40 protein-coding genes, 4 pseudogenes and 5 CRISPR repeat arrays (2 of these 49 only partly in view) are annotated in these 57,671 nt (G+C 67.4%); of the genes and pseudogenes, 18 read left to right on the forward strand and 26 right to left on the reverse strand.

The genetic code is table 11. The annotated features are described in order from the left end of the window. From SALPAC4_RS0119600 to SALPAC4_RS0119640, 9 genes and pseudogenes are all read right to left on the reverse strand, one after another. A protein-coding gene (locus SALPAC4_RS0119600) for an ATP-binding protein (protein WP_018826008.1) crosses the window boundary here: on the reverse strand, positions 1–696 show its 5' portion. 1,443 nt of this gene lie to the left of the window's left edge; 696 of the gene's 2,139 nt are visible here — the first part of the coding sequence; the start codon lies at positions 694–696; its stop codon lies off the left edge, out of view. A gap of 28 nt (positions 697–724) precedes the next feature. Next, entirely contained in the window at positions 725–1,282 is a 558-nt protein-coding gene (locus tag SALPAC4_RS0119605) for a DUF6879 family protein (protein WP_019871772.1), read from the reverse strand. A 6-nt stretch (positions 1,283–1,288) separates the two neighbouring features. Further along, on the reverse strand, positions 1,289–1,510 hold the full coding sequence (locus SALPAC4_RS0119610; protein ID WP_018788547.1) for a hypothetical protein: 222 nt from the start codon (positions 1,508–1,510) through the stop codon (positions 1,289–1,291). A gap of 735 nt (positions 1,511–2,245) precedes the next feature. After that, positions 2,246–3,715, reverse strand: coding sequence for a hypothetical protein (locus tag SALPAC4_RS0119615; protein WP_223874796.1), 1,470 nt, complete (start codon positions 3,713–3,715; stop codon positions 2,246–2,248). 188 nt (positions 3,716–3,903) lie between these two features. Next, entirely contained in the window at positions 3,904–6,702 is a 2,799-nt protein-coding gene (locus tag SALPAC4_RS0119620) for an RNaseH domain-containing protein (RefSeq protein ID WP_019871775.1), read from the reverse strand. Further along, positions 6,703–10,053: an ATP-dependent DNA helicase gene (locus SALPAC4_RS0119625; RefSeq protein ID WP_223874797.1), complete on the reverse strand. Its 3,351-nt coding sequence runs from the start codon at positions 10,051–10,053 to the stop codon at positions 6,703–6,705. Next, a complete protein-coding gene (locus SALPAC4_RS0119630) occupies positions 10,050–11,192 on the reverse strand; it encodes a restriction endonuclease-related protein (RefSeq protein ID WP_223874798.1) in 1,143 nt (380 codons plus the stop codon). Before SALPAC4_RS0119630 ends, SALPAC4_RS0119625 begins: the two co-directional genes overlap by 4 nt. A gap of 611 nt (positions 11,193–11,803) precedes the next feature. Further along, positions 11,804–12,133 (reverse strand): annotated as a pseudogene (locus tag SALPAC4_RS0119635) (tyrosine-type recombinase/integrase); the annotation flags it as partial. Positions 12,134–12,621: 488 nt separating this feature from the next. Then, on the reverse strand, positions 12,622–12,801 hold the full coding sequence (locus SALPAC4_RS0119640; RefSeq protein ID WP_019871780.1) for a hypothetical protein: 180 nt from the start codon (positions 12,799–12,801) through the stop codon (positions 12,622–12,624). Positions 12,802–13,430: 629 nt separating this feature from the next. Between SALPAC4_RS0119640 and SALPAC4_RS0119650 the strand changes: the two genes are divergently transcribed. After that, positions 13,431–13,775, forward strand: a complete 345-nt coding sequence (locus SALPAC4_RS0119650) for a hypothetical protein (protein ID WP_019871781.1) — start codon at positions 13,431–13,433, stop codon at positions 13,773–13,775. A gap of 347 nt (positions 13,776–14,122) precedes the next feature. On the opposite strand, the gene SALPAC4_RS0119655 is transcribed toward SALPAC4_RS0119650, so the two are convergent. Then, on the reverse strand, positions 14,123–14,620 hold the full coding sequence (locus tag SALPAC4_RS0119655) for a hypothetical protein (protein ID WP_019871782.1): 498 nt from the start codon (positions 14,618–14,620) through the stop codon (positions 14,123–14,125). A gap of 521 nt (positions 14,621–15,141) precedes the next feature. Here SALPAC4_RS0119655 and SALPAC4_RS0119660 point away from each other — a divergent pair. Then, complete coding sequence (locus SALPAC4_RS0119660; protein WP_019871783.1) at positions 15,142–15,624, forward strand: YxiG-like protein; 483 nt, start codon at positions 15,142–15,144, stop codon at positions 15,622–15,624. 256 nt (positions 15,625–15,880) lie between these two features. Here the strand turns inward: SALPAC4_RS0119660 and SALPAC4_RS25495 are convergent. Next, positions 15,881–16,537: pseudogene (locus SALPAC4_RS25495) on the reverse strand (tyrosine-type recombinase/integrase); the annotation flags it as partial. Here SALPAC4_RS25495 and SALPAC4_RS29225 point away from each other — a divergent pair. Both SALPAC4_RS29225 and SALPAC4_RS0119680 read left to right on the forward strand, forming a co-directional pair. Further along, a pseudogene (locus SALPAC4_RS29225) lies at positions 16,537–17,003 on the forward strand (IS701 family transposase); the annotation flags it as partial. The pseudogenes SALPAC4_RS25495 and SALPAC4_RS29225 sit on opposite strands and share 1 nt — an antisense overlap. Positions 17,004–17,087: 84 nt before the next feature. Then, on the forward strand, positions 17,088–17,594 hold the full coding sequence (locus SALPAC4_RS0119680; protein WP_027644889.1) for an STM3941 family protein: 507 nt from the start codon (positions 17,088–17,090) through the stop codon (positions 17,592–17,594). A gap of 748 nt (positions 17,595–18,342) precedes the next feature. Here the strand turns inward: SALPAC4_RS0119680 and SALPAC4_RS0119685 are convergent. The 3 genes and pseudogenes from SALPAC4_RS0119685 to SALPAC4_RS0119695 all read right to left on the reverse strand — a co-directional run bounded on the left by SALPAC4_RS0119685 (position 18,343) and on the right by SALPAC4_RS0119695 (position 21,516). Next, positions 18,343–19,635: an MFS transporter gene (locus tag SALPAC4_RS0119685; RefSeq protein ID WP_019871788.1), complete on the reverse strand. Its 1,293-nt coding sequence runs from the start codon at positions 19,633–19,635 to the stop codon at positions 18,343–18,345. A 441-nt stretch (positions 19,636–20,076) separates the two neighbouring features. Then, positions 20,077–20,885, reverse strand: a pseudogene (locus tag SALPAC4_RS26890) (site-specific integrase); the annotation flags it as partial. Next, the gene (locus tag SALPAC4_RS0119695) at positions 20,869–21,516 is read right to left on the reverse strand and encodes a flavin reductase family protein (RefSeq protein ID WP_019871790.1); all 648 of its coding nucleotides are present in this window, start codon (positions 21,514–21,516) and stop codon (positions 20,869–20,871) included. The pseudogene SALPAC4_RS26890 and the gene SALPAC4_RS0119695, both read right to left, overlap by 17 nt. 66 nt (positions 21,517–21,582) lie before the next feature. On the opposite strand from SALPAC4_RS0119695, the gene SALPAC4_RS0119700 reads away from it, so the two are divergent. The 5 genes from SALPAC4_RS0119700 (at position 21,583) to SALPAC4_RS0119725 (ending at position 25,756) form a co-directional block, all read left to right on the forward strand. Continuing rightward, entirely contained in the window at positions 21,583–22,305 is a 723-nt protein-coding gene (locus SALPAC4_RS0119700; RefSeq protein WP_019871791.1) for an ArsR/SmtB family transcription factor, read from the forward strand. A 449-nt stretch (positions 22,306–22,754) separates the two neighbouring features. Beyond that, a complete protein-coding gene (locus tag SALPAC4_RS0119705) occupies positions 22,755–23,342 on the forward strand; it encodes a hypothetical protein (protein ID WP_019871792.1) in 588 nt (195 codons plus the stop codon). A 244-nt stretch (positions 23,343–23,586) separates the two neighbouring features. Continuing rightward, positions 23,587–23,859 (forward strand): hypothetical protein, encoded by a 273-nt coding sequence (locus tag SALPAC4_RS0119710; protein WP_018741373.1) that lies wholly within the window; start codon positions 23,587–23,589, stop codon positions 23,857–23,859. Next, a complete protein-coding gene (locus SALPAC4_RS0119715) occupies positions 23,856–24,164 on the forward strand; it encodes a hypothetical protein (protein WP_018735004.1) in 309 nt (102 codons plus the stop codon). Before SALPAC4_RS0119710 ends, SALPAC4_RS0119715 begins: the two co-directional genes overlap by 4 nt. 770 nt (positions 24,165–24,934) lie before the next feature. Continuing rightward, complete coding sequence (locus SALPAC4_RS0119725) at positions 24,935–25,756, forward strand: S1 family peptidase (protein ID WP_027644891.1); 822 nt, start codon at positions 24,935–24,937, stop codon at positions 25,754–25,756. A gap of 21 nt (positions 25,757–25,777) precedes the next feature. Here SALPAC4_RS0119725 and SALPAC4_RS0119730 read toward each other — a convergent pair whose 3' ends face one another. From SALPAC4_RS0119730 to SALPAC4_RS0119770, 9 genes are read right to left on the reverse strand one after another with little or no spacing between them, the layout of a single operon-like run. Then, the gene (locus SALPAC4_RS0119730; RefSeq protein WP_019871795.1) at positions 25,778–26,746 is read right to left on the reverse strand and encodes an AfsA-related hotdog domain-containing protein; all 969 of its coding nucleotides are present in this window, start codon (positions 26,744–26,746) and stop codon (positions 25,778–25,780) included. Continuing rightward, positions 26,746–27,630 carry an LLM class F420-dependent oxidoreductase gene (locus tag SALPAC4_RS0119735; protein WP_019871796.1) on the reverse strand — a complete coding sequence of 295 codons (885 nt, stop codon included), beginning with the start codon at positions 27,628–27,630 and terminating at the stop codon, positions 26,746–26,748. Before SALPAC4_RS0119735 ends, SALPAC4_RS0119730 begins: the two co-directional genes overlap by 1 nt. Further along, entirely contained in the window at positions 27,630–28,568 is a 939-nt protein-coding gene (locus SALPAC4_RS0119740; RefSeq protein ID WP_027644892.1) for a UbiA prenyltransferase family protein, read from the reverse strand. The genes SALPAC4_RS0119735 and SALPAC4_RS0119740 overlap by 1 nt, the downstream gene beginning before the upstream one ends. Further along, positions 28,535–29,515: a nucleoside-diphosphate kinase gene (locus tag SALPAC4_RS0119745; protein WP_019871798.1), complete on the reverse strand. Its 981-nt coding sequence runs from the start codon at positions 29,513–29,515 to the stop codon at positions 28,535–28,537. Before SALPAC4_RS0119745 ends, SALPAC4_RS0119740 begins: the two co-directional genes overlap by 34 nt. Next, on the reverse strand, positions 29,512–30,612 hold the full coding sequence (locus tag SALPAC4_RS0119750) for an SDR family oxidoreductase (RefSeq protein ID WP_019871799.1): 1,101 nt from the start codon (positions 30,610–30,612) through the stop codon (positions 29,512–29,514). The genes SALPAC4_RS0119745 and SALPAC4_RS0119750 overlap by 4 nt, the downstream gene beginning before the upstream one ends. Further along, positions 30,609–30,869 carry an acyl carrier protein gene (locus tag SALPAC4_RS0119755; RefSeq protein ID WP_019871800.1) on the reverse strand — a complete coding sequence of 87 codons (261 nt, stop codon included), beginning with the start codon at positions 30,867–30,869 and terminating at the stop codon, positions 30,609–30,611. The genes SALPAC4_RS0119750 and SALPAC4_RS0119755 overlap by 4 nt, the downstream gene beginning before the upstream one ends. Continuing rightward, positions 30,869–32,542 carry a hypothetical protein gene (locus SALPAC4_RS0119760; protein WP_019871801.1) on the reverse strand — a complete coding sequence of 558 codons (1,674 nt, stop codon included), beginning with the start codon at positions 32,540–32,542 and terminating at the stop codon, positions 30,869–30,871. The genes SALPAC4_RS0119755 and SALPAC4_RS0119760 overlap by 1 nt, the downstream gene beginning before the upstream one ends. After that, complete coding sequence (locus tag SALPAC4_RS0119765; protein WP_019871802.1) at positions 32,539–34,224, reverse strand: AMP-binding protein; 1,686 nt, start codon at positions 34,222–34,224, stop codon at positions 32,539–32,541. The genes SALPAC4_RS0119760 and SALPAC4_RS0119765 overlap by 4 nt, the downstream gene beginning before the upstream one ends. Then, on the reverse strand, positions 34,221–36,878 hold the full coding sequence (locus tag SALPAC4_RS0119770; protein ID WP_027644893.1) for a phosphoenolpyruvate synthase: 2,658 nt from the start codon (positions 36,876–36,878) through the stop codon (positions 34,221–34,223). The genes SALPAC4_RS0119765 and SALPAC4_RS0119770 overlap by 4 nt, the downstream gene beginning before the upstream one ends. 1,504 nt (positions 36,879–38,382) lie before the next feature. On the opposite strand from SALPAC4_RS0119770, the gene SALPAC4_RS0119775 reads away from it, so the two are divergent. After that, on the forward strand, positions 38,383–41,913 hold the full coding sequence (locus tag SALPAC4_RS0119775; protein ID WP_027644894.1) for an nSTAND1 domain-containing NTPase: 3,531 nt from the start codon (positions 38,383–38,385) through the stop codon (positions 41,911–41,913). On the opposite strand, the gene SALPAC4_RS0119780 is transcribed toward SALPAC4_RS0119775, so the two are convergent. Next, positions 41,914–42,180: a hypothetical protein gene (locus tag SALPAC4_RS0119780; protein ID WP_018732471.1), complete on the reverse strand. Its 267-nt coding sequence runs from the start codon at positions 42,178–42,180 to the stop codon at positions 41,914–41,916. A 273-nt stretch (positions 42,181–42,453) separates the two neighbouring features. Further along, positions 42,454–43,337: a CRISPR direct-repeat array (repeat unit 29 nt; unit sequence CGGAGCACCCCCACGTGCGTGGGGAGGAC). Positions 43,338–43,428: 91 nt separating this feature from the next. Then, a CRISPR array of direct repeats spans positions 43,429–43,763; the repeat unit is 29 nt; unit sequence CGGAGCACCCCCACGTGCGTGGGGAGGAC. 91 nt (positions 43,764–43,854) lie between these two features. Then, positions 43,855–44,311: a CRISPR direct-repeat array (repeat unit 29 nt; unit sequence CGGAGCACCCCCACGTGCGTGGGGAGGAC). Positions 44,312–44,401: 90 nt separating this feature from the next. Next, a CRISPR array of direct repeats spans positions 44,402–45,102; the repeat unit is 29 nt; unit sequence CGGAGCACCCCCACGTGCGTGGGGAGGAC. A gap of 108 nt (positions 45,103–45,210) precedes the next feature. On the opposite strand from SALPAC4_RS0119780, the gene SALPAC4_RS0119785 reads away from it, so the two are divergent. The 8 genes from SALPAC4_RS0119785 to cas2e all read left to right on the forward strand — a co-directional run bounded on the left by SALPAC4_RS0119785 (position 45,211) and on the right by cas2e (position 54,063). After that, complete coding sequence (locus SALPAC4_RS0119785) at positions 45,211–47,991, forward strand: CRISPR-associated helicase/endonuclease Cas3 (protein WP_033665015.1); 2,781 nt, start codon at positions 45,211–45,213, stop codon at positions 47,989–47,991. 91 nt (positions 47,992–48,082) lie between these two features. Beyond that, positions 48,083–49,570 carry a type I-E CRISPR-associated protein Cse1/CasA gene (casA, locus tag SALPAC4_RS0119790; protein WP_019871807.1) on the forward strand — a complete coding sequence of 496 codons (1,488 nt, stop codon included), beginning with the start codon at positions 48,083–48,085 and terminating at the stop codon, positions 49,568–49,570. Next, complete coding sequence (casB, locus tag SALPAC4_RS0119795; RefSeq protein ID WP_080640933.1) at positions 49,570–50,235, forward strand: type I-E CRISPR-associated protein Cse2/CasB; 666 nt, start codon at positions 49,570–49,572, stop codon at positions 50,233–50,235. Before casA ends, casB begins: the two co-directional genes overlap by 1 nt. Further along, positions 50,232–51,374, forward strand: coding sequence for a type I-E CRISPR-associated protein Cas7/Cse4/CasC (gene cas7e, locus SALPAC4_RS0119800; protein ID WP_019871809.1), 1,143 nt, complete (start codon positions 50,232–50,234; stop codon positions 51,372–51,374). The genes casB and cas7e overlap by 4 nt, the downstream gene beginning before the upstream one ends. Next, positions 51,371–52,144 (forward strand): type I-E CRISPR-associated protein Cas5/CasD, encoded by a 774-nt coding sequence (cas5e, locus tag SALPAC4_RS0119805; protein WP_019871810.1) that lies wholly within the window; start codon positions 51,371–51,373, stop codon positions 52,142–52,144. Before cas7e ends, cas5e begins: the two co-directional genes overlap by 4 nt. Further along, positions 52,141–52,761: a type I-E CRISPR-associated protein Cas6/Cse3/CasE gene (gene cas6e, locus SALPAC4_RS0119810; RefSeq protein WP_019871811.1), complete on the forward strand. Its 621-nt coding sequence runs from the start codon at positions 52,141–52,143 to the stop codon at positions 52,759–52,761. The genes cas5e and cas6e overlap by 4 nt, the downstream gene beginning before the upstream one ends. Further along, positions 52,758–53,720 carry a type I-E CRISPR-associated endonuclease Cas1e gene (gene cas1e, locus SALPAC4_RS0119815; protein WP_019871812.1) on the forward strand — a complete coding sequence of 321 codons (963 nt, stop codon included), beginning with the start codon at positions 52,758–52,760 and terminating at the stop codon, positions 53,718–53,720. The genes cas6e and cas1e overlap by 4 nt, the downstream gene beginning before the upstream one ends. Before the next feature lies 1 nt (position 53,721). Continuing rightward, positions 53,722–54,063, forward strand: a complete 342-nt coding sequence (gene cas2e, locus SALPAC4_RS0119820) for a type I-E CRISPR-associated endoribonuclease Cas2e (protein WP_027644896.1) — start codon at positions 53,722–53,724, stop codon at positions 54,061–54,063. 18 nt (positions 54,064–54,081) lie between these two features. After that, a CRISPR array of direct repeats spans positions 54,082–55,698; the repeat unit is 29 nt; unit sequence GTCCTCCCCACGCACGTGGGGGTGCTCCG. Positions 55,699–56,263: 565 nt separating this feature from the next. Here the strand turns inward: cas2e and SALPAC4_RS0119825 are convergent. Then, positions 56,264–57,538, reverse strand: a complete 1,275-nt coding sequence (locus SALPAC4_RS0119825; protein WP_019871814.1) for a hypothetical protein — start codon at positions 57,536–57,538, stop codon at positions 56,264–56,266. Next, positions 57,535–57,671 carry the 3' portion of a cobalamin B12-binding domain-containing protein gene (locus SALPAC4_RS0119830; RefSeq protein ID WP_019871815.1) on the reverse strand. Its footprint extends 379 nt past the window's final position, so the window shows 137 of its 516 coding nt (coding positions 380–516); its start codon lies off the right edge, out of view — the gene reads right to left on this strand; it ends in the stop codon at positions 57,535–57,537. Before SALPAC4_RS0119830 ends, SALPAC4_RS0119825 begins: the two co-directional genes overlap by 4 nt.

Consider the following 57,671-nt stretch of genomic DNA (forward strand, 5'->3'; position numbering starts at 1 on the left):
GGCGTTGACGCGGTCGCCGCCGATGCTGCCGCGCAGCAGCGTGATCGCTTCGTCGGGGGACAGTACGTCCAGGGTCATGCGTGACGCTCCTTCCCGCGCGACGAGGCCGGAGAGCCGGCTGCGGCTAGTGATAATCGCCATGCACGTCGGCGTGGCGGGCAGCAGCGGCCGGACCTGGCTGACCGTGGACACATTGTCCACCACAACCAGGACACGCTTGCCGGTCAGGACGGACCGGTAGAGGGCGGCGCGTCCCTCGGTGTCGGTCGGAATCTGCTCGGCCGGCACGTGCAGGGCGCGTAGGAAAGTGTCCAGTGCCTGTCCGACGTCCAAGGCCGGTCCCGGCCCGTAGCCGCGCATGTCGACGTAGAGATCGCCGTCGGCGAACCACCGCCGAACCCGGTGGGCCCAGTGCACGGCCAACGCTGTCTTGCCCACGCCGGGAGCACCCGCGATGGCTGCGACGGCCGTTGGCGGGCCGCCCGCAGCCGTCGTGGCATCGTCGGCGGGCAGCGCCGCGTCCAGTCGGGTGAGGGTCTGCTCACGGTTGACGAAGCGGGTCGCGTCGAGGGGCAGTTGGCGAGGCGGAGGGGAAGGCGGTGCCGCGCGCCCGAACAGGTTGATGCCACCGTGCACCGTTCCGGCTTGAACGACAGCTTCGGCATCGCCGGACGACTCGTTGTGCGCGGTGGGCACGCTGCCTCCTCCCCGACGAGCGGCGGATCTATGGAGAGCTGAGTTGGAGCTGGGCTGCGTAAGTCCGGTAGGGGGTCGACGCCGAGACTGCGGCGTCACGCCAGAGATTGGCCTGCACGATCTTTTCCGGCTCACTGATCAACTCGCCGGAGACGAAGCGTCCCTCCTCGTCGTAGTACATCGCCACGAGCTGCGAGGAGTCGAACAGCCAGTAGTCGTAGTGCGGCAACATAGCCGGCCAATCATCACCGGAGACCACGATGAGGCGAACGTCCTCACCCGCCTCGACCGTGTGCTCGTAGGCCCAGCCGCATTCGAACCGGACGTAGTCCGACAGCGGTTCGGCGACGACGTGGACCCGGTGCATGCGTTTACCAGCCGACACCGCTGCCCGCACGGTGTCACACCAGGCCGCGATCCCAGGAAACTCCCCACGAGACTCGCCTGCCAGGAAGCGGGAGAACTCGTCTTGCTCGTACAACACGTCATACCGCTGAAGCGTCTCCAACCGGTAGGCCGTGTACCGGAAGTCGCGGAACAGCTGGTTGAACTCGGCGTCATCCAGCGACGTGAACGATCGGGTCAACCTCGATCACCGTTGCCCGGACTCGCGGTAGCGCTCGATCGCCCCGAGCACCACCTCGGCAGAGATCCGAACCGCGCCCTCCCCAGGAAGCACGTTCTCCAACTCGCCGAAGGTGTCACCATCGACCAGATGCCCCTGGACGACCAGCTCTCCACTGTCGGCGAGGTAGACCGTTGGACAGCCGTTGCCCCCCGACACGACGTCCTTGTAGAGCTTGGTCAACTTCACTGCGACCTCCTTCAAATCAGATGGCCAGCAAGTGCCATCGGTGAGGACCGTAGTGCGTAGCGTAGCGGCAAAACAAGTCAGTATCGTCTAGTCGATCTTGGTGTGTTCACGCGTATCGCCGTTCACGACCTCCGTCTGAAGGTCGGCCGAGTGCGGCCGTAGCGGCTGGCTGGGGGCAGGCCTCGACGCATCGGGTGGAATCCGGACAAGAACTCGCTCCGCTTTGCGACCTTTAGCGGCGCCTTGGCGGCCCGGCAGTAGCATCGAAAGAACTGGATGGTCTTGCCATCTCTGGTTGGTTTTCGTGCCGGCTGGAGCCGGATGCTTGGAGGACTGACGGTGGACCCACTCATGGTTACCGCAGCGACAACACTCGTCGCCTGGACGACCACCGAGCTCGCCCAAGGCGGCAGGCAGGCGGTGTCTGCGCTGGTTCATTTCCTGCGAGACCGATTTCGACGCGAGCCCGAGGCGCGCGAGGCCATCGAGGTCCTGCTCCACCAGCCATCACAGGACGCCGCTCATCCCCTGGCGGTATTACTGGACCGCGAGGCACGACGTGACCCTGCGTTCGGCGCAGAGTTCCAAGCCCGATGGGAGCGGACCAATGCAGCCGTCGCAGCCGGCCAAGACGGCGTAGCAAACTCCATCTCGGGCGACGTCAGGGGACCAGTAGTGCAAGCCCGCGACATCCACGGAGGTGTCTCATTCGGCGGCGACAGCGTACGCGGCTGACTACGGTTTTGGGGGTCGAGGTCGACGGCTCCTGGCTATTCGTGGTGTGCGGTCGATTCCCGCAACCACCGCGCGTCCGGCTTCGAGACTCGCGGCAATCTGTCGCCCGACGAAGTCGCTGCCCCGCCCCCGACTGCCGATCCAGCCAGCGCCGAGAAGTTCGGCGAACGTGGTGTTGTTCAGGTAGCGGGGCACGTTTCCGAAGGTCATGCCCACTCCGCCGCGCGGCCCCTGGCAAAGTGGTGAGGATAGCAGTGTCTCGAAGTGCTCCCGGCCGAGGTACATGCCAGTGATCAGTTCGATCGAGTCTTGAACCACGGCTTGGGGCGCGCAAAGCTTAACCATGCATGGCGTGGGCAGTAGCCGCACGTCGTCGCTGGGATCAGTGTCGTGCTCACGGCATTCCTCATCGACCTGCGCCATGCGCTTGAGCTCGCCGGACAGGTTGCGGTCTGGTCGGTACACCAGGTTGGTCTCTGGCCGCATTCGCTTGTATTGAATCATGACAAAGCTGTCGTGGGCGACGTTGTGATAGATGAGGTCAACGCCCATTTCGTGTTCGGCGTCGGTGCGGTTGGCGTTAAAGATCTCCATCCGCTTAAAGCCGTCGGTGAAAGTGCGCCATCCAACTCGCTGGTCATGAAGCCCGAACCAGTCCTGAAACGGCACGCGGTCAGCGTCGTGGTTGATCAGCTGGTCCTCGGTGACCTTTCCGAGCTGGAGCGGGGATTCTTCCCTAGGATCTTCCGGTTCCGGCTCCGGATCAGTTCGGAGCTTCTGATATCTCGACGTCTCGATCGCCGGAAGCACCGCTTCATGAAGCGGTGCTTCATGAAACACCAGTTCATCGGGACCTGGTTCGATCACCGAAGCACCAGAGACACCTGCGATGAACGGGTTGCCGGCCGGCTGAGGTACGTACTGGCGCAACTCGCTGCGGTCCATACCACGCGCCATAAGCAATACGCCGGTGCCGTCCTTCTGGAGACCCTGCAGCTCCCCGGCCGTGCCTGCGGTGACACTGTCAGAAATGCGACGTACGAGCCGAGCGATGACCGGCTCCAAGTCCGGTGACTCAGCGACAAGCGCGTCAAGCAGCCGCCGTCCCCGGGCTTCCGTGATCGGGCCGTCTCGCGAGACCGCATCGGCGAACCCGCCGAGCCTGTCTTTGATTCGGGCTACGTGGATCTGTGCGCTGGTCGCGGTGACGTCCTCGACATCGACATTCCGTTCGTAGGTCGCGGTCTGACGACCCCGATGCACCAAGCCGATGCCTACCACGGTCAGCTCATTCCCGCTCTCGGCCAAGAAAACGCCGACGTGCCAGCGATTCGACTCCCAGGGAACGATCCTGTACGCGAACGAGCGCATCGCCGCGCCAGGCGAAGAGCGTTCCCGGAACAGGCGGTCGTACATCATCTGGCTACAGCGAAGCACCGCAACTCTCAGCACTCCGGCAATCTGCCACATCGCTGCGACTCTCCGCAGCCCCGGGGGAACGGCCCCCGTCTACCCCCCCCCCCCCGAGAACCACGGCCAGACGACGACGAACAGTGACAAGCAGCGACCATCGTCTGGCCGTGTCTGAGCAGCTCAGCGCCCATTTTCGACAACTAGCGACAAGGCCGAGGCGGCTGGGTTTTGTAACCCCGATTGTTTCAACTCTTCGGTATACCGGCATTGGGGCCGTCATCCTCGTCGGGGTCGATCTCCTCGCTGGCGTCGATGGTGCGGCGATACTCGGGGTGGTCCTTGTCCATTTGGATCGCGAGATGGACCGGAGCGGGGTAGCTGGTACGTCCTTCCCAGGACAATGCGTGATGGCAGAGCCGTGCGGCGAGAACGGCATAGCGCAAGGGGTCCGCGTCGTAGTGTGCGACGAGGATCTCGGTCGGCGTGTGGGCGTACCAGGTTTTGCGTTGCTCCGCCCCGGTTGCGCTCCACCGGGTGTACTTGCTGCCAGCCCGGCTGTGGGTCGTTTTGCCATCGAACTGCCGTGGAACATTCGACAAGATCCAGGTGTCCTTGGCCCGATCGAGCTGGTAGAGCGCCCGGGTGGTCTTGCCGACCTTCACTGTCTCTTTGCCGTCGCAGATCTTCGGTCGGCTCACCTGTACAGGGCGCGGGACCTCGGTGGATCCAGAGGTGACGCGGACGATGGCGCGGGGACGGTGGAGCCGTTGGAGTCGAAGGCCGGGCAGCAGCGGGCGGCCATCGACTTTGCCGGTGTCGTCAGGATCGCGTTCGAGGTTCTTGTTCGCCAGCCTGGCCCACAGGCTTCGGGCATTCTCACCCGACACGAACAGTACGTAGCCAGCGGTGCCGGTGAGTTCGTCGGCGAGCTGGGTGAGAGCAACGTCGACGGCGTCGACGAAGTCCGCGTCCTTCCGTCGTCCTTCCGGGAGTTGGTTGGCGCGGAACGCGACGTTGGCGTCGGTGTAGTCCAGCCATCCTGTCCGGCCACCGCGTGGGTGGGCTTTCGGTACGTACGCCTTGGCCCGCCAGTGCACTCCGTTGGGGATCAGCGCGACCAGCGACCAGCTGAGCCGCGGTTTGCCGTTTCTGCGCAGCTCTCCGCGCTGCTCGCGGACCTGGAGTCCCACGTACGTCATGGGTTCCGTGGTGCCCAGTTTGCCGTGCGAGAGTGCTCGGCCGAGACGTGGGTGTACCAGTCCTGCGGCGCGCAGCATGTCGGCGACGGCGTTGTGGCCCGCGTGGTCACTCTGGAGCGTTCTTCCAAGGGCCGTGAGAGGGTCCGCCGCCGCCTCCGCGCTGAGGAGGTCCGGGTTCAGAGGATCGGTGATGCTTTCGTCATCATCCGTGGTCAGTGCCTCAGGATCGCTGCTGTCAGCGACGTCCCCAGCGTCCGCCTCCACTTGGTCGGGTCCGGTGGCGAGAAACTGCGCGGCGACCCTTCGACCGGCCAAGAGACCTCTGACCTTCGGCTTCGCATCCGTGACGTCCGGACTGACAACATCACTGTTCCGGCGGCGGGCGAGCTTACGCAGTCTTGCCCATTCTGCTTCGTCGTACTCGGTCTCGCACAGCGCCACCATCCGGGTACCTTCTGGTGCGTCGACCCCGGCCAGGGCGTCCACGAGCGCTGGGCGCTTGTCGTGATCACCATGATCGAGTAATTCGCCGGCGGGCTGCACGATGACTTCGACACGCTCGGCGAGCGGTACCGTCGCGCCGATCTCGACGCCGTGTTCGGCGAGGTCGGGCCTGGCGAAGTGGTAGGCGAGCAGCCGCTGGATCCGACCCCGGGTGTGGTCATTGCGGTACAGCACCAGGATCCGCAGGACTTGGCAGCCGGACGCGGCGACGATGGCGGGCAGCTCGTTCGGGTGAAGGAGTTCGGTGTCGCGACCGTGGTTGAGGTGCCGACGGTCGGCGTTGGAGAACTGGTGACCGGCCACGTTGTGAGCGGTCACCGGCTCGGTATGCAATACCCCCGTCATGTGGGCACTCAGTTCCCGAACAAGGTGCATTCCGACACCTCGTCCGACAGGGAATCGCACCGACTTGGGTACCAGGGCTCGCACCGGGCTGGTCTTACTCGCCAGGTCGAAGTCAGTGGCGACGATCGGCGTGGATTGCAGACGAAGCTGGGCGAAGACCTTCAATGCGACTCGTGAGGAGTATTCGATGGTGCGGTTCTCCAAGCCGATGACCAGGAGCGGAGCTTTCGGGTCGCGTTGTTCGAGCCAGGCATTGCCAGCGGCGTTGGCCCAGCGGGTCAGGCGGGAGACCTGTGGCTGGACAACCACGACGGGCGAAGTGATCCAGGGCAGAGTCTTCATGTTCAGCTCGACCCGAAGCGTGGCGTAGGAGGGCGGGCCGCTGGGCTTCCATCTGCCTTCCCACAGCAGATCCGGATCCCAGACGATCAGGTTGCCGTCGGTGTCGGCACGCAGCTGAACCGTCTTGCCATCGATGGTCCACGGTTGCTTCGCGTGCGCGATTCTCTGCGCGATTTCCCAGGTCGCTGCGGCATATACCCAGCTCGGCGCGTCGGGCTGACCGCCGCAGTTGGTCACGTGGTCTGCGAGCTGGACGGCTCTTGGCTTGACAGCACTGATGAGATCGGCGAGCTTGCTGGTGAAGGAGAACCGGATGTCGGCGTCAGGTGCCTTCAGCACGGCCTGGTGCCATACCGTGATCGCGTCGTGTAGGTCCTCGCGCTTGAGCCGCTCTCGCGTGATCATCCGTAGAGGTGGGGCCGTCTTCGAGGTGGGATCGAAGTTGACGCTGGTGCACCCGACTGCACGTAGTGCGGTGGCCAGGCCGGCGTACGGCAGGTTGCCCTCAGAGCCGGTGGCGGCGTAGAAGTCTTCGCGGACCTCATCCCACGCCTGCCGGATGCGGTCGGAGAAGTCGTAGATGTGGACCTTGCCGAGCAGGTCGGCGGTCAGCGGATACGCGAGCAGAGTCAGCTTTTCTGGTCCGGTTGTCACCTACGCTCCAGATGCGGTGTAGTCGATGCCGGCGAACTCTAGCCATGACCCCAGAGTGGAACCGTAGATGCGGTCGAGGCCCGTCTGGTCGTGCGGGGGCAGGCTACTGTAGTAGTAGCGAAGCAGGCTGGGTAGGTCGCTGCCAAGGGTGGCGTCGTGGAAGGCGTTGTCCACCAGGTACAGCCGTACTGGTGTGCCGCCTCGGCGTGCGCGGCCGGCGAGCTGGATGAGGTCGACGAGCATGCCGGCGATCGCTTCGGCCTTGAGGTAGCGGGGCAGTCGGCTGAAGCGTGGATCGCTGGACAGGAGGGTGAACAGCCGGCGGAAGGCAGCGCGGCGTTGCGCGGCGAGCACAAGCGCCGAATCTTGACCGGGCTCACCAACGGCCAACGCGGTCGCGTTCACGCTAGCCAAGATCTCTGCGGGTGCGTTGAGCTGTAGGACCGGGCGTACGCAGACCCAGATCGATGCGAGCGCCGAGCGCTGGGTGCCGGGCACCAGGATGTTCAGGCCCCGTGCGACCAGGCTCAGCGGAGCGGTGCACACCTTCACGGCGGGGTACTTGCGGGGCAGGTCCTCAAGGTCGTCAACGGTGATTTGCACGACGCCGCTGGGGATCACGGAGTTGGTCAGCCGGGGTTCCTTGGGCACGACCACGGCAACCCAGCCAGGCTCGGCCACCAACCGTGCGATGCTCGCGCCGAGCAAGGCGGCTTGCGGATAGGAGTTGCTGACGAGCAGGCATCGCTCGCGTTTGGGTTCGGTCTCTGCCAAGGTGCGGAGATGCTGGTCGAGGCGCTGTTCCCACAGCATTCTGCCGAGATCCTGGATGAGGTCGGCTTTCCGGTGCTCCAGTTGTCCGCCCACCGACAGCGCTCGATCACCGTCGAGAGCCTGGCCGGGAAGGGTGGTGAAGGCGCCGGGGGCAGCATCCGTCATCGCGTAGGCGACCCCTGCATGAATGTGTTCGCGCGCCGCCCCAGGGAAGAATGCGGTCGCCGAGAGCCCGACCACGATGCGGCGTGTACCTGCTGCGGACAGCGCTACAGCGTCGCCCAGTTGCGTCACGGTGGTGTGCGGGTCACCGGCGATTGCCTGCACGGACAGTTGACCGCGCGGTAGACCGTCGCCGGCTCTATCGATGCGGAATCCGAACAGCAGGTATCCCAGCGGCCCATACGGGATGGTGGCATGCTGAACGAACGTGCCGAGCTGCTCGATCAGCGCGCGGGCAGCTGGTAGGTCGGTGTCGGGCGCACCGACCGCGTAGGTTAGGGCGGTCAGCGACTGGTGTAGGGCGCCCAGCCAGGTACGGACCAGAAGGGCGTTGACGACCTCCCGGCGGATCTCGTCGTGGGTGGGTTCCTTCGTCGGCTTTCGGCGGTCTGACTTGGGCGATGGTCGAACTGAGGCATCCTCGGGCGTCTGCTCTTCGCCTCCGTCGGGGACGGTCGTCTGCATTTTCCGGGCGGTGGCGCGAAGGACCTTTCCGACGATCGGGTGCAGGTCGTCCTTGACTTCGCGGATGCGGTCGATGCCGTCGTCGTTGCTGATCACCGTGCGCAGCCGTGCGGCGATTGCGGCCATGTCTCTGGGGAAGGAGACCTCGTCGTCCGTGTTGTTGTCGGGGAACAGGGCGTTGAATTGGCCGTAGACCTCGCGCGGCACCTCATCAGTCGCTTGGTCGATGCCGAACAGGTGCATGAGCAGGAGTCGGTCGTTGGACCCGGGAATGTGCCAGCCGGAGCCGTTGCGGTATTCGTCGTTGTCGAGCCAGCGGGCAGCCTCCAGCCACAGGTCGCCTTCGAGCACGTAGTTCAGAAACTGATCGGCCAGGAACGTGGTGCGCGACAGCGGTGGGAGCACGTTGCGGTCCTGCCCTGGCAGCAGCATCACCCGTTGGGCGTTGAGCTGGGTGAGGGGAAGGTCTGCCAGGCCGGTGTTCGCCGCCACGATCAGCTGCCGTGCGCCGGAGTCGAACATGCTGCTCTGGAATCGGTCGATCTCGTCGATGACGAGAACGGGGCAGCGGCGCATGACCAGCTCCAGCACGCTGATCCGCGCGTACGTCTCACCGTCGATGCTGACCGGCAAGCGCACGGTGCCGTGAATGAGGTTGTGGTGGTTGGTCACGATGATGTCCGCGCTGACCGCGTCCCGGGTGACTCGGTGTCGATCGCACGCGCTCAGCCGAGGGCACACGTGCCGCTTCGGCTTGCCGCTCTTCGCCGCCGGGTCGTCAGATCCTGGCTGGGGCAGCAGCGACGTGCAGGGTTCGTTGCCATTCTCAGGCGGTGGGCCGTCGACTAGCCACGCGGGCAGCGCGCACCCGTAGGCCAGCCGGTCAAACCGGTCCCACTCGTCGCGTGACGCGGCGTGCACCGCCTTCTCGTGCACCCGAGAGGCAGCGATCAGCGTCGCGCACCGCAGCGGGCTACCCAAGGCGTGAAGATCGTCGCTGAGTTTAGCGCAGGCACCTCGAGCGAGGGCGTCCTGCTCGGCGATGCTGTCGGCCGTGTTCTGGGCCTCGTTGATCGTGCCGACCACGACGGCCACCTGGATGCCGCGCCGGGCCAGCAGGATCGCGAGCAGTCGGGTCAACACGCTCTTGCCCACACCGGTCGGCGCGTTGAACAGCCGGATCTTCCCGCTGCGCAGCAACAAGTCGCTGGCGGTCGCGTCGTCGGCGTCTCTGACCCCGTCGAACAGGGTCTCCAGCACGTTTCGCTGCCATGGGTCACCGCGGCCGGCACCGTCAAGCTCGTCGGCCAAGGCAAACAGCTCCTCCTTGCCGGCCTTCACCTCGTCCACCGTAGGAGCGGTCGCGACCACGAGCGGGATGACCTCGGTGGTGGCAACGTCTGAGGGCAGTTCCACCACGGACTCGCCGCGGAGGCCGAACGTCCATCGCCCGGCGGATGCCACCGGGTGCGGACGTCTCGATTGCAGGTACTTCACCTCGGCCTCGCCAATCAACTGCTCGGCAAGATCCAAAGGTTGCTGGCCATGCCGAGGCAGGAGATGGCCCACCTGCGACCGTGGAATGTCGGCGGGTAATCCGTATGGGCTGTCCGGCCGGTACACCAGATCGCGCGCCGTTTTGATGAACCGGGCGTACGAGCCCAACTCGTTGTTGCGAATCCGCAGGAACCGCCCGACGAGTCGCCGGACCCGATCAGGCTGATGCTCCCAGCCGTCCCAGAGGTCAACTCTGCCCGAGGCGAACATATGCGCATGATCGAGCGACGCCAGGTGGCGTCCCGCCGTGTCCGTCGCCGGGCAGAGTGCCTCCGCCAGCGCGCACGCAACCTGAGCCGCAAGCTCCTGCAACCCAGGGCCGGTCCCGCTCATGTTCGCTCCGCCTTCCCGTCGGCCAACTCGGCGATCAGGCCGGCAGCGGTCAACACTCGGTAACCGCGTCGGCCAATCATCCTTTGGAGAAGCTCGCGGCTGTTCCGTTGATGATCGGGAATCACGATGATCAGGCCGGGTTCGGCTGGATCGATGTCTTTGAGCGCATCACCCAGCTTGGTCACCGATGCCCACGCCTTGGCGTCTACCTTCCACATGCGGCGACCGAGAGTGATCTTCAGGTCGTATCGGTCCTTGTGGGGCCACATCGATACCCGCGCTCCGAGCGACCGCGCGTGATCTTGTAGCCCGCACTCCAGCAGCCCTGGGAGTGTCATGTAACGCCAAGTCGTGCGGGTGAGCGCCAGGTGCTCGGCCGTGGCTGGCTTCGCTCGCACCGCAGTTGCCGCGGCTCCTGCCGGCTGCAACTGCGGTGCCCGGTTCGTCATCCGATCCGGGTTGCACGTATAGATCACGCCGTCCCGGGCATGGGCTTCGCAACGCACCTCTCGTACCGCGCCAGACTGACTGACCCGCATGGGCCAGCGGCAGAGCGGGCACGCGAACCAGTACCCTCGAACCTGGCACCACTGCCATGTACTGATCGGCTCGTATAGGTCCAACTGGCCTAGCATCCCGTCCCAGACCCGGCGAAGCCGGGTCAACTCCCCAGACGCGTGCCGAACCAGCCGCCCGCGGACCCGGGTGTACTCCTTCGGAGGCAGCCGCCGGAGCACCTCGTACACCCGACGCTCCTCCTGCTCGGCATTCACCCGCGCCCAGGACCAGTGCTCATCCCACGCCGCACGAGGCACAAGGTGCTCCAAACCCAGGTCAAGCGCCTCGTCGTGCAACTGGCCAGCCTCGTCGAGCAGAACCAGGTCCCCCACCTCGTCAGCCGGAATGTCGCCGGGCAGCAGTAGCCGTAGGGGGCCAGCCAGGCCCCGCCGGAACTCGGCCATCGACGGCGGGGCCGTCATCCGATGCGCCGAAGCCAACACCCCCAGGCAATCCGTCAGTAGCTTCCCCTGCCTGCCGGGAGGCAGGGCCTCATCGCTCACCGCCGCAGCGGCCAGGCAGCACGCTGTCACTGCCTGATCCCGCCGTACACGATCGATGTCCGAGAGTGCGGTCTTCACGACGCGTGAGGGTACTGGACCTGACCGACATTCTTCCGAATGGTCCGCTGCGGTGGCCTGATACCGACATATTGCCCTCGATGTCGAAGGGTGCGGGTAGCGGAGCGGTGTGGCTTTCGCCGGGCGAAGCGTCGGTCACGGACGATTTAGGACGATCTTCGTGGGCGTCTCGGGCACGGTTCGCTTTCCCTTGCTGAGAACGGCGATCTTCTGGGCGAGCGCGTGTCGTCCTTCGGGGGCTGCACAGGAGTTGTTCGATGGCGAAGTGAACCTGCGCGAAGAGTTGGCTGGCATCGTCAGAGCTGCGCAGCCGCTTGACGTGAATGAACTCGTCGCCATTCCTACCCGCCCCACCAGGGATCGGGACAGTGCCCCCGTTTACCCCCCGAAAACCCCCGCTAAGTGTTGACTACCAGCGACGATTGATGATGGGCGGCTGGTTGCATTCAGGCAGGTCAACCCTGGTTCTTGACGATCAACGACAAGTTCGAGAGGGCGTCGGTCGACAACAAGGGGTCGTCGGTTCGAATCCGGCCGTCCCGACGCAGTTCAAAGGGCACATCCGATTGATGGATGTGCCCTTTGCTTTGGCTGGGTGACTAGCTGAGTGACTATGCCTCAGCGCCGAAGAGCCGGTCCATGGTGATCGCGCTGCTTAGGAGCACCGGTCGGAGCTGGTGTTGGTAGACGCCCTCGGTGACGGTCGTGCCAGAGTGCCCACAGAGGTCGGCGATCTGTTCGATGCTCATGCCGCTGTCGGACAGCAGGGACACGAAGCTGTGTCGTAGCTCGCGTGGGGTCCAGTCGCGCGGATCAAGGCGGCCCTTGACGGGCCGCACGCGCCGCCGCCTGGGCGCGTGCCAACCGCTGCCGCTGTCGCTCTGCGGCCGTCCCGCCTGATGCCCGGCGGCTGGCGCGGAGAGCGGGAAGCCCGGGGCCGCCGTAGACGGGAGGACTGCGGAAGTGGTGGGGTTCGTCGCCGGCAGCCGGCCGCGCCGCGCCGGAGCGACGCGGCGTAGGGCACACGCCGGGTCCGTGCGGCGGGTCACGGTGGCGACCTGGTGGCGGCTACCGCGCCTCCGGCGGGGGCGCTTCGGCTCCGGGATGTCCGGGGCTTCGTGGGCGGGTTGCGGGTTCGTGGGTGGTTGCGCAGGGCCATCCCGCCAGCCGACGACCCGGGCGAGCCGAGCAGACCACCACCCGACCCGCCAGCGTCCGACCGTGCGTCAAGGCCGTCCTGACGTGGCGGGACGGGCGGAGGCCCGCTCCCCAGGAGGGCGGGTCAACGGCAGACGGGAAGGCAGAAGGTCGCAGGCTTGTGGTGGTCGAAAGCCGGACGCTGTAAAGTCGCCAAGTAACCCTTGATGCTTTCTAAAGGGTTTGGTTTGAGAACGGGGGCGCCGTTTGCAACGACGCCCCCAAGTTGAGGTTACTGCTTGTTTGAGCTGCAACTCACAACAAGCAACAAGGTCAGCGCGAGGAGCCCAGCCGTAAGGGTGGGCTCCTCGCGGCTGGTCAGTGCTTCCAGAGCAGAGACCACCTCAAAGATCACGCCCAGCTCTACAACTGCACCGATCTTCCGCTGTTCCTCTTCCTCGGGTGACTCCATCGAGTCTCCTTCCGTTGGCTGACCTCCACACGGGTTCCCGTATGGGACTCGCTCCATACGGGAGTCCATATGGAGCGAGCCACCGTGCGGGCCGCTAAGATTTACCGAGCTCAACGGAGTTGCCCGCCACAGTACCGGATGCGGGGCCTGTATCCGATGTCGACCGTATGGGTCGCCCTCGACAGCAACGATGACAGCAGCCGCCGGAGATGAGGGCAGTCCACGACAGCCCGATCCGGATAGCTGTCCGAGGTCACGAACGCGGATAGACCCCGCCGGCTTCCTTACACAGAGCTTGTAAGCGAGGGCTCGCGCGACTGGTTGATGAGGACCAGGACCCGGCCGGGGTGTACTACGCGGTCGTCAGCGATCAGACGCTCGGGCGGAGAATCGCACGCAGTGCTCCGACGTCGGTCAGTACGAACGCTGACTCCGGCGGCTCGGCTACCGACATAGGCACTCCAAGAGTCCGGGGCTTGGTGACTAGCCGAGTGACGACCGGCAAGCACACCGTCGGACAACTACGGGCGCCAGCGAACCAAATCCGCAGCTCATGGCCCCTGCTGACGCTGGTCTAGCCGATCCGGGAGTTCCTTCACACCGAAGCGGTCGTCAGGGAGAATCTCGGAGTGAGCTGGGAAGAGTTCTTGTGGCACATGGATCACCGGCTGGGCATGTACGTCGGGAAGCCAAGGTACGACCGTGCGTGGTCCGCGCTGACGGGATTCGCCCTAGCGCGCGGGCAGGGCGAGCTGGCGGCGTTCCAAGAGTGGATGTCCGCCCGCCATCGCGGCAGCAGCAGCCTTGCCTTCTCATCTCTTGTGCTTGCGGAGACCTTCGGCGATGGTGCTACCGAGGCACGCCTGGCAAGCGATGCCGACCACGTGCTGGCCGTCTCGAAGCTCTGCCAGCTCTTCGGGGAGTTCCTCAAACAGCACGCTCGAACGCCCTTGTCGGCTCCGCCTGAAAACTGACCCTGTGGTTCCGGGCGGGTTCCCGCCCGGAACAGGGGGGTCAAATTTCAGCCGGCGTTGACACGCCGTTGGGCGAGTCACCGCCGGCCGTGGTGGGGATGCGGCGCGGCGGATGCGGGGCCGCCCCTCCGGCCGCAAGGGTGCTCCGCATCGCTGCGCGACGGCCCTGCGGGCCACCCTTGACCCCGGAGCCTCTGCGACCCCTCGGGCCGGCGTTGCCGGCAGGCGGGGGCCTGCCCGTGATGCGCGCGCCGCATCCCCACCACGGCCTCGTCGCGCGACGAGGCGTTCCGGCGCTCGAACGAGTCGTCAAGGTGAGCTTGACGCGGTAAAGCCTGGCGGTTCGCTCAACGGGGCGGATCGACGTTAGTGAGCTCGACGTCTAGCAGATCGGCTGCCGCCTCGACGGTGGCCACGAACTCTTCCGGTGGGATCCTGGCGACGAAGACCTTGCCCAGGTCCTCTGGAAAGGGATGGTCTGCCCGCCAGAACGCGAAGACGATCACCAGGTCCTCTTCGAGGTAGGCGTACTTGAAGACGTTGTCGACGGTCTCGCCCCACTGCATGAACCAGAACTGCTCCCGAAACTGCGTCTCGTCTGCGTGGAGCAGCCGGAAGATCTCCTCCGGTGCGCGGCCCGGGAAGGGACAGGGCTTGACGTCGCGTCGGCGCACCTGCGCCGCGCTCGACTGCACAGCGCGGATGAAGAACGGGAGGAAGGCCCAGTTGTCCTCGGTGGTCAGCCTTTTGCCACCCGCCCACAAGTCGACGACGCGGAGTTGGTCCGGCTCGACCTCGCCGATCTCCACCGCGAACGTGGCCCGGTCTCCGAAGCGTCGTGCCATCAGTCCACGGGCGCAGTCATATGGAATGCCGTGCCTGGCTTTTTGGGTTGCCATCCCTCGGCCAATGCCTTCCGGACAATCGCAGCGACCGCCGACGGGAGAACGGGCGGTGCCGACCCGCCAATCCAGTTGCTTGGATGGTCCTGAGGCATGCCGACCAGCAACACCCTGCCCTTGTAGTCGACCTGTTCTACAGCGACAGTGAGCGGTCGCTCACATAGCCCTTGGGCATAGGTTGGTCTGCCGCGCACTCGCCACCTGTAGGTGACCCCGTCAATCGTGATGAGCCGAGAGCCCTTCTTGACCAACGCCATGACGACCCTTCTCAACGTCAGATGACCGTGCCCGAAGCAGCGATCAGTATGGGGCAGCGAGGAACGCCCGACTGGCAAGGCAGACACGCTGCGTGCCACCTGACCTCAGATTGTCGCTACTCCGAGTGTAAATCAACGCGATTCCCAAGCTGAGAGTGCGCGACCGCCCCGCCAGGGTCAGGGCTCCGGCGGGTGGTAGAACGAGACGTGGAGATCGCGCGGCTCAGCCAGGCGTTGGATGACATCTTCGACGGCGCGATCGTGCACCACGGGTACACCGACTACATCCGCGACTACGAAGTCATCGTCTATGTCACCGCAGACCCGCGTACCGGCATCCCACCGATCCACCTCCGCTACCTCTTCAAGTACTGCGTCTCCGCCGAGGTGCAGACGGCGGTGAGTCCCGATACCTGGCGTTGCTCGCTCGACGAGCGACTGACCGACCGGGAGATCGATCCGGACCTGGATGGCTTCGTGTGGGCAGTGCGCTGGCAGCCGCTCTACCCAGGTGCGGAGGTGGTGGCGGACTCCGAGCGCGCGCGGTCGTGGGCTGACAAGATCGGCATTCCCTTTCACGAGGTCCGCTTCGAGATGAACGCTCACGCCATCACCCTCGTCTTCAGCGACCTTGACGTGACGGAGGTGGGGGAGGGCTATGCGCCCTTCACAGTCATCGAGGACGACTGACGCGAGGAATCTGCCACTCGCGTGGGTGACTAACTGGGTGACGATCGGGTCGAACGCCAGCGGACGAGCAGGGATACTGATGGACGGTTCCAGCAGTTCAACGTCCACGAAACGGCATGGCCAGAGCCCCGTGTTGGTTGCCTGGGGGCATGGGGTCGTCGGTTCGAATCCGGCCGCCCCGACGCAGGTCAGAGGCCATCCGGGATCTTCCGGATGGCCTCTTTCGATTTTGTACAGCAGCGAAGTACAGCAACGGTCATTGGTCGAGTCTCTGACCGAGCTTTCGCAGGGCTTCCCGGGTGGCCTTGGATGAGACCTGGCTGTAGATCTCCATCGTGATGGAGAAGTCGGTGTGCCTGAGGATCGCCATCGCGACCCGGGGGTGCACGTCCAGGTCGACCAGGAGCGAGTCGCATGTACGCCGTGCGTCGTGGACGGTGATCTTCGGGACGTCGGGGCGAGCGATGCGGCTGTCGTAGGAGCGGTTGAAGTTTCGTGGCTCGACGGGCAGTCCGAAGCGGGTCGTGAAGATCATGCCCGTGTCATGCCATGCCTCGCCGGCTTTCTCCTGGGCGGCCTCCTGTTGCTGGTCGCGGTGTCGTAGCGCGGTAACGCAGATCGCCGGTAACGGTAGGGGAGCGTCGGACTCCTCAGTCTTGGTAGCGCGGTGCAGCAATTTCCCGCGTACCCGCTGGAGTTGCTTGTCGACGGTGAGGCCGATGTCTTCGTTGTCGCGGCAGTGCTCGCAGTGCGCCTCGCCCTGTGGAGGGCAAGGCTTGTTCCAGCCGTCCCACTCGATGTGCTCCCAGGCGAGGCCCAGGACTTCGCCCTGGCGGAGTCCGAGCACGAGGACCAGGACGTAGGCGGCGTAGAGGTAGTCGTTCCCGTCGCGGGACGATTCGAGGAACGCCCGACGGCGGCGGCCGGCACAGCCTCCTGATCCGCCGCAACACCAGCACCGGTGAGCTGGCCTTCTATCGCTGCTGGACCCGCAACCGGCCACCCTCGCCCAGCTTGTGCGGGTCGCGGGCATCCGCTGGAGCATCGAGGAGAGCTTCCAGGCCGCCAAGGGCCAGATCGGCCTGGACCAGCACTAGGTTCGCCGCTGGGACTCCTGGCACCGGTTCACCACCCTCGCCCTGGCCGCCCTCGCCGTCCTGGCCATCTGCGCCGCCGACGCGACCGACGACGACCCGACCGACATCGGACTGATCAAGCTGACCGCCAACGAGATCCGCCGCCTGATCAACGCCTGCATCATCCGCCCGATCAATGACCTCGCCCACCGTTTGCACTGGTCAGGCTGGCGACGACGACATCAAGCCCGAGCCCGACGAGCCCACTACACACGCCACCTCAACCTCGAACTTCAGCCATGATCTCGAACAGCGGCTGCCGTTTTAGCTGGTCGTCGGTCAGGTGACGGTGTTGGGTTGAGCGGCAGTTGCCGCTACGCTCCCTCCGTGGAAACGGTCCGCGTCTACGCCCCTCGATCGAGGCTGCTGCTTCTGTTGCTCGTCTCCGCCGGCTTCGTGTCAGGGAGTCTGTGGATGGCTTCGTTCGGTGGGGTCATCGGCATTGTCATCGCCATGGCCGGCGTTGGGTTCTTCGGCCTGGCCGGTGTCTACTTCTTGCTCGAACTGATCTATCGGCGGCCGTCCCTGCAGGTTGACCCGGAGGGCATCACCGACCGGGCGTCACTGGCCTCGGCTGGCCGGCTCGGTTGGCGTGAGATCGGCGCTGTGAGGATCCACTCCGTCGCGGGGCAACGGATGCTGGCGATCCTGCCGCTTGACCCCGATGCTGTAGTTGCCCGATCCGGGTTCGTGCGCCGCGCCTTCCTACGGATGAACCGCGCAGCCGGCTTCCCGCCGGTTAACTTGCCAGAGTCCGCCCTGCCGTACTCCTTGGAGGCGCTCGTCAACGAGATGCGCCGGCATAACCCCGATCTTCAGGCGTCCGCCGATTAAGCACGCCACAACGACACCGCCGGCCGGGGTAGATCTCGTCAACAACGTCAAGGTGACCGGGTACGAGCAGGTCGACAGCACATCCGCTTCGGCAGGCTGCGATGGTCCGACATCGACATCGACATCGACATCCTGACCATCGCACACAACCGCACCACCGCCGGCTACCACGTCGCCGAAGGCCAACCGTAAACCCGGCCGGGCGGAACCCAGCGCTACCACGCCCGCGCCCCACGGACATAGCGGTATGTGCGTACCGCTGGTGTGGTGCGCAACAACGCTCTGGGCGGCGGCGGTACGGATCGCGGTGCGCCCCGGCTGGAGCCTCGGCTAAGCAGTCGATCAGCTCGGCGAGGAATCACGTCGGCTGGAGCGACTCGGCTGCGGTGACATGGGGCTGGGTGAGCGCCTGCGAGGGGTCTACGCCGCCCTGGACACCCTGCCCGCGGCCGCGCTGCGGGTGGTGTCGATGGCTCGGGGACGCGGTCCCGGCGCGACCCTGCTGGCCACCCGGATGCGCCTGCCCCTCCGCCGCGCCGAGGACGTACTCGAGGCGCTGGTAGATGCCGGCCTGCTCATCGGCAGCGCCACTCCCGGCAGCTACCGGATGCCCCTACTGCTCCGTTTGTCGCCACCGAGATGGCCGAGCAGCACGCCGTCCCGCTGCGTTTCCGCCACAACCCGATGGTCGTCACGGCCAACTGACGGCGGGAACGACGTGTGCCCGTCGAGAACGTGTCGCCGCCGCTCAGTCCACCTGGTTCGCGCTCGGCGAGCCCGCTCCGGTCGCCACCGGCGCGACCCGATCGGCCCCGGCCGCCGGTACGGATTCGCCCTGCGGAGCGCGGCCGAGCAGCTTCTTGTTGACCGCGACCACCAGCGGGCAGACCAGACCGGCGGCGGCCATGAAGATCAACGCGCTGCGGCTGTCGAACCGCTCCACCAGCCAGCCCGAGACGACCACCCCGGTGGAACTACCGACGGCGATCGACGACGCGATCCAGGCGAAGCCCTCGGTGGTCGCCGACCTGGGCACCACGTTGGACAGCACCGAGTAGATGCCGATCAGGGTAGGCGTGATCGCCAGACCCGCGATCACCGCGAACGGCACCATCCACCAGAACGACCCGGCGAAGACCAGCGGCACGGTACCGACGCCCAGCAGGGTCGCGGTGCCGGTCAGCCGCCGGACCAGCGGCGCCTTCCAGGTGATGCCGCCGTAGAGCAGACCGGCGACCATCCCACCGAGAATCGTCAGGCCGATCAGGATCCCGCCGAGGCTGCGGTTGCCCTGTTCGTCGGCGAAGGCGACCAGGGACACGTTGCTGGCGCCCAGCCAGCAGCCGAGCGTCAGACAGACCAGCAGCAGCGCCCGCAGGCCCGGCTCGGCGATCGCCCCCCTCTTCGGACCGTCGCTGGCCGCTGCCAGCGGCGGCTGCGTGGAGCGCTGAAATGCCAGTGCGACCCAGCCGACCAGCACCATGCCGAGAATGACCAACATACCGGCGCTCGGGGCGAGGTAGCCGGCGAGCAGCGTGACGATGACCGGCCCGGTCAGGTAGATGATGTCGTCGATCGACGCCTCGAGGGCGTACGCCGTCGCCTGCCGCGGGGTGCCACCGACCAGCGCCGCCCACCGGGCCCGCACCAGCGAGCCAATCGGCAGACCCGAGCCACCGAACACCGCGGCGGTCACGAACAGCGTCCACAACGGCGCACCGGACCGGGTCAGTACCACCAGGACGATGATGCTGCCGGCGTGGGCGACCAACGAGGTGAGGATCAACCACTGCTGGCCGCGCCGGTCCGCCAAGCGCCCTAGCGCCGGCACCGCCACCGCGTTGGACAGGGTCACCACCGAGCTGATGGCACCGGCGATGGCGTACGAGCCGGTGGTGGCCAGCACCATGAGCATGGCAGCCAGTGCGCGCATCGAGATGGGGAAGCGACCGATCATGGCGGCGACGACAAACCGGGGCGCCCCGCGGATCGCCAACAGCTCCCGGTACGCGTGCAGGGACTTACCGATGCCGCTCTTCACTGCCGATGCTCCGTTCGCCGTCGCGTGCCCGGGCACACGCTGCTCGTCGCCGTCCCCGACCGGTGGCGAAACATGGCCGACACCCGCCGCCGGTCAGCCCATTGCGGGAGAATGCCGCAGTGCCGCGACCGCCGCCCTCGCGGCCACGTGCAGTAACGGCCCGGTGCGCGCCTCGATGTCCGCGACCCTGGCGTCCCACAACTGCTCCGGCCGGTCATTCTGGCTGGCGGAGCCAGCCGATACAATCCGTTTTTCGCCCGTAGGTCCCGCATCATGGCGCGGGTCCGCAGCAGCAGCTGTTCCACCACCCGTTCGCAGGACACCACCGAGCGCGTCGTGACGTAGAAAGCGTCGTACAGCGCGACGTTGGAGTCGGTCGCCCGGCCGAGCGCCGGTCCGTCATTCGCGCGCAGCAGCGAGTCGTCGCTGGGTACGGGTTTCGTTGTCGCGGCAGTGCTCGCAGTGCGCCTCGCCATGTGGAGGGCAAGGCTTGTTCCAGCCGTCCCACTCGATGTGCTCCCAGGCGAGTCCGAGGACTTCGCCCTTGCGGAGTCCGAGCACGAGGACCAGGACGTAGGCGGCGTAGAGGTAGTCGTTCCCGTCGCGGGATGATTCGAGGAACGCGCGGGTCTGCTCACTGTTCCACGACTTGCCTTGCAGTTGCGGATCGGGGGCAGCTTCACCAGGGCTGCCACGTTCTTGGCGAGCAGCTCCTCAACGACAGCCTGAGCGAGCGCCGAACGAAGAACAGCACGGATTCCCTTGACTGTCCGGGCCGAGGGAAGGTCCTGACAACACCGACCCACCGCGCAGCACTTCTGTTTCTTTGGTGGCCGCCGTTCATCTTTTCCCTGGGTGCAGCACTGGCAGCTCTTCGCGACCTTGTTCAGCCAGGTTTGCACGTCCCGCACGGACAACCGGGCATCGAGGCGCTTGGTGCCGAGGCCAGGGACGATGTAGAGGCGGGACAACGTTTCGTAGGTGGCGTAGGTCAGCGGGGCGAGGTTCGGTTCCACGATCTCGGCTAGCCAGTACGTCATGTAGCTCGCCAACGTGGGGACGTTCGTGGCGATCGGTCCGGCCTTGGCCTGCTGGTGTAGCTGGACCCACTTGTCGTGTACCTCATCGCGGGTCTTGCCGTAGGCGTACTTGCGGGTGCGTTTGCCGTCCGGCTTGGTGACCCAGACTTAGGCGGCGAATCCGTTGCGGTACGGGAAGATCGAGCCTTCACCGTCAGGAAGAACTCGGATTGGCCGCGGGCGTCTCGGAGCGAAAGCTGTGGCCGAGTTGGGCGCCGAGGCCGAAGTAGTGGCGGAAGTTGTAGATCAGTGGATTCCAGGCGCTGGGGTCGACGTGGTCGGTGCCGGCCACGACGATACCGGCGTCGGCGTGCACGGCGAGGACTTGGGCTTCGACGATGAGGAAGGCACCGCCGGTGGCGGTGTGGATCCGGCTGGTTCGGGCCTCCACCTGTAGCGGGCAGTCGGCGACCCGAGGCGGGTTTACGTGCAGTGAGTCCTGCGGGCGCAGGCCGGCGGCGGTGAACTTCGCAGGTTCGAAGCGAAACCGGTCGCGTTTGCTGGCCGGTACCGGCTGCCGGCCGGTCAGTGACGCGATACGTTCGACCGCCTGCCACTGGTGGGCGGCGGGTAGGTTGATGACCATCTCGGGACGTGCGGTGAGGTTGTGGCCGCTCTGCCCGTCGGGGCCGAGGCCGAGTACGACGGTGTGGCCCAGTGCCCATGCCGACGAAAGCGGTGCCAGGTTGGCACTGCCATCGTCGTTCTCGGTACTGAGCAGCACCACCGGGGTACCGAAATACAGGATCTTCGGGCTGATTGTCACGTGTGTGGCGGCAGCCGGGTCACTGAGGGTTGGCATAGGTGTCGAGGCTAGGCCCGAAACGTTTCGGTGGTCGCCGAAACGTCGTCGTGCCATGCTCGGGCGATGGACTCCCGCGAGGCCGCCTCGGCGGTCGCAGGCTGGGCGTCGTTGCTCGCCGATGACACCCGGGCAACGGTGTGCCTGGCTCTGCTCGATGGACGGGCCTGGACACTGGGCGAGTTGGCCCGCCACGCCGGGGTGGCGGCGTCGACGCTGAGCCAGCACGCTGATCAGCTGGTCGCCGCGGGGCTGTTGGTACAGCACCGTCAGGGCCGACACCGTTATCTGCGGATCGACGGTCAGGCCGCGCCGCTGATCGAGGCCGTGGCCGCCGCGGCCGGACACCGCCCGGCTCCCACACGGTCGATGGCGGGCGCACGTCGCAGACATGCTCTGGCGCACGCGCGGACCTGCTACGACCACCTGGCTGGCACCGTCGCGGTAGCCATAGCCGACGCGATGACCGAGCGTGGCCTGTTGACCTGGCGACACGGGTTGTCGCTGACTACTGATGGGGTGGCCTGGCTGGGTGATCTCGGCATTGCCGTATCCGCGGCCGATTCGCGCCGCCGACCGGCACTACGCGCCTGCCTGGACTTCACTGCCCGCCGCCCCCACCTAGCCGGAGCGGTCGGCGCCGCACTGTGCCACCACGCGTTCACCTCCGGCTGGATCACCCGTATCGGTACCAGCCGTGCGGTCACCATCACCGTCGCGGGCCGTCAGGCCTTGGTGCGACACCTGGGCATGGAGGAACAATCGCTGCGCCAGCCCCGGGCTGACTAGTCCGAGCAGCGAGTCGGTGAACTCCTGCACCCTGCCTACGTTCACGACGTCACCCGGAACCCTGCCTGGCCCGTCCCTCCGCGAGACGTATGGCCGCAAGGTGTGTATGGGCGTTTATGTGAAAGTTGGCCCGCCGCCATTGTCTGGTTGATGCCCGTTTGGGGTGTGGTCGGGGTCACGGTGGTGGCGGAATCTCGGCGGCCGTCGGGGCGTTACACCCTGCGTACGACCGAGGAGGCGCCCCGCACCGTGGGCGGGTGCCGCCCGTGCGTGAGCCCTGGAATGATGGCGGCCCGCCGGTCGTTACACATGAACCCGGCACCGCAGAGCCCCCAGGGCCGCGGTCGCCTGAGGATCTTCTTCTTGTTCTGTTGAGCGCCGGACGGTGCTCGCACCCACCCCGAACCCCCTTCGGGCGTGGGCGTCGACCCCCGAATGGAGCAACCCCCATGATGAACACGATTCTGCGTCGTAGTGTGCTTGGTTTCGCTGGTCTGGCCCTGTCCACCGGTGTCGTCGCCGGCCCCCTGGCCACCCTCACCGACACCACCACCCCCGCCGCCGCTGCGGCTGCGGTGCAGGCGGACAAGCCCGACACTGGCACGCTGATCCCGCACGGCACCCAGGGCACGCAGTCGCGCATCGATCTGGGTGATGAGCAGACCGGCAACGTGAAGGCCATCATCGAGGCCACCAAGAAGGCCGGCATGGACGAGCGGGCCGCCGTGGTGGCGATCGCCACCAGCCTGCAGGAGTCGAAGCTGGAGAACCTGGGACACCTGGGTGAGCGCAACGACCACGACTCGCAGGGCCTGTTCCAGCAGCGCCCGTCCTCTGGTTGGGGCAGCGTGGAGCAGATCACCGACCCCGAGTACTCCACCACCGCCTTCCTCAACGGTTTGAAGCAGGTTGAGGGTTGGCAGGAACTCCCGTTGACCGAAGCCGCGCAGAAGGTCCAGGTGTCGGCATTCCCGTTCCACTACGCCCAGTGGGAGACCCAGGCCGCCGACCTCGTCGCCGAGCACTGGACCAGCTGACCCACCGCAGCACCCCGATTGACCCAACCCACACAAGGGGAAAGAAACTGTTGGCCGGCACCCGACACGGGTGCCGGCCAACAGTGCTATCCACAACATGTGGATAGCACATGTGTACGAACCTGGTCCTTGTGGGGCATGCGAGTTGAGTCCGCCGCTGACGTGCCCTGCCGAGCTGCTCCTGTCTTCGAAACAGGGGGTGCAATCCGATGCATGTGTCAAACGATCGTTTTACGATCGTGGTGTGGGTTATGACTGGCTTCCCGAGGCCCTGGCCGCGCTGGTTGGGGTTGAGCCGCACGAGGCCGCGCAGGTGCTGGCAGCGCGGCGACGTCTACCGCTGGCCGCCGTCAGCGGCGGCGTGCGGTTCATCGCGATCATGGGACGCACCCAGGCTGGACGGCCTCTGGTGGTGGCGGTCCGTAAGGTCGGCGAGTTCAACCAGCAGATCATTGGCGCTCGGGAGATGACCCCGGCGGAGCTGAAGCGGTTCGAGGCGTGGGAGGTAGTGCGGTGAGTGATGACATGAAGCGGGCGGCGGAGGCGTTCGCCCGGGGCGAGGTCGACTACGACGACTCGGCCCAGGTCGAGCTGCCGCCAGCAGCGGAGACCGAACCGATGGTGATGCGCGGAGTCCGTCTACCAGTCGCGTTGGACCAGCGGGTCCGCTCGGCTGCCGACGCCGCCGGCATGAAGCCCTCCACTCTCATCCGCGAGTGGATCGAGCTCGGACTCACCGAGCTGGAACACGACCGGCCGGTATCACTGTCCGCGCTTCGCCGCGCGATCGCTCACGTCACCCAGGTCGACCGGGCCGCCTGAACCGGCCCACAACCGGCTCTTACGCCACCGGCTGTGCCGTCCTGTCCACCGGCTGTGCCGTCCTCTCCACCGGCTGGAGCATCCTCGACCTCAGCCAGACAGGCGCACGTACCTGGCGGATCGGCTCGGTCGCGCCCGATGCCTGCATCAGCTCCAGGGCGCTGGTCCAGTCGGTGTGCTCGCCCGTACTGCCGGCGGTGACAACGCCTTCGGACATGCTGCCCCGCGGCCATCACCCACCCGGCCGCTGTGCGGCGCTGCCGGCAGCCCTCCGCGCTGGACGGGTGCGCCGAAGTGGTCCTCTACGACGCGCTGATCGAAACGGCTGCGTGCGGGCCCGCGGGCATGTCGTCACCCTCGTCGCTGGTGTAGCAGCTGCACCGGATGGTTGCTTCGACGCACCGACTCCCCTGCGAAGCCAGCTAACTGCCGTAGTGCGGCGAAGTTCGTCAACTGTCCGCGTGTCAGACCTACAACCAGAGGCGCCACCACATCGTCGGTCATCTCCCAGGGCCATGGCCTGTTCTGTGTAAAGCCGTTGTGGTCGGAGTGACCACTGAGGTTGACCGACGCTCCTGAGCCGGTGGCGGATCGACCGAGCCGGCCAGGCCGCCAGTTTGGTCTGGCGGGCGAGGCCGTGAGGCGACGGTGGCACGTGCCGCACCGTGGCATGCCGTACGGCGATTTCGTTGTATCGAAGCTCGCGTATGTCAGCTACTATCGATATTTATCAATGGATGGCGATACCGCCGCAACCTCAGGAGTGTGAGATGGTCAGAAGACAACTGTTGCGCGCGTTCGGCGCCGTGCTAGCGGCGGTGCTGGCAGCGGCCGGGGTGCAGATCGCCACCGGTGCGCCGGCCGCCGCGGCCCAGACGGCCTACTACGACGCGAGCCGGGCAGGCGAGTTCCGTACGAACTTCAACCAAGGGGCCCAGGCTGATGCCGATGTCACGCCGTTCGTCGTTGGCGGCCGGCCGGCGACCGAGAACTACCCGTGGCTGGTCTACACCTCGGGCTGTACCGGCACGTTGATCAAGTCGAACTGGGTCGTCACGGCGCGGCACTGCCCGACACCGTCCTCGGTCCGGGTGGGTAGCGTCAACCGCACCAGCGGTGGCACGGTCGTCGGGGTCCGCCGCGCCATCAACAATCCCACGATCGACGTCAAGCTGTTGCAACTGTCCAGTTCGGTGTCGTACGCCCCGGCCCCGATCCCGGCGACGTCCGGGGCGGTCGGTACCGCTACCCGGATCATCGGCTGGGGTCTGACCTGTCCGTTCCGGGGCTGCGGTCCGACGCCGACGGTCGCGCACGAGCTGGACACGTCGATCCGGTCGGACGGCGCGTGTTTCGGCATCAACGGCCCGTACGAGATCTGCACCGACAACACCGACGGTGACTCGGGCGCCTGCTATGGCGACTCGGGTGGCCCGCAGGTTCGTCGGATCGGCGGGGTGTGGCACGTGGTCGGTGCCACCAGTCGGTCGGGCAACAACCACCCGATCTGTGCCACCGGTCCGTCGATCTACGGTGACTTGCCGTCGATCCGTTCCTGGATCGATAGCCGGGTCGGCGGCCTTCCCGCCTGAGCCTCTCGTCGAGCACCCCGGTCAACACCTGGCGTTGACCGGGGTGCTCGACGCGCGGGCGGTAGCAACGTTGATCGCAGCACGCACGGCGCCGCCCTGCACCACCGCGACCGACCGCTCACCGTCAGTCGTGCCCGGCCGGGCCACGAGGTGCACTGGAGCATCCAGTTCGACAAACGTGTCGAACGTGCCGGCAAGCCCGGTCATCACCGCCGCGGGTGGCTCGGGACTGAGCGTGGTGCCGAGCTGACGGGCCGCCTCAACGAGTAGGGTCCCCGGGACGTGGTCCAGCCGGTGGTCGAACAAGCCCAAGTGATCGAAGGGCAGCAGCACCCGTGCGGTGGTCTCATTCGCATCAGTACGAACCTCGGCCAGCAGCACGTCGGCGGGGACCAGGCGGCCCACGGTCGAGGGGGGCGCCGCTCCGTCCAGGCGCGGGCAGAGTTGGTCGGACCAAGGTGGCGGCGACCCGCCACGAGCCCGGCGGCGCAGCAGCGTGTAGGCGGCCGGGGATACGACCGACGAGGTGATGACTGTTGATCCGATCGGCACACCACCCAGTGACAGCTCGCACCGGGACGTGAACGCGCGGAGCCGGCTGCCGACTCGGACCGTCGCTACGGTGGCGTGGATCGTCAGCTTGGTCGAGCCGCTGTCGGCCCGTTGCACATAGGCGTCGGCCGGCACGGACAGCTCGCAGGAGTCCATCAGGAATTGGGTGTCGTCGGCCAGGCCGAGGCCGTTGTGGCCGATGTAGATGACGAGCTGCCGGCACGCCTCCAGTAGCAGCATCGGATCGAGACGGCGATTCGCCTCCGCGACGTGTGCCGCGTAGTACGCGTGTCGCTCGGGCAGCAACGCCGTCGCCACATATCCGCCCGTGCCGTCCGGATGGACGTCGGCGAGGAAGGCGGTGTCAGCATGCCGACGATGGACAACCGCCGGTTCGACGGTCGCGTGAGGTTGGGTCAGTAGCCGGGTGTCGGTCATCAATTGGGCCCTTCCATGTTCTCGTTGAGGAGTCCCGTCTGGGCGATCGCGGTGAGCGCGTTGAGGTGTTCGCTGAGCGATGTGAACCCGGCGCCGAGCGTGCTCACGGCCAGGTGTGCGGCGCGGGCTTCACGCCACCGCCGCGCCGCTGCGGCGACACCGACCGCGCCGCCGTCGATGTAGCGGACCCGGCCGTGCAGGCCGATCGCCTCGGGGGGTCGACCGGCTGCCTCCGCCGCCTTCGTCACGATCATCCGGGCTGCGGTGAGCTCCGGCCCGGGCTGGAGACGGGGCATCCAGCCGTCGCCGGTACGGCCCGCCCGGCGGTAGGCAGCTGGGCTGGTGCCGCCAATCCAGATGGGAATCGGTCGTTTCGGCCGTGGGTTGATCCCGGCCGCGACGATTCGTTCCCCGGAGTGTTCGAAGCTGACCGACCGGTGTGTCCACAGGGCCCGCAACAGGTCGATCTGCTGGTCAAGCCGCTCACCCCGAGATCGCATGGGCCGGCCCAGAGCCTCGTACTCCACCGTGTTCCAGCCGAGGCCGACCCCCAGCCGCAGCCGGCCGTCGGAGAGCAGGTCGATCTCGGCCGCCTGCTTGGCGACCAGCGCGGTTTGTCGTTGCGGCAGGACCAGAACACTGGTCACCAGGTCGAGGTCGCACACCGCCGCGAGGTAGCCGAAGAGCACCAGCGGCTCGTGGAACGGATCATCCGCGTCATACACACCCTGCCAGTTCGGATGCCCGGCTGGGTCGGCACCGAGCACGTGGTCATACGCGAGAAGGTGTCGGAATCCCAGCTCCTGCGCTGCGCTCGCATACTCGCGTAGAGCTCGTGGCCCGCCGTGCAGCTCGCCTTGGGGCAGGACCACGCCGATCTCCATCATCCGAGCCACCCACTGGTGACGAGCGCCGCGTCGAGGACGATCAGATAGAGCATGGCGAGCGACGTGGGCCACTTCTGCTCCCGACCGCTGAGGTAGGCGAAGGCGCCCGCGACCGGGAAGACGAGAGCCACGTAGGGCAGGTGCGCCGCGACCGACATGCGCCACGGCTCGGTGACCGCGGCCAGCAGGGCGCACGCGAGCAGGGCCCAGCCGAGCGTGAGCACACCGCTGCCGGTGACCCCGAGTACGGTGGCCGAGTAGGTCCGGGCCGCCGGGTCGGGATCGCGTACTGTCTTGCGAGCGAATTCGAAGTGCAGGAACGCGGCGGCGAACACAACGATCAGCAGGGCTGGGCGGATCCCCGGCGATACCACCTCCGCGCCGGTCACGGACGTGTACAGGTAGGCGCCGATCAACAACTGCACCGGGTACGCCACGACGATGTAGAGCAGCGCCCGGTCACGCAGTCTCGGCGAGTGCAGCGTGAGCCGAGTGACCAGCGCGGTGTAGCCCACGAGGAGCGCCACGACCATCGCCGACCAGGGGGCGAGCGGAACGTTGACGACGATCGCCAGGGCGGCCGTCACCCAACCGGCGCGGCGCAGCTCGGGCACGCTGACCAGACCGGTGATCAGCGGACGGTCCGGGTTGTGGATCCGGTCGTATGGCTCGTCCATGCGCTCGTCGGCGAGCCGTAGGTGAAGCAGGACCACGATGATCGTCATGGCCCGGGCCAGCGACCCGACCGACGGCCGCCAGACGCCACCCGCTGCCATGACCGCGGCGGCCTCGTATGCGCATGCCCACAGCACCCCGTAGGTGACGTGCACTCCCGGCGCGAAGACCGCGCCCAGGAACGCGCGGTAGCGCAGCAGCGCCGGGGCCTGCCCGACGGCGCTGCTCATGACGCTGCCACGGTGGCCAGGGACCGCCACCGGCCGGGATCGGCCCCGCCCAGTAGCTGTCCGTACCGTGGGCGGGAAAGCGCTACCGCGTGGCTGCCCACCACGATGAAATCCCAACCGGTCAGCGGCAGGTCCGCCGACCAGATCACGTTGACCAGCGGTGCCCAGCTCGCCGGTTCGCTGGTCGTCAAGGTCAGCGTGTGACCCAGGGCCCGGCGTACCTCGTCCGGCAGGGCCGTCGTGGCGAGTAGGTCCCGCACAGTCCTGGTCAGGCGGCGGGTCGAGGCAATGAAGTCCAGGTCATGTGGGGGATGCGCGGCGTACAGCGCTTGGGCGATCGTGGTCGTCTGATCCTGCTGGTCGGTGTTCGCCAGTGCCTGGCCGATCAGTGCGCGGCGCTCCCGGTGGTCCAGCAGGATGCCAAGCTCCCGGACGAGGTCGGCCGGCTCGTCCGAGGCGTGCACCAGGTTGAGGAGGAAGCCGAAGTCGCCGAGCCGGGCACGCAGCTGGCCCGGACGGCGCCGCGCCGGATCGGCCGGTCCCTTGTTGACGCTGAGCGCGACCGTGGCCGGCACATCGACGGGTTCGGTGCGGCGGGCCAGGATCACCAACGAGTCGGACTGCTCACACAGCGCGTCAGCAAGGAGGCAGCGCTGGGGTGTCGCTCGGTTCAGCTGGTAGTGCCAGAGCGCCCGAACCGACTCCCGGCGCATCCGCAGTCGCCGCACTGCCACGATCCGGAAGTTCGCTTCGCGCAGCCATTCGATGACACGTTCGATCGAACGCGACGCCACCGCGTCCGGCTTCAGCAACAGCATGGCGTGCTCGTACGCGAACCGAACCGGGTCGGATGCCAGCGTGGACAGCTGCTCGTACGCCTCCAGGAAGTAGCTGTCGGTGCCGTGATAGCGCTGCTTGTCCGGATCCTGGGTCAGGCCTTCGGGGAACGGCGGTCCGTAGGCCGCGATGCTGCTCACCGCTGGTTAGCCCGGCTCAGGGCCTCCGCCACGCTCGGCAGGGGCGAGCCCAGGTAGCCCGCCCTGACCGCGTAGTCGATGATCCGCCGCAGGTGGTTCGGCCCGCTGGGTAGGCGCTCGTGCCTCCGGAACCCGGCCGCCGCGGTGTCGTCGAAGTGCTGCTGGCGACGGAAGTAGCTCTCGTACAGCGACATGACCCGGTGCCAGTAGGCGCGCTCGAGGTCCGACAGCATGGCAGGGTCGAAGTTGGCCGGGGCGATGTAGCGGGGAACGTGGAACGATGGGTACTCGGCGAGCACATCGGAGATGTGGCGCATCCGTACCGACGATCCCACCGCGTGCAGCGTGCGGTCGGTAGCCCGGTCGACGTCGTCGGCCACGGCGGTGATCAACGCCGCCACCTGGTCGACCGGCACCAGGTCGACGCAGGCGTCGAAGTAGCCCGGGACCGAGCCGATCCGACCCTCGGACAGGAGCTTCAGCACGACGTACAGGTTCTTGAAGTCACGGACCACGCCGGTGCGGGCGGCACCGACGACGACACTGGGCCGGATCACCACGGTCGGCAGGCTCTCCGCGGCGGCCCTTCGCACCAGTTGCTCGGCGGCGAGTTTGCTCTCCTCGTACGGGTTGCCGAACCGCTGCCCGACGTCGAGTTGGGACTCCAGGATCATGCCGTCCCGCTCGCCGCACACGTAGGCGGTGCTGACGTGCACCAGCGGGGTGGAGCGCTCGCGGGCCAGCTCCAGCACGTGGGCCGTACCGGTCGTGTTGATCGCCTGGTAGACCTCCCGGGGGTGACCGAAGTCGGTGATCGCGGCAGAGTGCACGATCAGGTCGAGCCCGTTCGCCAGGTCCGTCCAGGTGTCGTCGTCGAGGCCCAGCCGCGGAGCGGTGACGTCACCGGTGACCAGCCGTACGGTGCCCGCCCTGCCGTCCGTTGACGACGCGACGACTCGGCCGCTGTTGGCGGTCAGCACTCGGGTGTGGTGCACCAGGCCGGACACTCGGTGCCCGGCTTTCAACAGGCGGGCGCAGACTTCGGCGCCGACCAGGCCGGCCGCCCCGGTGACCAGGATCCGCTTCGGCTTGCTCATGCCCCTCCTCCGGTCTCCAGTTGCCGCCGAACCAGGTTCAGGACGTCGCCGGCGGTCGTCAGGTCCGCCGACTCGTTCAGGTCGAGCGCGGGCAGCCGGAACTGCCGTTCCAGGGCCATCGCCAGCTCGATCAGCCGGATCGAGTCGAACATCAGGTCGTCGCGCAGGTGGGTCTCCGCCCCGACGCGGGGGAGTGGGTGCGGTGCCATTGCGGCGATGATCGCGTAACCGGTCGATTCGTTGAACGCGTTGTCCATCACGTCTCCTGTGCTGTGGCGCCGGCCCGTGCGTGCGGCTGCACACCGCCGCTGGAGAGCAGGTCCTGCGCCTCGTCGAGGGGGAGTTGCTGGTCCAGATATGCGCCGAGGCGCAGCAGGTCGTAGCCGATGTCGAGGGTGCGCTGCCAGCCGTCGGCGGAGTCGAACGACGACGGGAACGCCGCACCGCCCGAGGCCTTCCGGATATCGGTCACGTACTCGTGCAGGAGGGCGAGCAGAAGCCGGGCGTCCTCCTCGGTGGTGGCCACGGTCGCGTACAGCCGTTCGGCGAGGACCCGGATGCGCGAGTGCCCGTCGGGCAGCAGATCCAGTCGGTGCAGGAGCTCGGGATCCGGCGGCAACGGATTCACCCCGTGCGCGCTGAGCAGGGCACGCAGCCCGCCGTTGACCGCGCGCACCGTGGTCAGTGCGGCGACCCTCCACTGTTTGCGGTCGAGTGCGCCCCGCAGGTCCTCCAGAGCGTTCTCGATCATGAAGTTGCCCCACATCAGCGCCATCGCGGCGGCGGCGAAGCGCGGCGCCGGCAGCGGTAGCAACGCGATCGCACGGGAATGCGGTGGCTCGGCGCCGGCGATACCCAGGATCGGGCTGCTGGTCGTCGGGGCGGGGGTGATGGGACCGAGCGGTGCGGCCATCGGAATCCGTGGTGCGATCGGAGCACCCTGCCAGGTGATCCGGATCAGGCCGTAACGGAGGTAGGCGGCGATCAGCTCACCCGGGTCGGCGACGCCCGTCCGCTCGGCGTCGGCCATCAGCGCCGCGAGTGGTCGTCCCCAGACGATGCGTCGCCACACCCGCGTGGCGGCCGCACCGAGCACGAAGACGTCACGTCGGCCACGTACCAGATGCACCTGGTCGTCGATCTGCCAGGTGGTCACTGCCGGCACCCGGGCAACGACCAGCCGTTGCGGCTCTTCGGCGCAGCCCGGCACGCCGAGGTCCGCGACCAGGCGTATGCAGTCGCGCGTGTGCTCGATCTCCCCGCCGGCGCCGGGCTCCGCGTTGATGGTCCGCCAGTAGCGTTCCACCAGCTGATCCCCGACGAGCCGGTCGAGCTGCAGCGAGAGCCACTTCGGCTCGATGTACGTCTCACCGTGACGTGCCAGGTAGCTCTTGGCGGCCTGCTGAAGTCCCGCCCGTGCCCACACCGCGGCCGACTCCACCTGGTCCAGGGCGAGCAGCGCGATCGAGTGTCGGATGGACTGCCGTGCGTGTTCCGCCCACCAGGTGGCCATGACGACGGCGAAGTCGTCGTGCGCGAGGTGGGCACGGATCTTCTTGACCAGGTCCGGGCGGTACACGACATGCGCCCGGAGCAGCCGCTGGCACCGGTTGAGCAGGTGTTCATCCAGTGTGGCGACCCGGCGCGCGGTGCGTCCGACGTACCTGTTGACCTCCTGGAGGTGGTCCACGAGCTGGCCGATGGACCGGGTGCGGATCTCCACCCGACGTCCCGCGATGAAGAAGATCGTGGGCATCGTCGGCAGGTCGGCCTCCTGATCGGCGATCAGCAGGAAATCGATGTCGGAGCGAGAGTTGCCGAAACCCTCGGCGATGGAGCCTTCCAGGACCAGCGCGACACTCCTGGGGTGACCGATACGCTCCAGCGTCTCGGCCGCGAGTGAGTTGATTTCGGCCTCGTCGAGGATCATGCCGGGACCTCCGGCTCGACGAGCGACGCTTTCAGGGTTCCCTCCTGTAGGCGCTGCCACATTCCACGACGGCGGGGCTTACCGCTGGTGGTGCGCTGGATCAGGCCACGGGTACCGACCGCGAACCGGATTCGCGGCTCGGCGCCCAGTCGGGAGCGCAGGGTGCGGTAGGCGCTCTCCTCCCAGCCGCGACGCCCGCCCTCGACGAGCAGCAGAACGCCGGCACGCTCGGCTTCCGGAGCGCTGATCACCACGCAGCGACTCGGGGACAGGCCGGTCGCCGCAACGACCGCCGCCTCGAGGTCCTCGACGTAGACGGTGCGCCCCCGGACCTTGAGGCTGTCGCCCATCCGGCCAAGTACGAACAGTTGGCCGGCGTGGAGGAAGCCGGCGTCGCCGGTGCGCAGGCCGTCCGGGGTGAAGCAGGTGCCGCCGGAGCCGGCGTCGTTGGTGTAGCCCGCGGTGACCGTCTCCCCGCTGACCCTGATCTCGCCGAGATGGCCCGGCGGCAATTCGACGCCATCCTGGTCGACGATGCTGATCCGGGTGCCGAGGCGCGGTCCGCCGCAGCCGGTGAGCCAACCGTTGCGGGTCGGCACCGGCTCCGCACCGAGGTGGAACTGCCGGGTCAGCTCGACCCGCTGGCCGAAACGCAGCGTGTCCGGCCTCACCTGCACCACCAGCGGCGGGACACCGTGGTCCGTGCCGGTCACCCCGAGCGTCGTTTCCGCCATCCCGTACGCAGGGGTGAGCGTGCCGCGGTGGAAGCCCGCGGCGGCGGTAGCCTCCACGAACCTGTCGAGCACCGCGGGGTTGATGGTCTGCGCGCCGACGAATGCGGTTCGCCAGCCGGAGAGGTCCCAGCTGGCGATGCGTTCGGCGGAGATCCGCTCCACCGCGTACTCGTATGCGAACGGCGGCGCGGCCGTGATCGTGGCCCGGGTCATGCACTCCAACCATCTGCCCGGGTCGCGTAAGAACTGCGCGGGCTGCATCAGCCACAGGTCGGCCTGATTACAGACGGCGGCGAGTAGGGTGCCGACGAGGCCCATGTCGTGATAGAGCGGCAGCCAGGAGGCCACCGAGTCGTCCTCGCTCCAGTCGCTCCATGCCCGGGTGCAGGAGACGTTGATGGCGAGGTTCTGCCAGGTGACCGGCACGCCGCGCGGGACGCCGGTGGAGCCGGAGGTGAACTGGAGGATCGCCAGGTCGTCGGGGCCCGCTTTGGGAACCTCGACCGGTTCCTCGGCCTCCCGGTGCAGGAAAGCGCGGCCGGGCAGGTCCGCCGCGGCCAGCGCCTGCTCGGCGATGTCCTGATAGCGCTCGGTGGTAATCATCAGTACCGGTTGCGCCTGACGCAGAATGCTTGAGACGAGCTCGACGTACTCGGTGCTACTGGTGAGGCTGGGTGGGGTGATCATGCAGGGGGTGAGGCCCGCGGCCCAGGCCCCGAAGTACGCGCAGAGCGTCGGGTAGCTCGTCGGCATGAGCAGGCAGACCACCTCCCCGGGCTGGGCGCCGGCAGCGGTCATCGCCGCCGCGCTGCGTCGTGCCGCGAGAGACAGGTCCGCGTACGAGTGGTAGTCCCAATCGCCCCCGTCGCCGAGGAACCGGATGCCCCGGTCGGTCCGGGGATCGACCAGCCAGTTGCGCACATCGCTGAAATCCAGGGTGGTGGTCACGCGGACGTCCCATCCGTGTCGTCGAGGATCGTGATCGTGCCGGTCCCGCCGTCCATCCGGACGGTCATGCCGGTCTCCAGTTCCTGGGTGGCGCCCTTGGCCTTGACGATCGTCGGCACGCCCAACTCGCGCGCCACGATCGCGACGTGGGTCAGCGGGCTTCCCCGCTCGATGATCAGTCCGGTCGCTGACGGTAGTGCGGCGACCCAGCCCGGGTCGGTGCTGTAGGCCACGATGATGCCGCCGTTGACGTCCTGAGGTCGCGTCGTGACGACGACCCGCCCGGTCGTGACGCCCGGGGACGATGGTGTCCCGCGCAGTTCACCGACGCCGGTGCGGGTGGCCCGGCCGACGCTCCAACCGGCGGCCTCGAGATTGCCCTCCCAGTAGGGCGCGCCGTAGGTCCGGAAGCGCGGCGGCGCGGACATCGTTGCCTGTCGTTCCTGCGTGCGCCGACGCGCCGCCACGATGTCGCGTAGCTCGTCGTGAGCGATCTTGCCCTCGTATGCCCCGGCAAGCTCGTCGAGGCGCAGCAGGAACACATCCTCGAACCGCTCGATCGCCCCGACCTGCTGCAGGTGCCGGCCGAGTGCGCGAAGCATCCGCTTGGCCGAGCCGAACGCCTTCGTCCGGCAGAACCGCAGCCGCTCGCGCGCCGCGAGTGACCGTGACACCTTGCGGCGGGTCAGTTCGTAGAGCCAGCGTCGTGGCCCCCGCAGGTGCTGGTCGAGATATTCCTGCGCGCTGTCGCCGCTCGCTGTCTCCGGCGGAGCCTGTAGCGCGTCGCGCAGCATCAGATACAGACTCGACGGATCCTCGTGTAGATCCGGCACCTCCAGCTTGAGCTCGTCGGGGCTGCGGTAGCCGTGCGCCTGCACGTAGGCGTCGACGGCCGCGAGCAGGGTGGTGTGCCCGGCAGCCGCGAGCGCGTCGGGTATCGCCGCCGGATCGGTCTCCGTCACCAGGCGGCGCAGCTCGTCGTCGGCCTTGACGGTGGCCGCCAGCGCGGCCAACTCACGGGCCGGCTCGGCGGACTCCACGTCGGCGCCGGGCCGAGCGGCGGCCCACGTCAGCCACTCGGGGGCGTGCGGCAGCCACCGCCGACCGAGCATCGTGAGGATGCCCATCGACAGCAGAATCGTGGAGTCGAGCATCTGCATCGGACCCCACCGCCTGTTCAGGCTGCGGATCAGGTCCTGGAACGCCCGGTGCACCTCGTCGGCGGGCATCGCGGCGTAGTCGCGCTTGTCGAAGATCGCGTACTGCTCGTAGAAGTACGCGACGAACCGCTCGACGTCTCGGTCCATGCGCAGGTACTTCCAGAAGAAGACCGTGCAGGTGACCACTCGTGCGCGTCGGCGTTGCCAGGCCGAGTCGAACTCGTACGGGTACAGCCCGTCGGCGATCTCGTCCGGCAGCGCCTCGTCCACGCCCATGGCGACCTCGAGCAACTTGCGGTTGACATCGTAGAAGGGCGCGATCCGCTGTAGGCGGTACCAGTTGACGAGGTTGTAGTAGACGCGGCCGTGGAAGCTGCCGAGTAACGCGGGTAACCACTCCTGCATCTGCGCGAGCTGCTTCTCGGGCACGCGTAGGGATCGCGCGTAGCTCTCGTACACCGCGCCATAGACCTTCGAGGCGAACGTGAAGGTCAGCGGGGACGTGATTCCCCGGAAACTCTCCACGATGTTCGAATTGTCCCAGATCCGTAGCTCACCCCCGGGCCTGTTCGTGGTCGGCACGGTGGTGATCGGTCGGCTCTGCAGGATCCACAGCTGGCCGTCCGCGACCGCCCACTCGATGTCCTGCGGTGCGCCGAAGGCGTCGCTGATGGCGCGTCCGGCCTCCCACAACGTGCCAAGGTCGACCCGGTCGAGCGACAGCTCCGCACGGTCGGCGTCCGGAACCTCGATGGCTTCGACGCCACCGCCGGGCGCGGACTCGTAGCGCTCAGACTTGTCGCCGAGCTCGGTCTCCAGAACCACACCGGTGGCCGTCTCGAGAGTCACGGTGTCCGCATCCACCGCGCCGGAGACGATGCCCTCGCCGAGACCGTAGACAGCACTGACCACGTACCGGTCGCCGCCGCCGGTCGCCGGATCGGCGGTGAACAGCACGCCGCTAACGTCCGCGTGCACCATCTGTTGGATGAGTACGCCCATGCCGGTGGTGTGCAGTGACAGGCCGTTGCGCAGCCGGTAGGTCAGCGAGCGTGCGGAGAAGGCCGACGCCCAGCAGTCCTTCACCCGGTCCAGGACCTCGTCGGCCTCGCTGACGTTGAGGAAGGTGTCGAACTGGCCGGCGAAGGAGTACGTGTCGCCGTCCTCCTCCAGGCCCGACGAGCGCACCGCGACACTGCCGCCGCCGGCGGCCTGGTAGGCCGCCTGGATCGGGCCGGTGAGGTGGTCCGGGATCACGGTCGCCCGCATCCGTCGGGTGATCTCGGCTGCGACGCGCTCCGGTTCGTCGCCACCCTGGGTCAGCAATACGTCGATGCCCTCGACATGTCCCAGGAAGGCGGTGAAGATATCGCTGGAAACCACGCTCCAGCGCGGAACATGAACGTCAAGGCTCCTCATCGCCGCCAGTTTGGAGGCCTTCGCCCCCATGGCTCGCCATTCCGCAACGTCTGTTTCACTGGCGACAGTTGACACCCTTCCTCCTCGGATAGCGTGTTTGATCGGCATGCGATGTCCCCGTGGGTGCTGCATCTACGGCAGCCTTTGCGACACCCTCCCGTACGAAGGCAGCAGTCAAGCGGCTCGCGGTCGAGAGGCGAGCACATGAATTCGTGGCACGGATTCGCTTCCTGTCCCGCGGGAACTCGGTCCGCGGGCCGGTCAGTGTGCTGGATCGGCTGGATCAGTGCGCGTCGCCGGTGGTTATTCGGCTGATTCAACTCGGAATCTTGAGCTTGGCAACAGGCGTTGCCGGACCTATCTGTTGATCGTCTCTGGCTTTATCTGGCTACGCATGGGGATGCACCGGGCTTCCGCGGGTTCCTGATTCACGTGGTGGAAAGCCGGACCTGGACGGAGGGGCGGGTGTGCACGTTGATTTCAAGGATTGTTCGTCACTCTTGCCGGACTCGACAGGAAGGCGGGGTGTGGGCGACGCGGCGGGCCCTCCCGGTGTCGCCCTCGGCGGCACGTGCCTGGCAGGAGCAAGGTTTGGTGCCAGCTGTGGCTGCCTGCTGTGCCCCGCAGGCGTACCACTGTGGCGTGTGTCATCGAGGCGGCGAGATTTCCGCACAGGTCAGCTCACATATTGCTTCCTTTGGTTTTTGTCCAGTTCGGGAGTGGCCGGGATTGATTTCCCATGCCGCCCAGGTGTCGAGCATTGATGGCACGACTGATTGTGGACTCCGCCATTCGATGTTCAACTCCTTGTGGCTTGAATCACATTATACGGCGGCTTGATGTGTGCTGATCTCGCGTCGAGTGCGGTGCCGGCAATGGTGCTTCCGATGAATCAATATTACAGCGAACCCGCTCTGGTTTCTAATCGCTGCTAGATGCTGACGGAGTGCTCTCAGTTCGCTCTAACATTGCAGAAACGGCAGCTTAACAAAGCTTCACTCTCTGTGACCTTGTGGAAGGTTAACGGGGATAGAGGGTGGTGGCCTGACACGAACGGTAACTATTTGAAGTCGGGTGACCTGTGTCACCGTGGCGTCGCGGTCACTCGTGTGGGTCTGGGTAACCGGGCCTCTTCGCAGGAAATATGATTTGCGTTTCCGGATTACCGCAGCACCGGTAACTGATCGCGGGGTGTCGCAGTCCTTTCCTCCCTTCATCAATAAGCGAACTTGGTCGATGGATTTGCCCCGACAAGCTCGGCGGACGTCCCGGGAACGACGCCCGGGTGCCCCACCGCCACCAGCACCGCACGTGCCGGACCTTTCAGGTTCTGGCTTGACAGTGGCTGGCTACCGACGTTGCCCAGGGCAGGTGGCGCATATGTGCGTGCGTACCTACCTTGCCGAGTCAACGTGGGCACGGGCTGGCGCGTTCCGCCGTCTACCCAGGGTTGCTGCACTACGGCGTCGGTGCGGTGCAAGCGCGAGGTGGTGTGGCGCTGCGGTGATCTCGACCTGTCACGGTCGGCTGTTGCTCAACTACGGTGGATGCGGCGGGGTAGGTGGTGTGGGGAGGCGGGATGCGGCAAGGCCGGCGTCCGTCGCTGACATTGCAGCTGTCTTTGCTGGTGGCGGCGATTCTGTTGGAGGTGGTCGCGAACTTCGCGGCGAACGCGGCTGCGAGTTCCCGTTTCGCTGCCGCGGTGCAGACTTTCTCCGGACCGGTGTTGATTGTGTTGTTGGTGGTGGTGATCGCTGGTGACGCGGTGGTGTTGTGGTGGGAGACTCCTCGTGGTGCACGGCCGGTGTGGGGCGGTGGTCGGTGTCCGTTCCCGGGTCTGGGGGCGTTCACAGAGCAGGACGCCGCGGTGTTTTTCGGCCGGGAGCAGCTGACCAGGGATCTGGTGCGGCGTCTGCATGTGCTTACCGGACAGCCGGCCGCCCGTTTTTTGTGTGTGACGGGAGCTTCGGGTAGCGGTAAGTCGTCGCTGGTGCACGCGGGTGTGGCACCGCGATTGCGGGGGCATCGGTGGCATGTGTTGCCGTCGGTTGTCCCGGCGGGGGAACCGTTGGGACGGTTGGCGGCGGTGGCGGCGCGGCTGAGCGGTGGGCAGCGGCAGGCTGTGCTGCGTGCGATGTGGGCTGATCAGGATGGTGTGGCGCACAGTATCGCGGCGTGGCGGGCGAAAACGGGAAACCGGTTTACTCGGGTGCTGCTGATTGTTGATCAGCTTGAGGAACTGGTCACGTTGTCCAGCCCGGCTGAGCGGAAGCTGTTCGTCGACCAGATCGCCTCCGCGCTCGCAGCGGACCGTCGGTTGTGGGTGTTGGCCACGCTGCGGGTCGAGTTTCTGGCGGACCTACTTGCGAGTGAGCATGCGGAGTTGTTCGCCGGGCCGGTGGCTGTCGGGGCGATGCGTCCCGCTGATCTGGAGGAGGTGATTGAGCAGCCTGCCCGGTTGGCGGGGGTGAGTTTCGAGGCGGGGTTGGTCGCCGAGATCGTGGAGGAGACCGGGACGCCGGATGCGTTGCCGCTGTTGGCGTACCTGTTACAGGAGTTGTACCTGACCATTGGTTCGGGGCGTGTGGTGACCCGGCAGATGTATCAGGCATCGGGTGGGGTTGCGGGGGCGCTGGCCCGGCAGGCGGACACCGTCCTCGCTGAGCTGCGCGGTCAGTACGACCCGGAGGTGATCCTGTCGACGCTGCTGCGGCTGGTGTCGATGGATGGGGCGGAGCCCACCCGGCGTCGCGTCCCGGCGGCTGAGCTGTCGGCGCAGCAGCGTCAGATCGTGGAGGTCTTTACCCAGGCCCGGCTGCTGACCTCCGACGTCAACGACGGCCGGCCGGTGGTGCAGGTGGCGCATGAGGCGTTGTTCCGTCAGTGGGCGCCACTGCGCCAGCAGGTCGAGACGAGAGCCGTGCATCTGAGACGGCGCGCTGAACTGGAACGCTGGGCGGGCGACTGGCAACGCTCCGGGCGCAGCCCCGACTATCTGCTCACCGGGGATCGGCTGGCGCTGGCGGGGCAGTGGCTGGAGGCGATGCGTTCGGCCGGGCAGGACACGCCGGCCGCCCGTGGTCTGGTCGAGGCGTCTCGGCGGCGGGACACGGCGTTCCTGCTGAGGGTGTCGGAGTCAGTCGGCCACTACGCGTTGACCAACGTCGACCGGTTCCCGGAACTGGCCGTGCTCCTGACCACCGCTGCGTTGACCGAGTGCCCCACCACCCCGGTCGCCCAACGGGCGTTGATGTCCGCGTTGGCGTCCAGCCACATCGAGGCCGTGCTGACCGGGCACACAGACGTCGTACGAGGGGTTGCCTGGGCGCCCGACGGGCGCAGCATCGCGACTGCCTCCCGCGACGGCACCGCCCGGTTGTGGGATGCCGACACCGCGATGGTGACCCACGTGCTGCATGGCCACACCGGCATGGTCGAGGCCATCGCCTTCTCCCCGGACTCCACCGTGGTTGCCACCGCGTCACGGGACACCACCATTCGAGTCTGGGACACGGCCACCGGCACCCCGATCACGGTACTAACCTGCGGCGACCAGGCCCGCAGCGTGGCCTGGTCCCCAGACGGCACCGCCCTGGCCGGGACCAGCCGCGACCACCTCACCCACCTGTGGGCCACCGCCACCTGGACGAAGCAGACCACCCTGACCGGCCACGCAGGCGATGTGTGGGGCGTCGACTGGGCACCGGACTCGTCCCGCCTGGCCACCGCCTCCCACGACCGCACAGTCATCGTCTGGGACGCGACCACCGGCCAAGCCGCCATCACGCTGCGCGGCCACCTCGACCTAGTCGAAGCCGTCGCCTTCTCACCCGACGGCCACTGGATCGCCACCGGATCGACCGACCGCACCGTGCGCATCTGGGACGCCCACAGCGGCAGCCAACACCGATGCATCGGCGGACACCGGGACGCGATCTGGTCGCTCACCTGGGCCGCCGATGGTGAACGGCTCACCCTCGCCGCTGGCGACGGCACCATCCGCGTATGGGACGTGACCCGGCTGCGCGAAGTCGCCGAGCTACGCGGGCACGAACACACCGCCTGGAGCGTCGCGGTCAGCCCGGACGGCACCCGGATCCTCAGCGGCTCCGCCGACCACACCGCAAGGCTCTGGACCCTGCACCCCCGCGGCGCCGAACAGGTCCAACTCACCGGTCACCACGCGGCCATCACCGCCCTTACCGCCACCAACGATGGCATCGTGACCGGATCCGCCGACGCCAGCATGCGCCGCTGGCACACCGACCACCGCCCACACGCCACTCCCCAGGCGCTGCCGGCGGCTGTGGTCGCCCTCGCCGGCACGCCGACCGGCTCCACGCTCGCCGTCGCCGTGCAAGACGGATCGACACACCTTTTCGACAGCTGCGGCACCCACCTGCTACTCGCCGGCACGGTGGAGTGTGAATCCCTGGCCTTCTCCCCGGACGGTAGCCGCCTCGCCGCCGGCGCCAAGGACAACACCATCCACATCTTCGACGTGCGCACCCGTACCCTGGCCGGCATCCTGACCGGACACGCCGACTGGATCGGCGCCCTCGCCTGGTCACCCAGTGGCCGGTATCTCGCCTCCGGCTCCGACGACCGCACCGTCCGCATCTGGGACATGCGCCACCCCAGCACCAGCACCGTCCTCGCCGGGCACCAAAACTACGTCGACGGGGTGGCCTGGGCGCCAGACGAACACCACCTCGCCAGCTGCTCCGCCGACTGGACCATCCGGGTCTGGAACCTGGCCGACCACACCCCGGTGCGCGAGCTCACCGGACACGACCGGCGAGTACGCGCCGTCGCCTACTCACCCGACGGCCGATACCTGGCCTCCGGCTCCGACGACCGCACCGTACGCCGCTGGAACACCCACGCCGACTACGAAAGCGACGTCATCGGAGTCCATCGCGACGCCGTCACCTGCCTGGCCTGGCTACCCGACGGCAACCACGTCGTCACCGGCTCAACCGACGCCACCACCCGAATCTGGTCCACCGAAGTCGACCTCGACGCGCTCCTGCACGCGGCACGCCACCGAGTCGTCCGGACCCTCACTCCCGACGAACGCGCCGCCCACCGCCTACCGGCAGCAGAGTAGCTACAAGACCTGCTCTACCTCACGGACCTGCTCACCCACCAGGAACTCCGCCGGATTCACCCCCAACCGCTCCCGCTGCGGCGACGCCCAATAGTCCGCGTTAGCCTCCGCGAACGACCGACCCCCCTCGTAGGAAAGCACCCAAATATGGGCGTTCGCGTCCCGGTCCACCCACGAACCGTGCACCTCAAAACCGAACTCCCGCCGCAACGGAACAATCAACCTCCGCCACGCATCAACCCACTCATCCAACCGACCCACCCGCACCAGATACGTACGAACCTGAACTGTCCTCACCGCGCCCACACCCCTCCCAGCACGACAACCTGCCAATCACAACGCCGCTTACTGTATGGCCAGGACTTTCAGAAACGGCCAGGCCGACGCTGGTGTAACCGGCGCGGACAGCGTCGAGGACGGAGCACCCCACGTGCGCGGGGAGGACAACTCAAACAAGATCCAAAACATTACTAATGCCGGAGCACCCCCACACGTGCGTGGGGAGGACGGGTTGAGCGCGACGTTGAGGCTCAGCTCAGGCGGAGCACCCCCACGTGCATGGGGAGGACCGGTCCCCGCCGTCGTTGTACCGGTCGTCGTACGGAGCACCCCCACGTGCGTGGGGAGGACCAGCGCGGCGTAGTACATGCACCCGAAGAACGCGGAGCACCCCCACGTGCGTGGGGAGGACGCGCAGGACGTGGTTGCCGCGCCATCGTCCGGCGGAGCACCCCCACGTGCGTGGGGAGGACCGATCCCCACGCAGGTACCGGCGGAGATCATGCGGAGCACCCCCACGTGCGTGGGGAGGACATGACCACCACCACACAGCCCGAGGCGGACGACGGAGCACCCCCACGTGCGTGGGGAGGACCGCCTCGCCGTCCTCTCCCCAGAAGGCGGCATCGGAGCACCCCCACGTGCGTGGGGAGGACCAGCGCGGCGTAGTACATGCACCCGAAGAACGCGGAGCACCCCCACGTGCGTGGGGAGGACCGCAGCATCCGGGCCCGACCACTCGTGCACCGTGGAGCACCCCCACGTGCGTGGGGAGGACCTCTTCTGATACGCGCGCACACTCGAATCAGTCGGAGCACCCCCACGTGCGTGGGGAGGACGGGTGTGCTGAGCGTTTGGGAGTCATGCAGCGCGGAGCACCCCCACGTGCGTGGGGAGGACCTGTCAAACCAGGCCGCGGTGACACGCGCCGGCGGAGCACCCCCACGTGCGTGGGGAGGACGCGTCAGCGACGACATCCACATGACCGACAGGCGGAGCACCCCCACGTGCGTGGGGAGGACCGACCGAGCGGGACGGCTCGACACACCCTCTGCGGAGCACCCCCACGTGCGTGGGGAGGACAGCCCGCCGCGTTCCCCGACGGTGTTACCCAGCGGAGCACCCCCACGTGCGTGGGGAGGACACCAACGCGACCGGATCCGGGACATCCATCAACGGAGCACCCCACGTGCGTGGGGAGGACAGCGGCCGACTGATGCGGGGCGGTGGACTTGGGGGAGCACCCCCACGTGCGTGGGGAGGACCTCAACGCGGCGATGACCGCGAACCCCATTGGCGGAGCACCCCCACGTGCGTGGGGAGGACGTCGCCATCGGACCGCCTGGCGCCACCCGCGTCGGAGCACCCCCACGTGCGTGGGGAGGACGATCAGCGGCGGCCACTGCATGCCGTCGGAGGCGGAGCACCCCCACGTGCGTGGGGAGGACCCCGACCCCGATACCCCGCAGGCCGTCGTCTACGGAGCACCCCCACGTGCGTGGGGAGGACCGCCCGTAACGCCACCGCCAGGGCCTCGGATGCGGAGCACCCCCACGTGCGTGGGGAGGACACCGCGACCGCCCGACGCAGATCGTCGTACTGCGGAGCACCCCACGTGCGTGGGGAGGACGCGACTGGGCGGTGCCCACGGGTCACTCTTGGCGGAGCACCCCCACGTGCGTGGGGAGGACCAACGCGCGCTCGCCGAACGGGCCTTCTACAACGGAGCACCCCCACGTGCGTGGGGAGGACGGGTGCCTGCTCTACCCCGGCCGGGTGCACACCGGAGCACCCCCACGTGCGTGGGGAGGATCGAAGGAAGCGTGCACGATCGGCTACGACCTACGGAGCACCCCCACGTGCGTGGGGAGGACAGGACCCACCGGCCCCGGGCTGTACGGATCAGCGGAGTACCCCCACGTGCGTGGGGAGGACCACCGCCGAGTACGCCCACGACCAGGACACGATGGAGCACCCCCACGTGCGTGGGGAGGACAATGCGTTGGAGTCGACCACGTAGTCGATCTGCGGAGCACCCCCACGTGCGTGGGGAGGACCTGGTCCTGGGTTCCGGCGCGTACTCGGAAGGCGGAGCACCCCCACGTGCGTGGGGAGGACGGGTCCTTGATCGACAGTAGGCCGGTCGTGATCGGAGCACCCACGTGCGTGGGGAGGACAACGTTGGTTGGCCCAACGTTGGCTGATCGGACGGAGCACCCCCACGTGCGTGGGGAGGACGGTGACAGGGTTAACGGCCGGAAATGACTACAAGGAGCACCCCCACGTGCGTGGGGAGGACTGCACTACGCCGCCACCACCCCACACCAGCTACGGAGCACCCCCACGTGCGTGGGGAGGACTGGTCGTGCTGGTCTCTGCCGCCGGCTACGGCCGGAGCACCCCCACGTGCGTGGGGAGGACGGTGATGCTGCCTGGATGGCTCGGACCCAAGCCGGAGCACCCCCACGTGCGTGGGGAGGACGTACCTCGACAGGATGCCGTGCTTGAAAACCGCGGAGCACCCCCACGTGCGTGGGGAGGACACTGTCGAACGGGCCGCGCTCCTCGGCGAGTACGGAGCACCCCCACGTGCGTGGGGAGGACCCTCGCACGACGATGCCCCGGGCCAAGATGGTCGGAGCACCCCCACGTGCGTGGGGAGGACCTCGACACATCACAAAAAGAGGCGATGTCCAACGGAGCACCCCCACGTGCGTGGGGAGGACACGAGCCGCGCGTGTCGGAGGTCACCGTCCAGCGGAGCACCCCCACGTGCGTGGGGAGGACACCTGTGCGACTAACTGCGGGATGTTGTACTGCGGAGCACCCCCACGTGCGTGGGGAGGACGGAGCGGGGGTCGAGCCGCGTGCAAGTCGGTGCCGGAGCACCCCCACGTGCGTGGGGAGGACACTTCGTGACCTGCGCTTCTATCAGCCGTGGGCGCGGTTTTGCGTCGGTCGAGTCGTGGTGTCGTACGGCTGTGGTTGCATGCTGATGCCCTTGCCGAGCGGGTACGAATGGAGGGGGTCGAATTGGGGGTCGACCATGACGGGGTCGATGCTGGGATCTGGGGCAAGTCTAACCATCTCCCGAGACCGTATCCATTGCTCTGGCATTTGATTGATACCGCGGCCGTTGCTGGTGCGTTGTGGGATCGCTATTTGGCCCCGAACCAACGGAGGGTCATCGCGGAGGGGCTGGCCACCGACGACAGCCACGCTAAATCGTTGATCATGTTTTGGGCGGGGTTACACGATGTCGGCAAGGCAACCCCGGGGTTTCAGAAGAAGGACGGGAGCGCGTTCGATGCGCTGCGGAGTGCTGGTTCATATGAGGATGTTGTAGGCGATGGCTCGCTGAGGCATGACACCGCTGGTCAGCTGGCTTTGCCGGGTCTTCTTGCTCCTTTGGGGTATCCGCAGTTGGTCAGGCGGGTCAGTGACCGCTTGGCCTACCGCGTCGCTCAGATCGTCGGTGGCCATCACGGGCGTTTCCAGCAAACCAGTGGTCCCCATGGTGGCCAGTTGCAGCTGGGCAAGGGCGGCTGGTCGAAGCAGCGCGCGGCCCTGGTGCGGGTGGTGCACGAGGCCGTGGGTTCACCCAAGCGGCCGTCGGCGATAGGTGCCGCAGCCAGTGTGCTGGTCACGGGGGTCGTGATCCTCGCGGACTGGCTGGCCAGCCAGGAGCACTTCTTGCGTCAGCAGTCTTCACGAGTGCCGCAGTACACGGGCACCGAAGCTGCGTCGACTCATCTCGCGGCCTTATCCGCGCCCGCTGCCGCCCTGCTCGACGACGCCGGCTTGGGGTCACCGTCTTTTCGGGCGGTGCGTTTCGATGATCTGTTCCCGCACCGTCCGAACGCTCTTCAGCGGTCGATCATTGAGGAGTTGCTGCCGGTGGTCGACAGTCCGGGCCTGTTGGTCGTGACGGCGGCTACGGGGGACGGGAAGACCGAAGCCGCTCTGGTGGCTGCCAAACGGTTGGCCGAGGTATGCGGGGCGCACGGGTTCTTCTTCGCTTTGCCGACTATGGCGACCTCCGACGAGATGTATCGCCGGGTGCGGGCGTTTGCTGCCCGGCTTGCCGCCGGTCCGGCGCCGGTCACGCTGCTGCACAGCATGTCGTGGTTGAACGCTGAGTACGAGGCTCGGGCGGTTGTCGACCCCGGTGGTGCGGCTGAGGTGGTGTCCGATGATCCCAGTGGTGATGTGGTGGCACCGGAGTGGCTGCGCGGCCCCAAGCGGGGGCTGCTGGCGCCCATGGCGGTGGGCACGGTTGACCAGGCGTTGCTTGCCGTGCTGACCACCAAGCACAATGCGCTGCGTCTGCTCGGTCTCTCGGGCAAGGTGTTCGTCGTTGACGAGGCGCATGCGTACGACGACTTCACGACCTCCCTGCTGTGTCACCTGTTGAACTGGTTGGGGGCCTACGGATGCCCGGTCGTCCTGCTGTCGGCGACGTTGCCCTCGTCGCAGGCGGCGACTCTGGTAGGGGCGTACGAGGAGGGTGCTGGCGTCGGGCCGACCAACACGTCTGTGCCCTATCCGGGTTGGACGTTCGTGCCGGCGATCCAGGGGCGCGCCACGGTTTCGATCTCACCAACGATGCGGGAGGCTCTGGTCTCGGGTAGGACCGTGGAGTTCACGCTCGACGTACGCCCGGTTCGTCACCTCGTCGGGTCGGAGCGCGACCCAGCGGATCGTAGGGCCGTGGTGCGGCAGGTGCTGGCGCCGGTGGCCGAGCAGGGTGGGTGCGCTGCCGTGGTCTGCAACACGGTCAGCGACGCCCAGCAGACCTACCGCGTCGTTCGTGACTGGGCATCCGAGGGAGTGGATGTGGTGCTGCTGCACTCTCGTTTCCCGGCTCGGCGCCGGGAGGAGATCACGACGCAGATCACCAGTCGGCTGGGGAAGGAGGGCAATCGCCCTAAATCGATGATCGTGGTTGCTACTCAAGTGCTGGAGCAGTCACTTGACCTGGACTTCGACCTGTTGGTGACGGATCTGGTGCCGATGGCGCAGCTGTTGCAACGTGCCGGTCGGTGTCATCGACACCACAGGACGAGGCCGCCGTGGGCTGCGCAACCGCGGGTGGTGGTTCTCGACCCGCGGGGCCCGGACGGTGTCGAGCATGTCAGGCCGGCTGCTTGGGGAGACGTGTACGCGCGGTACCTGCTGCGGGCCACACACCTTCGGCTGATGGGTGTCGATACGATTGCTGTTCCACGCGCGGTGCAGGGTCATGTGGAAGCGGTGTATGTACCCCAGGAGATCCACAATGATCCGGTACTGAGCGCGGAACACAACGAGTGTCGCGCCCAGGCGATGGCGGAACGTGGGACAGCTGAGCTCGGTGTCATTCCGGAGCCCGTCGGGTTGGCCGACCTGGTCGCGCTGAGTCAAACCGAAACGCCGGAATGGCGTGCATCCACCCGACTGGGAGCGGAATCAGAGCGGGTGCTGTGCTGCTACCACGACCCTGACGGCATGCAGTGGCTCGACCCCCAGGGGCGCATCCCGCTACCGCAAAGGGGATCCGGGCCCGACGGCCGTTTCCGCAGCGAGGAGGTTCGTGCCATTCTCCAGGAGACGATCCCGCTTCGCGCTGACATCCTCACGGGATATGACCCACCCGCCGCCTTGCCAGCAAGCTGGGGCAACAACGCCTGGCTGAAGCGTATCCGACCGCTGTGGCTTCCGATCCTCCCGACGGGTCCAGGCCCGGCCACCTGGGCCCGTCGATCGGTGCACCTTGACCCCGAGCTTGGCCTCGTCGTCGCAACCGCAGGAGCGGAGTAGGGGCTGTTGTTAGTCATTAATCCGACATGGGGCTTCGCGCTGGACGAGCGGCTCGGCAATATCAGGCGATCTGTCGTCAGGAGTCATACTAATGACGAAATCTTTCGATCTAGTTGATCAGCCGTGGATATCGGTCGCGGCAAACGGCGAGCCGGAGCTGGTCGGCCTTCGGGAGCTTTTTGCCCGTGCGGCCGAATTCGATGACCTGGCTGTTCCGGTGCCGCCGGCGGCGTCCGGGCTATGGCGAATTCTGTACGCGATCACTGCACGGGTGACTGGCCTGGACATGCTGCGCGGGCCACAGTGGCGGCAGCGGCAGGAGCGGCTGCTTGACCAGGGCGGGTTCGCCGCAGGCGACGTTGATGCCTACTTTGCGAAATACTCCGACCGCTTTAACCTGTTCGATCCGCTTCGTCCGTGGATGCAGGATCCCCGGCTTGTTGTCGAGTGTCCGAAGTCCTCCGGGGTCAACAAGCTGGTGTTCGACCGTCCAGCGGGCAACTCTCAGGTGTGGTTCGGCCATCACACGGATGCCGACGCGGTGGCTCTGGCTCCGGGGGAGGCGGCGTGGTATCTGATCGCGCAGCTGTATTACGGCGCATCTGGGCGGTGCAGCAGCCGTGAGGTGGCCGGGCAGAAATTCGCCAACAGCAACGCCGGCCCGCTGCGGGGGGCCATGTCGTATCACCCGCTCGGGGAGAACCTGTTCGAGTCGCTGGTCGTGGGGGTGCCCCCACGGGTGTCATCAGGGCAGGACGAAGGGCTTGACCTGTGCCCGTGGGAGCGCGATGAGTTGCCGGATCCGCTCGGTGCGCCATGGTCGGTGTCGTGGCCGTGTGGCGCGTTGACCGGCCGTGCGCGACATGCCGTGCTGCTGGTTCCAAACGCCGCCGGTGAGGCCGTGTCGGATGCCTACGTCACCTGGGCGTGGCGGCTTTCCGGGGCGGCGTCTCCTGATCCGTACGTGGTGCGTCGGCAGAACAAGGAGGGCGGTTGGTACCAGCTGCCGGCCGACGGCTCCCGGGCTCTGTGGCGGGACGTTGACGCCCTGCTGGGCGGCAACACCGAGGTCAAGACGCACCGTCCCGACATTATGGCTGCCGCCGCCGACCTCGGTCTCGACGGACGGGTGCGCGCGTATGGCTTCGATCAGGACGGGCAGGCCAAGGATCGGCAGTGGTTCATCGCGCTGACCCCACCAGTTCTTGGTTGGTTGAGTGAGCGCGACCCGGTGACCGCCGACGGCGTGGCCCTGTTGACCCGGGCGGCGGAGTCGATCGGTCGGCGTGTCGGGGCCGCACTGCGGCAGGCCTGGCGGGAGATGGTTAGCGTCAAGGACCGGGAGGGCCCGTGGGCTCATACGGGTGAGGCGTACTACTGGACGCGAGCCGAGGCGGTGTTCTGGGAGCACGTGCGAGACGGCCGTTTCGCCGAGGGCGGGCGGGCTTTCGCGCGGTTAGGGCACGAGGCCATCGACCACGCCGCGGATGGCGATGCCAGCTCACCGCGCCTGGTGCGGGCCACGCAGACGGCGCATCGGCTGTTGACAACACCGTTGAGGAAGGGATCGGGCGCGTGATGTCCACGGAGATTGAAGAACGGCCTTCCGACCGGTTCGCGAGGCGGGTCACCGAGCGGTGCCGTCGTGATCGTGGCCAGCGTGCGGCGCTGCGCCGAGGTCTACGTCGTCCTCCCGAGCAGGCGCACACCATGCATGCCGTTGTCGCCCCATTGCTGTCGGCGTCGGTGACGCAGGAACACGAGTATGCCCACTACGCCGTAGCGGCGATGATCGCCGCGTCGGTTCGTGACAGGACAAACGTCGAACCCCCCGACGTCGAGCCAGCGAACGTCACTGACGCCGAGGAGGTAGCCGCCGCAGCGGACGCCGACATCACGCCGCATAGCCGCCCCAATCTGGGGCAGTCGTTGGCCTGGGCGGTGTGCCGGCCGGGCCTTGGCCGTCGGGCGATGAACCGGGCTACCGCGGAGAAGCGACTGCATCTGCTGGTCCGGCAGGGCTACCCCGGCGTCTACCAACACCTAGCCGGGGTGGTGCGGCACCTCGGCGCGGTCGAGGTCCAGGTGAACTGGGGGCAACTCCTCGACGACCTCTGTCAGTGGCGGTACCGCCGTGACCAGGTCGCCAAGCGATGGCTCCAGTCCTACTACCGCACCCTGCACGAAGCCGACCGCCGCGCCGAGCAGCAGAAAGACAACCCGAGCCTGGAGGAGCCCGCATGACCGCCCGTTACGTCGACATCCATGTGCTGCAGACCGTCCCATACGCCAATCTCAACCGCGACGATCTGGGCTCACCGAAGGCTGTGCGCTTCGGCTACGCCGATCGCACCCGGGTCTCCAGCCAATCCTGGAAGCGAGCCGTTCGGCGGGAGCTGGAGGAATCGTCAGGTGACAAGGCCAAGCGCACCCGGCGGCTGCCGCAGGCCATCCAGGCTCGGCTCACCGGATCCGACTGGGACTCGGAGCTGGCGGCCTTCGCGGCGACGCAGGTCATGGCCACGCTCGCCACGATCGCGGTCAAGGCCGATGGCTTCAAGGTGGACAAAGCCACCGGTGAGGCGCAGGTGCTGTTCTACCTGCCGGAGCGGGCCTTCGACATGCTCGCTGATGTCTGCGTGCAGCAGCGTGATCGGCTCATCGGCCTGCGGTCCGGCGCGCTCAAGCTCAAGAAGGGTGAGGCGCCGTTGCCGGCCGACGCCGTCCGCGCGGCGATGGAGCGCCGCAGCGATGTGATCAACCTGTTCGGGCGGATGCTGGCGGAACTGCCCGGCAGCAACGTCGACGGGGCGGTCCAGGTTGCCCACGCGTTCACCACCCACGGCACGGACCCGCAGGTCGACTTCTTCACTGCCGTCGATGACCTCAAGCAGGACGCCGACCAGGCCGGCAGCGGGCACATGAACAGCGCCGAGTTCAGCACCGGCACGTTCTACCGGTACGCCAGCGTCAACCTGGAAGACCTTGCCCACAACCTCGGCGACCCGGCCACCGCGGTCGAGCTGACCACGGCGTTCCTGTCGGCGTTCATCACCGCCATGCCGCAGGCCAAAAAGAACGCCACCGCACCGTTCACGGTTCCCGAACTGGCCTACATCGCGGTTCGCGCCGACCGGCCTGTATCACTGGCCAGCGCCTTCGAAACCCCGGTACGGGCCACATTCGACAGCGGATACGCCGAGCCGTCACGTCGGCAGCTCGCCGAGTACGCCGGAAAGATCTACCGATTGATCGGCGACCAGGGAAGGGTCTACCACGGTTGCGCTAGCGTCGACGACAAAGGCTTGGAACAGCTCGGCGAGACCCGCCAGAGCTTCGACAACCTGATCGCCGCCGCCGTCGACAAACTGAGGGCGAAATGACGGGTCTGCTGCTGCGGCTGGCCGGGCCCATGCAATCGTGGGGTGACCACAGCACCTTTAGCGTCCGAGACACCGGCACCGTCCCCACCCGATCGGCCATGATCGGCATCATCGCCGCCGCTCAGGGCAGGCGCCGCGGCGAGCCGCTCGGCGACCTCGCTCCGGTGCAGTTCACTGTCCGCGTCGACCGACCCGGCACGGTCATGTCCGACTTCCACACCGTCGGCGGTGGTGCACCGCCGGAACGGACCGTACCGACAGCAGAAGGCAAACGCAGGAAGGAGGGTGTCGGCACCATCGTGTCGCGTCGGTTCTACCTGGCAGACGCGGTGTTCACCGTCGCCGTCAACGGCCCGGATGAACTCGTGGGTCACATTCACACGGCCTTGAACAACCCGGTCTGGGGGCCGTACCTCGGACGCCGTTCCTGCCCCGTTGAGCACCCTTTCCTGCTGTCCGGCCCGATCCCCGACCCCGTCGGCCACCTAGAACACCTACCGCTCAACCGACGCCGCCCCCCGGGCGACGAGGAGACCGTCAGGGTGGACTTCGTCGCCGGGCAGCCAAGCGGCGACGGCGCCGCCAGCCGGATGACACTCAACGACGTACCCATGGAACCAGTGCCCGGAAACCCTGACCCGCGTCGACGGCGATACCTCACCCGCCAGGTTTACGTCACCACCCGCAGCCTGCCCGCCGATCTGTGCGCCGGCACCGGCATCGAATACTTGAACGCGCTGCACGATCATCTGCGAGGAGTCCGAACGTGACCGCCTGGCTGACCCGGATCGCACTCGACCTCCGCCACCAGGCGGCACGACAGGACCTACGCGACGTCACCGCTTTGCACCGTCGCGTGATGTCGCTGGCGCCGGACGGTCTCGGCGAGCAGCCACGACGCTATGCGGGTGTGCTCTTCCGGCTCGACCACACCACCGCCGGCCCGGTACTACTGATCCAAACTGCACTACCACCGGACCAAACCCGACTGCCCAACGGCTATGGCACCATCGACACCCGCGACATCAGCCCGCTACTCAAAGCCATCACAAATGGAATGGTCACGCACTACCGGATCGCCGCCAACGCCTCCAAACGAGCGTGGAAGGGCGACAGTGCCGGCAAGATCGTCGCCCTGTCCGGTCAACAGGCGGAGCAGTGGTGGCAGCGTAAGGCCGAGGGCGCCGGCCTCAACCTGCGCTACCTGCGCGCCGAGCCACAACCGGCCGCTCGCGGACGCGCCATCCCCGTACGCCACGCCATCACCCTGTTCGAAGGACAAGCGGTGATCACCGACGCGGACCAGGTCCGCGCAGCTGTGCTGGCCGGCATCGGCCGCGGACGCTCGTTCGGCTGCGGTCTACTCAGCCTCGCACCGATGAGATGAGCACCAGCGCCCAGCGGCGACTCGCCGCACCGACCCTGGCCATGCTGCCCCGCGTGGCGGACTCGCTGAGCTTCCTCTACGCCGACATCGTTCGGATCGTCCAGGACGACACCGGAGTCCTCGCCCAGGTCGATACCCCGAAAGGGGCCGAACGGGTCTATCTGCCCACAGCCGCGATCAGCTGCCTTCTCCTCGGACCCGGCACCTCGATCACCCATCACGCCCTGTCCACCCTCGCCCGCCACGGCACCACCGTCGTCTGCGTCGGCTCCGGCGTCGTCCGCTGCTACGCCGGCATCACCCCCACCTCCCTGACCACCAACTGGCTGGAAAAGCAGGCCCGCTCCTGGGCCGACGACAACACCCGCCTACACGTAGCAGTACGCATGTACGAGCAACGCTTCGGCGAATCCGTACCCGAGGGCACCACGCTGGCCCAGCTTCGTGGCATGGAAGGCCAGCGCATGAAAACGCTCTACCGCCTGCTGGCCCAGAGGTATCGAACCGGAAAATTTCGCCGCAACTACGACCCCAATAAGTGGGAGACCCAGGACCCGGTCAACCTTGCGTTGTCAGCGGCCAGCGCCTGCCTATACGGAGTGGTCCACGCCGTCATCCTCGCCCTGGGTTGCTCACCGGCACTCGGCTTTGTGCACAGCGGCACCCAACATGCCTTCGTCTACGACATCGCCGACCTCTACAAGGCTAAAGTCACCGTGCCGCTCGCCTTCTCCATGAGCACCTCCGCCCAACCCGAGCGAGACGTACGCCGCAAGCTGCGCGACGAGTTCCGGCTGCTCAAGCTGATGCCGACGATCGTCACCGACATTCAGCGCCTACTCGACCCCGACAGCACACCCAAACAGCGGCAACCTGCGGCCGATATCACCTCCCTCTGGGATCCGGAGATGGGAGCGATGCCGTCCGGAGTCAACTACAGCTCAGACCCCTGGGACTAGCATGGCTTCCCTTGTCGTCCTGGCAACAACGGCCGTACCCGATCGTCTACGCGGTGCACTCAGCCGCTGGATGATCGAAGTGACACCCGGCATGTTCGTCGGAACCCTCTCAGCCAAAGTCCGCGACGAGCTATGGAACGCAGCAAGCAGCGTCGTCGGCGACGGCGCCGCCGTCCTCATCCACCCAGACGACACCGAACAAGGCTTCTCCCTACGGACCGCAGGAGAACGCAGACGCCGCCCGGTCGACTTCGACGGCCTTACCCTGGTCGCGATGAGCCCCCAAGAGCACCAAGGCAACCCTCCCACCCCGGACGAGAGAATCTGGCCGGACGGCTGGTAAAACCGCAGGTCAGGAAGTGTCCTCCCCACGCACGTGGGGGTGCTCCGCTGATCCTCGGCGGCCTCGCCGACGCCAAGGAGTCCTCCCCACGCACGTGGGGGTGCTCCGGCGAGCGCCAGAGTACCGGCTGCTGCATGCCGGTCCTCCCCACGCACGTGGGGGTGCTCCGCTACTGCTACTTGTCTTGGCCAACCGTACGGAGTCCTCCCCACGCACGTGGGGGTGCTCCGCCGGCCTCGCCGGCGCGCTGGAGGACTGCGACGTCCTCCCCACGCACGTGGGGGTGCTCCCTCGACACATCACAAAAAGAGGCGATGTCCAACGTCCTCCCCACGCACGTGGGGGTGCTCCGACGCCGCGTGGGCAGCACGGGGCAAACAGTCCGTCCTCCCCACGCACGTGGGGGTGCTCCGGTCATCAGGACCACGGGTGACGGGGCGACCGTGTCCTCCCCACGCACGTGGGGGTGCTCCGCATCGACCGGGCCTGACAGCCCACAAGTCCACGTCCTCCCCACGCACGTGGGGGTGCTCCGGAAACCCACAGTTGGGCGGCCCGTAGGAACGGGTCCCCCCCACGCACGTGGGGGTGCTCCGCCCCGCTACCCGCAGCCCGACGACCCGCGCGTGTCCTCCCCACGCACGTGGGGGTGCTCCGCTCGATGCCAACGCACCGAAGGCGTTGCGGGTGTCCTCCCCACGCACGTGGGGGTGCTCCGTCGGGCGCGGTGTGCCGAGTGTGGGTGCCCAAGTCCTCCCCACGCACGTGGGGGTGCTCCGGTGTGTGCCTTCGCGGCACCCGTAGCCGCGGTGTCCTCCCCACGCACGTGGGGGTGCTCCGTGCTGGTCCAGCCAGGTCGACGCGCCGCGCTCGTCCTCCCCACGCACGTGGGGGTGCTCCGATCCGGGGGATGACGCTCGTCGGCGCGTATGTGCCCTCCCCACGCACGTGGGGGTGCTCCGGGCTCGACACCCGCACCAACCAACCATCAGAAGTCCTCCCCACGCACGTGGGGGTGCTCCGGGGAACGCGGCGGCGAGGGCGTCGGTGTCGAAGTCCTCCCCACGCACGTGGGGGTGCTCCGCCGGCTTCGTGCCGCTCGGAAGCTGGCTTCGCGTCCCCCCCCACGCACGTGGGGGTGCTCCGGCCATCGGCTACGCCTCCACCGTCGTCTCCTCGTCCTCCCCACGCACGTGGGGGTGCTCCGGACCCGAAGGCCATCAGCTTCCCGGTGGATATGTCCTCCCCACGCACGTGGGGGTGCTCCGCGGTGGGAGTTTGAGCGGGCCGTGCTGGCGTCGTCCTCCCCACGCACGTGGGGGTGCTCCGCCGAACGCGCCGGACCCGGCCACAGCCGCCACGTCCTCCCCACGCACGTGGGGGTGCTCCGACGGCATTAAGGCCGTCCTCCTGGAGCTGCTCGTCCTCCCCACGCACGTGGGGGTGCTCCGTCCGGCGGGGCGCTGGCGGGCACCGGTGCCGCGTCCTCACCACGCACGTGGGGGTGCTCCGGCCGCTCAAAGACCACCGCCGCCTTACTCGCCGTCCTCCCCACGCACGTGGGGGTGCTCCGGCACCTCCCGGAACTAGCCGGGGCTCACCATCCGTCCTCCCCACGCACGTGGGGGTGCTCCGATTTCCGAGCGCGGAGCGTCCAGGCCGAATGTGTCCTCCCCACGCACGTGGGGTGCTCCGGAGTGGCCGTACGCCAGGGCGGCGCGGTGGACAGTCCTCCCCACGCACGTGGGGGGCTCCGCGTCGCCCGGCTCGGGTTCGCCGAGAGCGTCCGTCCTCCCCATGCACGTGGGGGTGTTTCGGGCGTATGCGGGGCCTACGCAACGGCGGTGCAGTCCTCCCCACGCACGTGGGGTGTTCCGCCGAGCGGGACCAGGCCCTCACCGCTGCCCACGTCCTCCCCACCCGCACGTGGGGGTGTTCCGCGTTCACGGTGAAGGCCGCAGACTTGATGGCCGTCCTCCCCACACAGGGTTTCTGGAGGCGACACATGATCGAGCCTGTGCAGATCTGCTGGGCGCCGGCGGGTGAGAGCATGCCGTCGCTGGGCTCCCACGCCCTGGCCGCCGCGCCGATGGCTCTGCGGACTTCTGCACCCGCGGTCCAGCCACCGCCGGATCGGACTCGCCTGAATCGCTCACCTTATCGGTGGCAGGTCCGCGGTGGTGCTTGGTCCTGCCACCGATCAGCGAACGGCCACAGTCGAGTCGAAGCGGTCCGCCACGTAGTTCAGCATGCTGGTCAGCTCCTGTGCGCCGACCGCATGCCCGGCCGGACGTGGCCCGTCGATCGGTAGGGAGCCGACATGGGCCCACTCCAGCCGTCCGTCGGGGCCGACCCGGCTCCTGGTCCGGCCCTGAGTGTCCGGGTGCAGGCAGTACGGAATGTCCAACAGGCCGCGCCGGAAGGCGATGTGCAGGGCGATGCCCAGGTCCGGGTCGAGTGACCGGACCGTGTCGATCATCGTGCGGGCCTCTTCGTACAGCCCGGACTCTGACGGCGCCCAGGGGTGGCGGCCGGCGGCCCGCATCTGCTGGGAACACCGGACCTCGCGCTCGGCCCGTTCCACGGCCGCGACGTTGTCGGCGACGTCCGGGATCCGGACCGACTCCATGACTGTCTTGACGATGAGCCGCTCGGCGCCGCCGAAGACGGCGATCCGGGCGCTCTCGTCGAGCAGGGCGGAGGAGCCGGCCCGGGTCCGGGGGAAGACGCCCATGTACGTGTACAGGACGACGTGGACGTCAAGGTCCGGCAGCAGCTCGCCGATCAGGCGCCGGAGGGCGGCCAGGGCTTCCAGGTCCTGTTCGGGCTGGGTCTGCTGGGCGTAGCTCAGTGAGATGCTCGGCACCCGATGCTGGGCGAAGAACAGGCCTTCCAGTACGGCGATGGCCACCAGCAGCGATGGCGGGCACATCTGCCCCAGCATGCAGCCGCCGAAGCTTTCCAGGTGGGCCGGTCGTTCCGGCGTGGACATCTCGGCCAGCCGGTCGCATGCGGCCGACCACTCGTTGACCGCGGACCGCAATGGGGTGCGGCCGTACGGTAGGCAGTAGGAGACCGGTCCGCCCTCGGTGGCGTCCAGCCCGATCCGTGCCATGGCTTCGATGATGTGCCGGGGCCGCGCTGAGCCGTGCCGGATCTGGATCGGGAATCCGGGCCGGTACACCTCGGACAGCATGGACCTGGTGGTGTCGTCGGGATGAGTGCACAGCGGGTAGCCGTTGAGGCGGGTCCGGGTCCGCACGGCGGTACGGGCGCTGTGCAGGTCGCCGACGCGGGTGTAGCTGTCGAGTGTGATCGTGCCAACCGTGGTCGCCCGGGCGTCCCGGACCGCGACCAGTCCCGCCCGCATGGCTGATGGCTCGGCGAAGCCCATCCGGGGCTGGACGACCACCAGACCGGCCCGCCGAGTGTTGTGGATCGCGCCGGCGAAGCCAGTCTCCGGTGGTGCTGTCATCGCGCGCCTTCCAGTTCGCGGCCGGCAGCAGTAGCGGCAGTGGCGGCGGCAGCGGCAGTGGCGGCGGCAGTGGCAGTGGCGGTGGCAGGGGCAGGGGCGGCGGCACGGGTCTCGGCGAGCAGCCGCATCAGCT

This window comes from Salinispora oceanensis, from assembly GCF_000383575.1.
GTDB classification, from domain to species: domain Bacteria; phylum Actinomycetota; class Actinomycetes; order Mycobacteriales; family Micromonosporaceae; genus Micromonospora; species Micromonospora oceanensis.

Coding starts and splice junctions, on each gene's coding strand:
- SALPAC4_RS0119700 (WP_019871791.1), top strand. CDS start 21,583: ATGGACTCCCGCGAGGCCGCCTCGGCGGTCGCAGGCTGGGCGTCGTTG.
- SALPAC4_RS0119705 (WP_019871792.1), top strand. CDS start 22,755: ATGATGAACACGATTCTGCGTCGTAGTGTGCTTGGTTTCGCTGGTCTG.
- cas5e (WP_019871810.1), top strand. CDS start 51,371: ATGACGGGTCTGCTGCTGCGGCTGGCCGGGCCCATGCAATCGTGGGGT.
- SALPAC4_RS0119655 (WP_019871782.1), bottom strand. CDS start 14,620: ATGGCACGACGCTTCGGAGACCGGGCCACGTTCGCGGTGGAGATCGGC.
- SALPAC4_RS0119755 (WP_019871800.1), bottom strand. CDS start 30,869: ATGGACAACGCGTTCAACGAATCGACCGGTTACGCGATCATCGCCGCA.
- cas7e (WP_019871809.1), top strand. CDS start 50,232: ATGACCGCCCGTTACGTCGACATCCATGTGCTGCAGACCGTCCCATAC.
- SALPAC4_RS0119760 (WP_019871801.1), bottom strand. CDS start 32,542: ATGATCCTCGACGAGGCCGAAATCAACTCACTCGCGGCCGAGACGCTG.
- SALPAC4_RS0119695 (WP_019871790.1), bottom strand. CDS start 21,516: ATGCCAACCCTCAGTGACCCGGCTGCCGCCACACACGTGACAATCAGC.
- SALPAC4_RS0119825 (WP_019871814.1), bottom strand. CDS start 57,538: ATGACAGCACCACCGGAGACTGGCTTCGCCGGCGCGATCCACAACACT.
- SALPAC4_RS0119725 (WP_027644891.1), top strand. CDS start 24,935: ATGGTCAGAAGACAACTGTTGCGCGCGTTCGGCGCCGTGCTAGCGGCG.
- casA (WP_019871807.1), top strand. CDS start 48,083: ATGACGAAATCTTTCGATCTAGTTGATCAGCCGTGGATATCGGTCGCG.
- SALPAC4_RS0119640 (WP_019871780.1), bottom strand. CDS start 12,801: ATGGAGTCACCCGAGGAAGAGGAACAGCGGAAGATCGGTGCAGTTGTA.
- casB (WP_080640933.1), top strand. CDS start 49,570: ATGTCCACGGAGATTGAAGAACGGCCTTCCGACCGGTTCGCGAGGCGG.
- SALPAC4_RS0119785 (WP_033665015.1), top strand. CDS start 45,211: ATGGAGGGGGTCGAATTGGGGGTCGACCATGACGGGGTCGATGCTGGG.
- cas2e (WP_027644896.1), top strand. CDS start 53,722: ATGGCTTCCCTTGTCGTCCTGGCAACAACGGCCGTACCCGATCGTCTA.
- SALPAC4_RS0119750 (WP_019871799.1), bottom strand. CDS start 30,612: ATGAGCAAGCCGAAGCGGATCCTGGTCACCGGGGCGGCCGGCCTGGTC.
- SALPAC4_RS0119730 (WP_019871795.1), bottom strand. CDS start 26,746: ATGACCGACACCCGGCTACTGACCCAACCTCACGCGACCGTCGAACCG.
- SALPAC4_RS0119735 (WP_019871796.1), bottom strand. CDS start 27,630: ATGGAGATCGGCGTGGTCCTGCCCCAAGGCGAGCTGCACGGCGGGCCA.
- SALPAC4_RS0119775 (WP_027644894.1), top strand. CDS start 38,383: ATGCGGCAAGGCCGGCGTCCGTCGCTGACATTGCAGCTGTCTTTGCTG.
- SALPAC4_RS0119615 (WP_223874796.1), bottom strand. CDS start 3,715: ATGTGGCAGATTGCCGGAGTGCTGAGAGTTGCGGTGCTTCGCTGTAGC.
- cas1e (WP_019871812.1), top strand. CDS start 52,758: ATGAGCACCAGCGCCCAGCGGCGACTCGCCGCACCGACCCTGGCCATG.
- SALPAC4_RS0119625 (WP_223874797.1), bottom strand. CDS start 10,053: ATGAGCGGGACCGGCCCTGGGTTGCAGGAGCTTGCGGCTCAGGTTGCG.